This window comes from Nonomuraea sp. CX421, from assembly GCF_059358955.1.
Map to the genome: position 1 here is coordinate 55163 of NZ_JCADBK010000016.1, position 56076 is coordinate 111238.

The 56076-nt window shown below is 72.0% G+C and carries 52 protein-coding genes and 1 pseudogene (2 of these 53 only partly in view); 26 read left to right on the forward strand and 27 right to left on the reverse strand.

Annotation, left to right across the window (positions count from 1 at the left end):
• On the reverse strand, window positions 1–1707 hold the 5' portion of the coding sequence (locus tag AC5L3X_RS26070) for an FtsX-like permease family protein (protein WP_494860320.1). It extends 711 nt beyond the left edge of the window; only the first 1707 of its 2418 coding nucleotides appear in the window; its start codon is at window positions 1705–1707; its stop codon lies beyond the left edge, outside the window.
• Window positions 1701–2516, reverse strand: a complete 816-nt coding sequence (locus AC5L3X_RS26075; protein WP_494860322.1) for an ABC transporter ATP-binding protein — start codon at window positions 2514–2516, stop codon at window positions 1701–1703. Before AC5L3X_RS26075 ends, AC5L3X_RS26070 begins: the two co-directional genes overlap by 7 nt.
• Before the next feature lie 111 nt (window positions 2517–2627).
• On the opposite strand from AC5L3X_RS26075, the gene AC5L3X_RS26080 reads away from it, so the two are divergent.
• Window positions 2628–3836, forward strand: coding sequence for a sensor histidine kinase (locus AC5L3X_RS26080; protein WP_494860324.1), 1209 nt, complete (start codon window positions 2628–2630; stop codon window positions 3834–3836).
• Window positions 3818–4468, forward strand: coding sequence for a response regulator (locus AC5L3X_RS26085; RefSeq protein ID WP_494860326.1), 651 nt, complete (start codon window positions 3818–3820; stop codon window positions 4466–4468). The genes AC5L3X_RS26080 and AC5L3X_RS26085 overlap by 19 nt, the downstream gene beginning before the upstream one ends.
• Window positions 4469–4479: 11 nt before the next feature.
• Here AC5L3X_RS26085 and rox read toward each other — a convergent pair whose 3' ends face one another.
• Both rox and AC5L3X_RS26095 read right to left on the reverse strand, forming a co-directional pair.
• A complete protein-coding gene (rox, locus tag AC5L3X_RS26090) occupies window positions 4480–5916 on the reverse strand; it encodes a rifampin monooxygenase (RefSeq protein ID WP_494860328.1) in 1437 nt (478 codons plus the stop codon).
• Between the two features lie 328 nt (window positions 5917–6244).
• On the reverse strand, window positions 6245–7258 hold the full coding sequence (locus AC5L3X_RS26095) for a helix-turn-helix transcriptional regulator (protein WP_494860329.1): 1014 nt from the start codon (window positions 7256–7258) through the stop codon (window positions 6245–6247).
• Between the two features lie 113 nt (window positions 7259–7371).
• Between AC5L3X_RS26095 and AC5L3X_RS26100 the strand changes: the two genes are divergently transcribed.
• From AC5L3X_RS26100 to prfH, 6 genes are all read left to right on the forward strand, one after another.
• Entirely contained in the window at window positions 7372–7788 is a 417-nt protein-coding gene (locus AC5L3X_RS26100) for a VOC family protein (RefSeq protein ID WP_494860331.1), read from the forward strand.
• 224 nt (window positions 7789–8012) lie between these two features.
• Entirely contained in the window at window positions 8013–8879 is an 867-nt protein-coding gene (locus AC5L3X_RS26105) for a TIGR03619 family F420-dependent LLM class oxidoreductase (protein ID WP_494860332.1), read from the forward strand.
• A 10-nt stretch (window positions 8880–8889) separates the two neighbouring features.
• Window positions 8890–10029, forward strand: coding sequence for an epoxide hydrolase family protein (locus tag AC5L3X_RS26110; protein ID WP_189125561.1), 1140 nt, complete (start codon window positions 8890–8892; stop codon window positions 10027–10029).
• A gap of 145 nt (window positions 10030–10174) precedes the next feature.
• The gene (locus AC5L3X_RS26115) at window positions 10175–11098 is read left to right on the forward strand and encodes an endonuclease/exonuclease/phosphatase family protein (protein ID WP_494860335.1); all 924 of its coding nucleotides are present in this window, start codon (window positions 10175–10177) and stop codon (window positions 11096–11098) included.
• Between the two features lie 420 nt (window positions 11099–11518).
• Window positions 11519–12727 (forward strand): RNA ligase RtcB family protein, encoded by a 1209-nt coding sequence (locus AC5L3X_RS26120; RefSeq protein ID WP_494860336.1) that lies wholly within the window; start codon window positions 11519–11521, stop codon window positions 12725–12727.
• On the forward strand, window positions 12724–13392 hold the full coding sequence (prfH, locus tag AC5L3X_RS26125) for a peptide chain release factor H (protein ID WP_189125564.1): 669 nt from the start codon (window positions 12724–12726) through the stop codon (window positions 13390–13392). The genes AC5L3X_RS26120 and prfH overlap by 4 nt, the downstream gene beginning before the upstream one ends.
• A 10-nt stretch (window positions 13393–13402) precedes the next feature.
• Here prfH and AC5L3X_RS26130 read toward each other — a convergent pair whose 3' ends face one another.
• Window positions 13403–14953, reverse strand: coding sequence for a cobyric acid synthase (locus tag AC5L3X_RS26130; RefSeq protein WP_494860338.1), 1551 nt, complete (start codon window positions 14951–14953; stop codon window positions 13403–13405).
• Window positions 14954–15066: 113 nt separating this feature from the next.
• On the opposite strand from AC5L3X_RS26130, the gene AC5L3X_RS26135 reads away from it, so the two are divergent.
• Genes AC5L3X_RS26135 through AC5L3X_RS26145 form a run of 3 tightly spaced genes read left to right on the forward strand, consistent with a single transcriptional unit; the run spans window position 15067 to window position 16794 of the window.
• A complete protein-coding gene (locus AC5L3X_RS26135) occupies window positions 15067–15501 on the forward strand; it encodes a helix-turn-helix transcriptional regulator (protein WP_494860340.1) in 435 nt (144 codons plus the stop codon).
• Between the two features lie 20 nt (window positions 15502–15521).
• The gene (locus AC5L3X_RS26140) at window positions 15522–15935 is read left to right on the forward strand and encodes a VOC family protein (protein WP_189125567.1); all 414 of its coding nucleotides are present in this window, start codon (window positions 15522–15524) and stop codon (window positions 15933–15935) included.
• 58 nt (window positions 15936–15993) lie between these two features.
• A complete protein-coding gene (locus tag AC5L3X_RS26145) occupies window positions 15994–16794 on the forward strand; it encodes a VOC family protein (protein WP_494860342.1) in 801 nt (266 codons plus the stop codon).
• 72 nt (window positions 16795–16866) lie between these two features.
• Here AC5L3X_RS26145 and AC5L3X_RS26150 read toward each other — a convergent pair whose 3' ends face one another.
• The 4 genes from AC5L3X_RS26150 to AC5L3X_RS26165 all read right to left on the reverse strand — a co-directional run bounded on the left by AC5L3X_RS26150 (window position 16867) and on the right by AC5L3X_RS26165 (window position 22278).
• A complete protein-coding gene (locus AC5L3X_RS26150; protein WP_494860344.1) occupies window positions 16867–17358 on the reverse strand; it encodes a (2Fe-2S)-binding protein in 492 nt (163 codons plus the stop codon).
• Window positions 17359–17372: 14 nt separating this feature from the next.
• The gene (locus tag AC5L3X_RS26155) at window positions 17373–19670 is read right to left on the reverse strand and encodes a molybdopterin cofactor-binding domain-containing protein (protein WP_494860346.1); all 2298 of its coding nucleotides are present in this window, start codon (window positions 19668–19670) and stop codon (window positions 17373–17375) included.
• On the reverse strand, window positions 19667–20884 hold the full coding sequence (locus AC5L3X_RS26160) for an oxygenase MpaB family protein (RefSeq protein ID WP_494860348.1): 1218 nt from the start codon (window positions 20882–20884) through the stop codon (window positions 19667–19669). Before AC5L3X_RS26160 ends, AC5L3X_RS26155 begins: the two co-directional genes overlap by 4 nt.
• A 170-nt stretch (window positions 20885–21054) precedes the next feature.
• Window positions 21055–22278 (reverse strand): oxygenase MpaB family protein, encoded by a 1224-nt coding sequence (locus tag AC5L3X_RS26165; RefSeq protein WP_494860349.1) that lies wholly within the window; start codon window positions 22276–22278, stop codon window positions 21055–21057.
• Window positions 22279–22465: 187 nt separating this feature from the next.
• Here AC5L3X_RS26165 and AC5L3X_RS26170 point away from each other — a divergent pair, with 187 nt between their 5' ends.
• Window positions 22466–23122 carry a TetR/AcrR family transcriptional regulator gene (locus tag AC5L3X_RS26170; protein ID WP_494860505.1) on the forward strand — a complete coding sequence of 219 codons (657 nt, stop codon included), beginning with the start codon at window positions 22466–22468 and terminating at the stop codon, window positions 23120–23122.
• Here AC5L3X_RS26170 and AC5L3X_RS26175 read toward each other — a convergent pair whose 3' ends face one another.
• Window positions 23123–24469, reverse strand: coding sequence for an aminotransferase-like domain-containing protein (locus tag AC5L3X_RS26175; RefSeq protein ID WP_494860351.1), 1347 nt, complete (start codon window positions 24467–24469; stop codon window positions 23123–23125).
• A gap of 71 nt (window positions 24470–24540) precedes the next feature.
• Between AC5L3X_RS26175 and AC5L3X_RS26180 the strand changes: the two genes are divergently transcribed.
• Window positions 24541–25164, forward strand: a complete 624-nt coding sequence (locus AC5L3X_RS26180; RefSeq protein WP_494860353.1) for a LysE family translocator — start codon at window positions 24541–24543, stop codon at window positions 25162–25164.
• A gap of 295 nt (window positions 25165–25459) precedes the next feature.
• Here the strand turns inward: AC5L3X_RS26180 and AC5L3X_RS26185 are convergent, their stop codons facing one another.
• The 4 genes from AC5L3X_RS26185 to AC5L3X_RS26200 form a co-directional block, all read right to left on the reverse strand.
• Window positions 25460–25807 (reverse strand): histone-like nucleoid-structuring protein Lsr2, encoded by a 348-nt coding sequence (locus tag AC5L3X_RS26185; protein ID WP_189125574.1) that lies wholly within the window; start codon window positions 25805–25807, stop codon window positions 25460–25462.
• 587 nt (window positions 25808–26394) lie between these two features.
• Window positions 26395–28890: an FtsX-like permease family protein gene (locus AC5L3X_RS26190; RefSeq protein ID WP_494860355.1), complete on the reverse strand. Its 2496-nt coding sequence runs from the start codon at window positions 28888–28890 to the stop codon at window positions 26395–26397.
• A complete protein-coding gene (locus AC5L3X_RS26195) occupies window positions 28890–29579 on the reverse strand; it encodes an ABC transporter ATP-binding protein (protein ID WP_494860357.1) in 690 nt (229 codons plus the stop codon). The genes AC5L3X_RS26190 and AC5L3X_RS26195 overlap by 1 nt, the downstream gene beginning before the upstream one ends.
• Complete coding sequence (locus AC5L3X_RS26200) at window positions 29576–30085, reverse strand: PadR family transcriptional regulator (protein WP_494860359.1); 510 nt, start codon at window positions 30083–30085, stop codon at window positions 29576–29578. Before AC5L3X_RS26200 ends, AC5L3X_RS26195 begins: the two co-directional genes overlap by 4 nt.
• Window positions 30086–30281: 196 nt before the next feature.
• Between AC5L3X_RS26200 and AC5L3X_RS26205 the strand changes: the two genes are divergently transcribed.
• On the forward strand, window positions 30282–30689 hold the full coding sequence (locus tag AC5L3X_RS26205) for a RidA family protein (protein WP_494860361.1): 408 nt from the start codon (window positions 30282–30284) through the stop codon (window positions 30687–30689).
• 43 nt (window positions 30690–30732) lie between these two features.
• Here the strand turns inward: AC5L3X_RS26205 and AC5L3X_RS26210 are convergent, their stop codons facing one another.
• A complete protein-coding gene (locus tag AC5L3X_RS26210) occupies window positions 30733–31194 on the reverse strand; it encodes a VOC family protein (RefSeq protein WP_494860363.1) in 462 nt (153 codons plus the stop codon).
• A 138-nt stretch (window positions 31195–31332) separates the two neighbouring features.
• Between AC5L3X_RS26210 and AC5L3X_RS26215 the strand changes: the two genes are divergently transcribed.
• Both AC5L3X_RS26215 and AC5L3X_RS26220 read left to right on the forward strand, forming a co-directional pair.
• Window positions 31333–32313 carry a helix-turn-helix transcriptional regulator gene (locus tag AC5L3X_RS26215; protein ID WP_494860365.1) on the forward strand — a complete coding sequence of 327 codons (981 nt, stop codon included), beginning with the start codon at window positions 31333–31335 and terminating at the stop codon, window positions 32311–32313.
• Window positions 32240–32596, forward strand: a pseudogene (locus tag AC5L3X_RS26220) (helix-turn-helix domain-containing protein); the annotation flags it as partial. The gene AC5L3X_RS26215 and the pseudogene AC5L3X_RS26220, both read left to right, overlap by 74 nt.
• A gap of 39 nt (window positions 32597–32635) precedes the next feature.
• On the opposite strand, the gene AC5L3X_RS26225 reads toward AC5L3X_RS26220, so the two are convergent.
• The 3 genes from AC5L3X_RS26225 to AC5L3X_RS26235 all read right to left on the reverse strand — a co-directional run bounded on the left by AC5L3X_RS26225 (window position 32636) and on the right by AC5L3X_RS26235 (window position 35187).
• Window positions 32636–33463 (reverse strand): SDR family oxidoreductase, encoded by an 828-nt coding sequence (locus AC5L3X_RS26225; protein ID WP_494860367.1) that lies wholly within the window; start codon window positions 33461–33463, stop codon window positions 32636–32638.
• Between the two features lie 9 nt (window positions 33464–33472).
• Window positions 33473–34078, reverse strand: a complete 606-nt coding sequence (locus AC5L3X_RS26230; protein WP_494860369.1) for a TetR/AcrR family transcriptional regulator — start codon at window positions 34076–34078, stop codon at window positions 33473–33475.
• 77 nt (window positions 34079–34155) lie between these two features.
• Window positions 34156–35187: a saccharopine dehydrogenase NADP-binding domain-containing protein gene (locus tag AC5L3X_RS26235; RefSeq protein WP_494860371.1), complete on the reverse strand. Its 1032-nt coding sequence runs from the start codon at window positions 35185–35187 to the stop codon at window positions 34156–34158.
• Between the two features lie 98 nt (window positions 35188–35285).
• Between AC5L3X_RS26235 and AC5L3X_RS26240 the strand changes: the two genes are divergently transcribed.
• From AC5L3X_RS26240 to AC5L3X_RS26255, 4 genes are all read left to right on the forward strand, one after another.
• Window positions 35286–36239, forward strand: a complete 954-nt coding sequence (locus AC5L3X_RS26240; RefSeq protein WP_494860372.1) for a helix-turn-helix domain-containing protein — start codon at window positions 35286–35288, stop codon at window positions 36237–36239.
• 273 nt (window positions 36240–36512) lie between these two features.
• Window positions 36513–37307, forward strand: a complete 795-nt coding sequence (modA, locus tag AC5L3X_RS26245; RefSeq protein ID WP_494860374.1) for a molybdate ABC transporter substrate-binding protein — start codon at window positions 36513–36515, stop codon at window positions 37305–37307.
• A 6-nt stretch (window positions 37308–37313) separates the two neighbouring features.
• Entirely contained in the window at window positions 37314–38177 is an 864-nt protein-coding gene (locus tag AC5L3X_RS26250) for an ABC transporter permease (RefSeq protein WP_494860375.1), read from the forward strand.
• The gene (locus AC5L3X_RS26255; RefSeq protein WP_494860506.1) at window positions 38174–39205 is read left to right on the forward strand and encodes an ABC transporter ATP-binding protein; all 1032 of its coding nucleotides are present in this window, start codon (window positions 38174–38176) and stop codon (window positions 39203–39205) included. Before AC5L3X_RS26250 ends, AC5L3X_RS26255 begins: the two co-directional genes overlap by 4 nt.
• Before the next feature lie 43 nt (window positions 39206–39248).
• Here the strand turns inward: AC5L3X_RS26255 and AC5L3X_RS26260 are convergent, their stop codons facing one another.
• The 5 genes from AC5L3X_RS26260 to AC5L3X_RS26280 all read right to left on the reverse strand — a co-directional run bounded on the left by AC5L3X_RS26260 (window position 39249) and on the right by AC5L3X_RS26280 (window position 45534).
• A complete protein-coding gene (locus AC5L3X_RS26260) occupies window positions 39249–41186 on the reverse strand; it encodes a hypothetical protein (RefSeq protein WP_494860376.1) in 1938 nt (645 codons plus the stop codon).
• 284 nt (window positions 41187–41470) lie between these two features.
• Window positions 41471–41962 (reverse strand): hypothetical protein, encoded by a 492-nt coding sequence (locus AC5L3X_RS26265; RefSeq protein WP_494860377.1) that lies wholly within the window; start codon window positions 41960–41962, stop codon window positions 41471–41473.
• 69 nt (window positions 41963–42031) lie between these two features.
• Window positions 42032–43111, reverse strand: coding sequence for a lipase family protein (locus tag AC5L3X_RS26270; protein WP_494860378.1), 1080 nt, complete (start codon window positions 43109–43111; stop codon window positions 42032–42034).
• Window positions 43112–43184: 73 nt separating this feature from the next.
• Complete coding sequence (locus AC5L3X_RS26275; RefSeq protein WP_494860379.1) at window positions 43185–44633, reverse strand: MFS transporter; 1449 nt, start codon at window positions 44631–44633, stop codon at window positions 43185–43187.
• A 103-nt stretch (window positions 44634–44736) separates the two neighbouring features.
• A complete protein-coding gene (locus tag AC5L3X_RS26280) occupies window positions 44737–45534 on the reverse strand; it encodes a class I SAM-dependent methyltransferase (protein ID WP_494860380.1) in 798 nt (265 codons plus the stop codon).
• Window positions 45535–45811: 277 nt separating this feature from the next.
• On the opposite strand from AC5L3X_RS26280, the gene AC5L3X_RS26285 reads away from it, so the two are divergent.
• The gene (locus AC5L3X_RS26285; RefSeq protein WP_494860381.1) at window positions 45812–46249 is read left to right on the forward strand and encodes a cupin domain-containing protein; all 438 of its coding nucleotides are present in this window, start codon (window positions 45812–45814) and stop codon (window positions 46247–46249) included.
• Between the two features lie 63 nt (window positions 46250–46312).
• On the opposite strand, the gene AC5L3X_RS26290 is transcribed toward AC5L3X_RS26285, so the two are convergent.
• A complete protein-coding gene (locus AC5L3X_RS26290; RefSeq protein WP_494860383.1) occupies window positions 46313–47701 on the reverse strand; it encodes an MFS transporter in 1389 nt (462 codons plus the stop codon).
• A gap of 90 nt (window positions 47702–47791) precedes the next feature.
• On the opposite strand from AC5L3X_RS26290, the gene AC5L3X_RS26295 reads away from it, so the two are divergent.
• The 3 genes from AC5L3X_RS26295 to AC5L3X_RS26305 all read left to right on the forward strand — a co-directional run bounded on the left by AC5L3X_RS26295 (window position 47792) and on the right by AC5L3X_RS26305 (window position 52487).
• Window positions 47792–48370 (forward strand): TetR/AcrR family transcriptional regulator, encoded by a 579-nt coding sequence (locus AC5L3X_RS26295; protein ID WP_494860384.1) that lies wholly within the window; start codon window positions 47792–47794, stop codon window positions 48368–48370.
• 131 nt (window positions 48371–48501) lie between these two features.
• Complete coding sequence (locus tag AC5L3X_RS26300; RefSeq protein ID WP_189125596.1) at window positions 48502–48936, forward strand: hypothetical protein; 435 nt, start codon at window positions 48502–48504, stop codon at window positions 48934–48936.
• Between the two features lie 179 nt (window positions 48937–49115).
• Window positions 49116–52487 (forward strand): ATP-binding protein, encoded by a 3372-nt coding sequence (locus AC5L3X_RS26305; RefSeq protein WP_494860385.1) that lies wholly within the window; start codon window positions 49116–49118, stop codon window positions 52485–52487.
• Here the strand turns inward: AC5L3X_RS26305 and AC5L3X_RS26310 are convergent.
• The 3 genes from AC5L3X_RS26310 to AC5L3X_RS26320 all read right to left on the reverse strand — a co-directional run bounded on the left by AC5L3X_RS26310 (window position 52471) and on the right by AC5L3X_RS26320 (window position 54969).
• Window positions 52471–53142 (reverse strand): Crp/Fnr family transcriptional regulator, encoded by a 672-nt coding sequence (locus tag AC5L3X_RS26310; RefSeq protein ID WP_494860386.1) that lies wholly within the window; start codon window positions 53140–53142, stop codon window positions 52471–52473. The genes AC5L3X_RS26305 and AC5L3X_RS26310 overlap by 17 nt on opposite strands.
• Window positions 53143–53267: 125 nt before the next feature.
• Window positions 53268–54413, reverse strand: coding sequence for a serine hydrolase domain-containing protein (locus AC5L3X_RS26315; RefSeq protein WP_494860387.1), 1146 nt, complete (start codon window positions 54411–54413; stop codon window positions 53268–53270).
• Between the two features lie 61 nt (window positions 54414–54474).
• Complete coding sequence (locus AC5L3X_RS26320; RefSeq protein ID WP_494860389.1) at window positions 54475–54969, reverse strand: FBP domain-containing protein; 495 nt, start codon at window positions 54967–54969, stop codon at window positions 54475–54477.
• Window positions 54970–55040: 71 nt separating this feature from the next.
• Here AC5L3X_RS26320 and AC5L3X_RS26325 point away from each other — a divergent pair, with 71 nt between their 5' ends.
• Together AC5L3X_RS26325 and AC5L3X_RS26330 are read left to right on the forward strand one after the other, a co-directional pair.
• The gene (locus AC5L3X_RS26325) at window positions 55041–55631 is read left to right on the forward strand and encodes a TetR/AcrR family transcriptional regulator (protein ID WP_494860390.1); all 591 of its coding nucleotides are present in this window, start codon (window positions 55041–55043) and stop codon (window positions 55629–55631) included.
• 45 nt (window positions 55632–55676) lie between these two features.
• Window positions 55677–56076: the 5' portion of a nuclear transport factor 2 family protein gene (locus AC5L3X_RS26330; protein ID WP_189125601.1), read on the forward strand. 104 nt of this gene lie beyond the right edge of the window; 400 of the gene's 504 nt are visible here — the first part of the coding sequence; it begins with the start codon at window positions 55677–55679; its stop codon lies off the right edge, out of view.

The window sequence follows — 56076 nt, forward strand, 5'->3', positions numbered from 1 at the left end:
GCTCCGCAGCGCGTCGAGCGAGCCGGACACCACCTGGACGTCCCCCGCCCGCTCCAGCAGTTCGGGGGTGGCGCCGATGGCGCTCAGGACGCCGCCGTCCGGCTCGAACAGGCCACTGAACAGGGACGACTCCGCACCTGCCGCCGACGCCGCGGCGTCCGTCAGCCCCGGCGTGCCGTCCGGCACGATCACCGCGTCCGCCCGGATCGTGGTGGCGCGCACCTCCGCGAACGCCGCGGCGGTCGTCTGCACCATCCCCGTGATCAGTACCGCGCACCCCACCGTGATCAGCACCGGCGTGGCCGTCGCCGCGGTACGGCGGACCGCGGTCAGCGCGTTCTCCCGGACGAGCATCCCGGTCGCGCCGCGGCCCCGGGCGAGCGGCCACGACACCAGCCGCGCCACCGGCGGCACGACCGCGGGCGACAGCAGCGCCAGCCCGGCGATCACCCCCATCGCCGCGACCAGCCCCGACACCACGAACGCGTCCGAGCCGTCCGAACGGCCCGAGCCGGCCGCGGCCGCCAGACCCAGCGCGCAGCACGCCACCCCGGCGATCCACCGCACGCGCGGCATCGGACGGTCGTCCACCTCGGCCTCGCGCAGCGCCTCCAGCGGGCGCACCCGCGCGGCCCGCCGAGACGCCGACCACACACCCGCCAGCGTGACGACCACCCCCACCGCGAACGAGCCCGCGAGCGGCAGCGGCGACCACCGCACCGCGAAGCCCGGCGGCTGGAACCCCACCGTGACGAGCAGGTCCCCCAGCGCGGGACCGAGCAACGCGCCGGCCGCCACCCCTCCCGCCGTCGCGGTGACACCGACCGCCAGCGCCTCGCCGTACACCATCCGCCGCACCTGACGCGGCGTCGCGCCGACGGCGCGCAGCAGGCCGAACTCGCGGCGCCGCTGCGCCACCCCCACCGCGAACGTCGACCCCACCACCAGGACCGACACGAACGCCGACAGCGCGGCCATGGCGGTGAGCACCTGCAGGCCGATCCAGCGGGTCCGCTCGTCCTCCCGCGCCTCCAGGGCGCCGCGCCCGTCCCCGATGAGCACCACGCCGCCCGCCACCGCCCGCGCGGCCGCCGCGACCGCGGCGACCTCCGCCCCCGGCTCGGTGACCAGGCCGATCGCGCGCACCCCCGCCGAGAGGCGGGCCGCCTCCGCGTCGTTCAGATACACCCCCGGCCCGTCCACCGTGCCGGACACCGGGTACGTCACCGGCCCGTGCACGGTCAGCACGGACACCCGCTCCCCCGGCGCGAGACCCAGTGACCGGTCCAGCGCCACCTCGCCCTCCCGCGGCGCGGCGCCCGCCGTCAGCGGGTACGGCGCCAGCATCGCCGCCGACCACGCGTACCCACGGTCACCCGCCACCGGCCGGCCCCCGATGACCGGCTGCGCGTAGAACGTCCGATCCGGTACGGCGTGCGCCACCCCGGGGATCGCGCCCAGCCGTTCCCGCAGCGACGCCACCGTCTCCGGCGACCACGGGCGGTCCGGGGCGAAGTCGCCGTCGCCACGCTCGGCCATCGGCACCGAAACGAACACGGGCGTCCCCGCCAGCCGCTCGGGCACCCTCGCCCCCGCCGAGGCCAGAGTCAGGACGCTCATCGACACCATCGCCATGCCGAGGACCAGCACGACGAACCCCCCGGCGAAGGAGGGCCACCGCTCCCGCAACGTCGCGAAGGTCAGCACGGCGCGGCCTCCAGGACGGCCATCCGGGCGGCGACGATCTCGGCGGTGACCGTACCGGTGAGCTCGTCCACCACGCGCCCGTCGGCGAGGAAGAGCACCCGGTCGGCGTAGGAGGCCGTCACCGGGTCGTGCGTCACCATGATCATCGTCTGTCCGTGGTCGTCGACCAGCCCGCGCAGCATGCCGAGGATCTGGCGCGACACCCTGGTGTCGAGCTGGCCGGTCGGCTCGTCGGCGAACACCACCGCGGGCCTGGTGATCAGCGCCCGCGCGATGGCGACGCGCTGCTGCTCGCCGCCGGACAGGCCGCTCGGCCGGTGCCCCGCCCGGTCCGCGAGGCCGACCTCCGCCAGCGCCGCCCGGACGAGGCCGGACGGGGCGGCGCGGCCCGCCAGGCGCAGCGGCAGCGCCACGTTCTGCTCGGCGGTGAGCGCGGACACCAGGTTGAACGCCTGGAAGACGAACCCCACCCGCTCGCGGCGCAGCAGGGTCAGGCCGTTCTCGCTCAGCGAGCCGAGGTCGGTGCCGTCGATGGCGACCGTGCCGCCGGTCGGCCGGTCCAGGCCCGCCGCGCAGTGCAGCAGGGTCGACTTGCCCGACCCCGACGGACCCATGATCGCCGTCAGGGTGCCCGCGTGGAAGCTCGCCGTCACCCCGTCGAGGGCCCTCACCGTGTGGGCGGCCGTGCCGTACAGCCGGCGCACCGCCCGCAGCCGCACGGTCTCCTCGCGGTCCACCTGCTTGGGGTCCCCGCCGGGCGCTGCCGGGTGCGCGCCGTCTCGGCCGCCTGTGGTCTCTGCCGGATTCATGTGGTCCAGTGAAGGCGCCTGTGCCGTGCCGGCGCATTGGCGCTGAGGCGAGAGACAGAGGTAGATCCAGCACTACCGTGCCCGCGCACCCGGATCGGTTAACGTCGGGGGGTGCTCGCCCCGACCGCCTTGGCAGCGGTGACCCGCAGGCCGTCGGCGTTCCTCCGCTCGTCGTGGCCCTGGCGGTCGCTGGCCTACCTGCTGTGCAGCGCGGTCCACGCGGTGGCCGCGTGCGTGATGATCTACGCGGCCTACGCTCTCGGCGTCGGAGTGGCGACCGTGGCCGCGCTGCTGGCTCTGACCGTGCTCACGGTGCCGGCCGCGGCGTTCGAGCGGTGGCGGCTCCGGTTGGTCGACCACGCGCCGGCGGCCGACCCGCACCTGAGGCCGCCGCGGCCGGGTCCGCGAGCCTGGCTCGCCACCCGCCTGCGTGAGCAGGCGACCTGGCGCGAGCTGGGGTTCACGGCCGTCGCGGTGTCGGTGATGTGGTGGATGGATTTGGGACTGGTCTCGTCGGCGATCTGGCTGCCGCTGCTGCTGATGTCGGGGCCGTTCCAGCCGGGTCTGAACCCGCTGGAGGGCCTGCCGCTGTTCGCCGCCGGGCTGCTGCTGTTGCCGCTGTTCGCCTACATGATGGCCGCCTGGGCGGGCACCCGCGCGTTGATCGCGCGGGCGCTCCTCGCGCCGGGCGACGCGGAGATCATCCGCTCCCGGGCCCGGCTGGTCGACGCGTTCGAGGCCGAACGCCGCCGGATCGAGCGCGACCTGCACGACGGCGCCCAGCAGCGGCTGGTGGCCCTCAGCATGAAGCTCGGCCTGGCCCGGCTCGACCTGCCGCCGGGGTCGCCCGCCGAGACGCAGGTCGCCGACGCGCACGAGGAGGCCAAACGCGCCCTGGCCGAGCTGCGCGAGCTGATCCGGGGCGTCCATCCCCAGGTGCTCACCGACCGGGGCCTCGGCGCGGCCGTACGCGACGTGGCGGGCCGGTCTCCCGTCCCCGTCGACGTCGACGTCTCGCTGCCCGGCCGGCTGCCGCCCCCAATAGAGGTGGCCGCCTACTACGTCGTGTCGGAGGCGATGACGAACATCGCCCAGCACAGCCGGGCGCGGCGCGGCTTCGTGCGCGCCCGGCTCCACGACGGCGCGCTGGTGCTGGAGGTCGGCGACGACGGGGTGGGCGGCGCCGACCCGGCGGCCGGGTCCGGGCTGGCCGGGCTCGCCGACCGCGTCGCCGTGACGGACGGCGTGATGACCCTGTCCAGCCCGCCAGGCGGGCCGACGTCGCTGCGTGTGGAGATCCCGTGTCCCCTCTCCGGATAGCCCTCGCCGAGGATGGTGTGCTGCTCCGCGAGGGGCTCGCAGGGCTCCTCGACCGGTTCGGCCACGAGGTCGTCGCCTCGGTCGGCGACGGCGAGGCACTGCTCGCCGCCGTGGCCGAGCACGAACCCGACATCGTCGTCGCCGACGTGCGCATGCCGCCCGGCTTCGCCGACGAGGGTCTGCGCGCCGCGCTCGCACTGCGCGCCTCCCACCCGGAGCTCGCCGTACTGGTGCTCAGCCAGTACGTCGAGCAGACCTACGCGGCCGAGCTGCTCGACTCCGACGGCGGTGCGGGGATCGGCTACCTGCTGAAGGACCGGATCGGCGAGGTGCGGGAGTTCGTGGACGCGGTGGAGCGGGTCGCCCAGGGGCACACGGTCGTCGACCCGGAGGTGGTGCGGCAACTGCTCAGCCGCCGCCGCGGACCGCTGTCGCGGCTGACCCCGCGCGAGCGGGAGGTCCTCGGCCTGGTCGCGGAGGGCCGCTCCAACTCCGCCATCGCCCGCGTGCTGGTGGTCACCGAGGCGGCGGTGGCCAAGCACATCGCCGGCATCCTCGCCAAGCTCGACCTGCCCCCCGCCGGGGACGACCACCGCCGTGTCCTCGCCGTCCTCGCCTACCTCCGAGGTTGACCGGGCAGAGCTCAGCCGACGGCGGCGCCGAACCACTTGGGCAGCAGGCCGGCCAGCTCCCGCTGGTCCTCACCGACCCACGCCACGTGGCCGTCCGGCCGCAGCAGCACCGCGGGCACGTCCAGTTCCTCGCCGCCGTCGACGACATCGACAACGTGGTCGACCCGATCCGCCCAGCCCGCCACCGAGAGCCGGCCGGTCTGGTCGAGCAGCAGCCCGCGACCGCCGTGCATCAGCTCGTACAGGCGCCCCCGCTTCAGCCCCACGTCGCGCATCCGCCGGCCGAGCAGCTCGTGCCCCCCGCCGAAGTCGTAGCGGATCCCGATCGCGATGATCTTCTCGATCAGGTGGCGGTTCACGTCCTCGAACTCCATCAGCTCCGACAGCAGCCGGCGCACCGCCTGGGGACCCGGCTCGGTGGACACCAGCTCCATCTGCGCGCGGGTGTTGTCCAGCACGTCGGCGGCCACCGGGTGCCGTTCGGCGTGGTAGCTGTCCAGCAGCCCCTCCGGCGCCCAGCCGCCGACCTCGGCGGCCAGTTTCCAGCCGAGGTTGAACGCGTCCTGGATGCCGAGGTTGAGCCCCTGCCCGCCGAGCGGCGGGTGGATGTGCGCCGCGTCGCCGGCCAGCAGCACCCGGCCGCTCCGGTAGCGCTCGGCCAGCCGGGTGGCGTCGCCGAAGCGGGACAGCCAGCGCGGTGAGTGCACACCGAAGTCGGTGCCGGCGAACACCCGCAGCTGCCGCTTGAACTCCTCGAGGGTCGGCGGGACCGAGCGGTCCTCGGCCACCCCCTCGGCGGGCACGACCACGCGGTACACGCCGTCGCCGACAGGCCCGGCGCCGAACCTCAGCTGGGTCTTGCGGACCTCGGCCATCACGGCGGCCACCTTCTCCGGCGGCACGGCCACCTCCATCTCGCCCAGCAGCGTGTCGGCCCTGGACGGCTCGCCGGGGAAACCGATGCCGAGCAGCCTCCGCACCGTGCTGCGGCCGCCGTCGCAGCCGGCGAGGTAGCGCGAGCGCAGCCGCGTGCCGTCGGCCAGCTCGACGCTCACCCCGTCCTCGTCCTGGCTCAGCCCGACCAGCTCGCAGCCGCGCCGGATCTCGGCGCCGACCTCGGCGGCGCGCTCGGCCAGCAGGCGATCGGTGGTGGGCTGCGGGATGCCGAGGACGTAGGGATGGGTGGTGTCCAGCCGGGCGGGTGAGGGCTTGGTGATGCCGGCGAAGAAACCGCCGACCGGATACTTCTGGCCGTGCGCGAGGAACCGCTCCAGCAGGCCGCGCTGGTCCATCACCTCGATGCTGCGCACGTGCAGGCCGAGCGCGCGGACGTACCCGATGGGCTCCGTCTCCTTCTCCAGCACGAGCACGCGCACGCCGTGCAGCCGCAACTCGGCGGCCAGCATCAGGCCGGTCGGTCCGCCACCGGCGACGATCACGTCAATCATGAATCCCCTCTTCGACAAGGTCGTTTTCCGGCCGGCCGCTCCGCGCGCACCCGCACCTCGGCGCCGGGTCCCGCGATCGCGCCCCGGGCCCCACGGGCGGTTCCACGTCCGTGAGCCCGCACGCCGGCACCAGGACACGTGCGTTCGCGGACCCTGATTCCGCAGGTGCCGGCCTCGGCCGACGATTCTGCAGCACGCCCCGGGGCTTGCCGCAAGCCCCCCGGTGCGCTATACGTTGAAAGTGGCAGGGAGGCGAATGACCTCCTTGCTTTTTCCTTTTGTCGTCCGTTGTGGATTTTGTCGTCCGTTGTGGACGGGCCAGCTCGCGCTACCCGAGCCCCACGCCGTCGGCCGCGGCGGCATAGCGGCGGGCCAGGTGCGCGAAGGCGTCCCTGAGCTCGGCCGGGCCGACGACCTCGATGGCGGCGTCGAACCTGCCGATGGCGGCGGCCAGGCCGAGCCAGGACCACGAGCCGAGGACGAGCCGGCAGCGGTCCGGGCCGAGCTCCTCCACGACTCCGTCGCGGACGTACGGGGACACGGCGGCGGCGGGCAGGCCCAGGATCACCTCGCCGCGGCACGGCCAGTCGCCGGAGCCGTCGCCGTCACCAGTGCCGGTGCCCCGGAACCTGGCGGCCACGAAGGCGGCCACGTCGCCTCCGGGCAGCTCGCGCGGGGCGAAGCGAGGCCCGGTCGGGGCGCGCGGAGTGATCCGGTCGGCGCGGAAGGTGCGCCAGTCGTCGCGGTCGAGGTCCCAGGCGACGAGGTACCAGCGCCCGCCCCAGGTGAGGAGGGTGTGGGGCTGCACCCGGCGCGGCGGCCGGACGCCCACGACACCGTGGTCGTCGTCCGGCGCGGCGGTGTAGTCGAAGCGCAGCACCTCGCGAGCGTGGACGGCGGCGCTGAGCGCCATGAGCACCTCGCCGCCGACCTGCGGGGCCGGTCGGAGCGCGGGCCGCTCGACGGCGGTGACCTGGAGGGTGTCGATCCGGTGGCGCAGCCGGGCGGGCATCACCTGCCGCACGGTGTTGAGCGCGCGCGCCGCCCCCTCCCCGATGCCGGCGCCGGCGGTGGCGGCGGTCCGCAGCGCGATGGCCAGGGCGACGGCCTGCTCGTCGTCGAACAGCAACGGGGGCAGTCGCGTGCCGGCTTCGAGCCGGTATCCGCCGTCGGGCCCCTTGAAGGTCACGATGGGATAGCCGAGCTCGCGCAGCCGGCCGACGTCACGGCGCACGGTGCGCGGGCTGATGTCCAGCCGCTCGGCCAGCAGCGCCCCCGGCCAGTCGCGGCGCGTCTGGAGCAGCGAGAGCAACGCCAGCAGTCGCGCTGAGGTCTTCGGCATGCATCCATGGTGCCGTGAGAAGCGGCCACAACCTGACCTCTACCCCTGTGACGGTGGTCTCGCGCCGGACAACGGCGCCCAGAGACGACATTCGAAAAGTCAGGAGCCCGAAGATGGCCGTCAAGTCCGTCACCCATCTGAACTTCCGGGGCGACGCCCGCGCGGCGCTCGAGTTCTACCAGTCCGTGTTCGGCGGGCACCTCGCCGTCGTCACCTATGAGGACGCCGGGAACGTGCGGGACGCCGCCGAGGCGGACCAGGTGATGTGGGGTCAGGTGCTCGCCGACGACGGCTTCCACGTGATGGCCTACGACGTGCCGTCGGGCCTGCCGTGGAACCAGGGCGAGAACGCGTTCTTCCTCTCCGTCCGGGGCGAGACCACTCAGGAGATCACCGCGTACTGGGAGAAGCTCTCCGCCGGCGCCACCGTCCTGCAGCCGCTGGCGCCCGCGCAATGGGCGCCGCTCTACGGAATGCTCAGGGACGGCTTCGGCGTCGTCTGGGTCCTGGACGTCGTCAGCGAATACTGAGCATCCCGCCCAGCGAGGGAGGCACGCACCCGGTGTGCCTCCCTCGCCACGCTCCCGAACGAGCGGTCCGGTATCACCCGACAGTGCGGGGCGGCGCCCCTGGGAACCGGCGGCTGATTGTCGCGAGGCGGACCGCAAGAATGCTCCGGCTGCTTCGACTCACCCCGGAAAGGGCGCCTGAACGAGGTGTCCGTGCCCGCCCAACTGTTTCGTGAAGGACAGGAATGAACCTTCCCCGCATCGGCGTCAGCCTGCCGCACGTGGGCCCGCACGCCGGCCCCGACGCCGTCGTCACCGTGGCCCAGGCGACCGAACGGCTCGGATTCCACGCCGTGTCCGCCAGCGACCGGCTCCTGATGCCAGCCGCACCGGGCTGGGACAACGACGCGGGCCTGCCCGAGTCACACGCCTGGGACTCGCTGGAGATGCTGACCTGGGCCGCCGCGCACACCCGCCGGATCCGCGTGACCACCGCCATCCTGAACTCCATCTTCCACTCCCCCGTCATCCTGGCCCGCAGACTGGCCACGCTCGACCGGCTGTCCCAGGGACGGCTGGACGTCGGCATCGGTCAAGGCGGCGGCACCCGGCTGCCGCCGTTCCACATCCCCGAGGAATTCATCGCGGCGGGGGTGCCGGCCGGCCGCAGAGGCGCCGGATTCGTCGAGCACATCGCCGCGATGCGCGCCTGCTGGGCCCCCGACCCCGTCGAGTTCCACGGCGAGCACTACCAGATCCCGCCGTCCCTGATCGGCCCCAAGCCGTCGGGCACCATCCCCCTGCTCATCGGCGCGACCACCCGCCGCACCATCGAACGGGCGGCCCGCCTCGGCGACGGCTTCATCACCGTCGCCGTCGACTGGGACGAGACCCGCACCCAGGTCCGCTGGTACCGGCAGGCCGGCGGCGCCGGCACCGTCATGGTGAACACGATCCCGCCCCTCGGCGACGATCAGCTCTCCCCCGGCGCCTTCACCGAAGCCGCGCTGGGCGACCTCGACCGCGCCGCCGCACTCGGCGCCGACGAGAGCCTGCATTCCGCACGTCCAGCCGGTGCAGGGGACCCTACCTACGGGAACGCATGCGCATGAAGATGGGGGCATGACTTCGGAGATCACCCCCTTTCGCATCGATGTCCCGCAGGCGCAGCTCGACGACCTGCGCGGCCGGCTCGCCGCGACCCGCTGGCCGGACGAACTGCCCGGCGCCGGCTGGTCCTACGGCGTCCCCGTCGGGTACGCGCAGCAGCTGGCCGAGTACTGGCGCACCGGATTCGACTGGCGCGCCGCCGAGGCGCGGCTGAACGCGTTCCCGCAGTTCACCACCCCCATCGACGGGCAGAACGTGCACTTCCTGCACGTCCGCTCACCCGAGCCGGACGCACTCCCGCTGATCATCACGCATGGCTGGCCCGGCTCGGTCGCGGAGTTCATGAAGGTCATCGGGCCGCTCACCGACCCGGCCGCGCACGGCGGCGAGCCGGCCGACGCCTTCCACGTCGTCGCCCCGTCGATCCCCGGATTCGGTTTCTCCGGGCCGACCACCGAACCCGGCTGGGACCTCAACCGGGTCGCCAGGGCGTGGGCCGAGCTGATGCGCCGCCTCGGCTACCACCGCTACGGCGCGCAGGGCGGCGACAGCGGCGCGGTCATCTCACCGATGCTCGGCCGGGCCGACACCGCGCATGTCGTGGGCGTCCACGTCAACGGCGCCCTCGGCTTCCCCACCGGCGACCCGGCCGAGTTCGAGGGGCTCACCGAGGCCGAGCTCGCCCGACTCGGCCAGTACCAGGATCAGGACCGCGCCGGCTACGCGATGATCCAGGCGACCCGGCCCCAGACCCTGGCGTTCGGCCTGCATGACTCGCCCGCCGCGCAGCTGGCGTGGATCGCCGAGAAGTTCAAGGAGTGGACCGACCCGGCGCGCGACCTGCCCGAGGACGCGGTGGACGTCGACCAGCTGCTCACCGACATCAGCATCTACTGGTTCACCGGGACCGCCGCGTCCTCGGCCCGCCTGTACAAGGAGTCGCAGAGTTCATGGGGCGCCCCCGCCGAGTACTCGACGGTGCCGCACGGCGTCGCCGTCTTCCCCGGCGACCCGGGCGTCCGGCGGATCGCCGAACGCGGGCACAACGTCGCGCACTGGTCGGAATTCGACCGGGGCGGCCACTTCGCCGCCATGGAGACGCCCGAACTGCTGGTCGAGGACATCAGGGCCTTCTTCCGCGCGGTGCGCTGAGGCCCCGGAGGTCTCCCCCTGGGGCTGACCGGCCGGCGTCGAAGAGGTTCACGGTCCCGGCCACGACTCCGGCTTCGGCGTCATCGCGCGGCTTCTCATGAACGCGTATCGGGCTCTGTGGCGATACAGGGACGTGCGTACATGGATGAGCTGGATCGCCGTCGTACCGTTCGCCGGGTGGGCGCTGGTGCGGCTGAGCGGGTTCGAGCCGGACTGGCCGTGGGTGCCGGTGGTGGCCTACACGCCCTACGCGGCGGCCGGGTCGCTGGCCGGCACGGCGCTGGCGTGGGCGCTGAGACGCCGGGCGGCGGCGGTGGTGGGGATCGCGGCCGTGGTGGCGATGGGACTCGCCGTCGCGCCCCGGGCCTTGGCCGACGGCAATCCGGCCGCGCACGGGCCGGTGATGCGGGTGCTGGCGGCCAACCTGATGGTGGGCCAGGCCGACACGGCCCAGCTGATGGCCCTGGTCGGCCAGGTGCGGCCGGACGTGCTGACGTTGCAGGAGCTCACACCGGACGCGATGCGGCGGCTGGAGGCGGCGGGCCTGCGCGCAACGTTGCCGCACGCCGTCACGCGGCCGCTGCCGGGCGTCGGCGGGTCCGCCGTGTACGCGCGGCATCCGCTGACGGCCGGAAAGACGATCAAGCTGGGCGCGTTCGGGCAGGCCAGGGCGTGGCTCGCGCACCCCGGCGGGGCCCGCGTGGAGATCGTCTCCGTGCACCCGTGCGCGCCCAAGCGCACCGGCCGGCAACCGTGCTGGCAGGGCGGCCTCGACGCGCTGCCGCGCGGCGGCGGCGCGTTGCGGCTGCTGGCGGGCGACTTCAACGCCACGCTCGACCACCTGCCGATGCGTGAGCTGCTGGCGTCCGGCTACCGGGACGCGGCCGACGTCATGGGGCACGGGTTCACGGCGACCTGGCCGCAGGCGCTGGGCCGTACGTTTCGGCTGCCCGGCGTGGCGATCGACCACGTGCTGGCGGACTCGCGGATGGCGGTGCGGGACTTCCGCGTGCTGGACCTGCGGCACACCGATCACCGGCCGGTGTTCGCCGAGGTCAGACTCCCGTGAGAGGGGACCGCGACGGCGCTTCGCTCTGCCGATGCCCTCATCGGCTGTCCGGGTGCACCATGAGAAGCACAGCGTGGTTGTGCGCGGAGTGACCTAATGTCGTCTGCCAGGTCGGGCTGGCACAGAACGCCGTGGCCGCCGCACTGGACGCCCCCGGCGCGGATGCCGACGTCGCCGCCGCTCGTGTCCGCCAGCGAATCGGTCGAACGCCTCGCCGGCCTCCGCGACCGCTTCCGCCGGGCCCTTCCCTGCTGACGCACCCGTGCCGTACGGCCGAAAACCGTTTGCCACCCGTCGCGGGCTCCGGAAACGTGGTGCCCATGATCTCCTGACGGACGGCACCCCCACGCCGAGATCCATCGGCGCCCGAGCGCGCCCTGATGCCGCCAGCCCCCACCCTGTTCAGCGAAGAGAGCGTCCTTGTCCCAGCGACACCCCCACCAGCAGTCCTCCCCGCCGCCGACCTCGGCCACGGGGCCGGCCACCGTCACCGTGTTCGCCTCCCCCGCGAGCTGGATCGAGTCCGAGGCCCTCGCGCAGTGCCACCAGGTGGCCGCCCTGGACGGCATGACGCACGTCGCCGCCATGCCCGACCTGCACCCCGGCAAGGGCGCCCCCATCGGCGCCGCCATGGCGTCGACCACGCTGTACCCGTTCCTGGTCGGATCCGACATCGGCTGCGGCATCGCCGTGTTCCCCATCAAGCTCAAGCGCGCCGACCCCGAGAAACTCGCCGCCCGCTTCCCCGACCTCGATCAGGCGCTGGACCCCGAGCGGGACGCCGACGACCCGGTGTGGGCCGTGCTGAAGGGCGACATTCCCGCCGGTCACGTCGACAGCCTCGGGACGGTCGGCCGGGGCAACCACTTCGTCGAACTGGCCCGGATCGGCACCGTCCTCGAGCCCGACCACGCGAGCCGTCTCGGACTCGCCGCCGGCGACCTGGTCCTCATCGTCCACAGCGGCTCCCGAGGGCTGGGCGAACGAATCCTGCGCGCGCACACCGAGGTCCACGGCGCGGGCCCCGCCCCTGATCCCGGCGCCTACCTGGCGATGCACGACGACGCCGTACGCTGGGGGTCGCTCAACCGGCGGCTGATGGCCGCCCGGGTCGCCCACGCGCTGGGGGCCGAGCCCACCGAGCCGATCGTCGACCAGTGCCACAACCTGGTCGAGCTCCGCGACGGGATCTACCTGCACCGCAAGGGCGCGGCGCCCGGCGACGGCCGCGACGTGCTCATCGCCGGCACCAGGGGCACCCCTTCCTACCTCGTGGCCGCGCACGCCGGGCCGGACGCCGGCCATTCCGTGGCGCACGGCGCCGGCCGCAAGATGTCACGCGCGGACGCCCTGCGCCGGGGCCGGGCCAAGCACACGGTCGAGGAACTGCGCCGCACACCGGTGGGGTCGCTGGTGGTGTGCGGCGACCGCCAACTGCTCTTCGAAGAGGCGCCGACGGCCTACAAACGCATCGAGCAAGTGATCGCCGACCTCGTCGACCACGACCTGGCCACGCCGGTGGCCACCACCATCCCCCTGGTCACCTACAAGACCGCCGACCTCGGGTCCGCGCCCCGGAAAGGCCACCGCGACCACCGCGACCAGCGCCGCAGGCGAGGCCGGCAGTGACCGTCGACCTGCTCCTGTCGGCCGGGCGCGGCCCGCAGGAGTGCGCCTGGGCGCTGGCCCAGCTGCTGCGCCGCCTCGAAGCCGACGCCGCCCGGCGACATCTGCGCACCAGCCGGGCCCAGACCGTTGCCGGTGACCGGCCCGGCACCTACCGGTCGGTCCTCGTCCGCATCACAGGAGCCGGCGCCGAGGCGTTCGCCGCCTCGTGGACCGGAACCCTGTGCTGGCAGGCCCCCAGCCCCTACCGCTCCAACACCGGACGGAAGAACTGGTACGTCATCGCCCAGCCGTGCCAGGTCGACACCCCCCGCACGACGTTCGCGGAGGCGGACGTCGACATCGTCGCCTGCCGCACCGGCGGCCCCGGCGGCCAGCACCGCAACAAGGCCAGCACCGCGGTACGTGCGACCCATCGGCCCTCCGGGATCGTCGTCGTGGTCGACACCGAACGACAGTTCAGCCTCAACCGCCGCATCGCCCTGCGGCTGCTGCGGCAGCGGATCGAGGACGGCGACCAGGCGGCGGAGCGCGCCGTCACCGCCTCCCGCCGGCGCATCCACGACGAGCTCGTACGCGGCGACCCCACCCGCGTCGAACGCCCGGACCAGCCGGAGCGGGACCCGGCCCCGCGGGAGCGGACGCGCCGGCCCCGACGACTCACCTGACGGGGTCCTCTCACGCGCTCCCGCGAGAGGAACCCGCTCCGGGACCCAGCGGGGGAAGCCCCGCCGGAGCACCCCGCCGGATCAGCCGGGTCAGGCCCCCGGTGTCGACGTGCCGCTCGACCAGGTCGCCGAGCGCGTCCAGCCGGGCCTCGCGGAGCGCGGCGAACGAGGTGCCCGGCACCGGCGTGAAGGCCCGTCCGGCCCTCGCCGCCACCTCCACGAGAAACGCCCTGCGAAAGTCGTCGTTCTCCAGGGCGCCGTGCCAGGTCGTCCCCCACACGGCTCCCAGACGACAGCCGTCGAGAAAGGGCTCCGCCCCGTCGCCACCCGAGCCGCCCTCACCGGCCGGCCCGTGTCCGGGCCAGTCGACGGTCACGGACCCGTGGTGGATCTCGTAGCCGGCCACGCGGCAGCCGTACGCCTCCCCCACCGGACGCCCCAGCCGCTTGTCCGCCGCGAACTCCACGAACGCGGGCAACAACCCCAGCCCCTCCACCACGCCGGCGCCCGACTCGACGTTGTCCCTGATCGTCCTGGCCAGCATCTGGTAGCCGCCGCAGATGCCCAGCACCGGCCCGCCCCGAGCCGCCCGCTCCCGTACGGCCCGAGCCAGGCCCGTCGACCTGAGCCACGTCAGATCGGCGACCGTGGCCCGCGAGCCGGGGATGACCACCAGGTCGGCGTCGTCCAGCTCCGCGGCCGAGGTGACGAACCGCACGATCACCCCCGGCTCGGCCGCCAGCGCGTCCATGTCGGTGAAGTTCGAGATCCGCGGCAGCCTGACGACCGCGACCCGCAGGCTCGGCCCGCCCGCCGCCGGCACCTGCGCCGGGCGGCCGTCCAGCGCGAGCGAGTCCTCCACATCCATCCAGAGCCCATCGAGCCACGGCAACACGCCGTAGACCTCCCGGCCCGTCAGCGCGCGCAGCATGTCGAGCCCCGGTTCCAGCAGCTCACGCGCACCCCGGAACTTGTTCACCACGAAACCGGCGACGAGCGCCTGGTCGGCCGCGTCCAGCAGGGCGAGCGTGCCGTACATCGAGGCGAAGACACCGCCGCGGTCGATGTCGCCGACGACGATCACCGGCAGCCCGGCGGCCTGCGCCAGGCCCATGTTGGCGATGTCACCCGCGCGCAGGTTGATCTCCGCCGGGCTGCCCGCGCCCTCGCAGATCACCACGTCGTACTGTGATCGCAACCGCTCAAGCGCCTCCACCGCGACGGCACGCAAGCGGTCCCTGAGCGCGCCGTACTCCATGGCGTCCACGTCGGCCGTCGGACGGCCCATGACGACGACCTGGCTCCGCCGGTCACTGCCCGGTTTGAGAAGAATCGGGTTCATGTCGGCGGTCGGCCGCAGCCCGCAGGCCGCCGCCTGCACCACCTGCGCGCGGCCGATCTCGGCGCCATCGGCCGTCACGAACGAGTTGAGCGACATGTTCTGCGCCTTGAACGGCGCCACCCGCACGCCCTGCCTGGCCAGCCACCTGCAGATGCCCGCCGTCACGACGCTCTTGCCCGCGTCCGACGTGGTCCCCGCGACCAGCAACGCCCCCCGCACCGATGTCCTCCCGCATCCCCAAAAGATGCCCACCCTACCGGGGCAGGCAGGCGTACGGCTCGGCCCTGCCACGCTGGTCGCCCGCGTCAGGGCGACGTGGCACGATGGCGCGTATGGGCCTTGGGCGTCTGGAGGCGCGACGGTTGCGCGACATCGCCGTGATCCGCCGTGTCCGGGACCGGATCGATCGTGACTACGCCAAGCCGCTGAGCCTCGACACGCTGGCCCGTGCGGCGCACATGTCGGTCGGGCACCTGAGCCGGGAGTTCCGCCGCGTCTACGGCGAGTCCCCGTACTCCTATCTGATGACCCGGCGGATCGAACGGGCGATGACGCTGCTGCGCCGCGGAGACCTCAGCGTCACGGACGTGTGTTTCGCAGTGGGCTTCTCCTCGCTGGGCACGTTCAGCACGAGGTTCACCGAGCTGGTCGGCGTGCCGCCGAGCCTCTACCGGCGTGACCACTCCCAGGCCGCGGCGGGCATTCCGCCGTGCCTGAGCAAGCAGGTGACCAGACCGGTCAAGAATCGAGAAGCCCGCGACCGCTAGTCACGCCTACCGTGTCGGGCGTGAACATCACCATTCATCACGCCTTCCTCCCGCACACCGACCCCGAGGCCGCTCTCGGCTTCTACCGCGACATGCTCGGCTTCGAGGTCCGGGCCGACAACGGCTACGAAGACATGCGGTGGATCACCGTCGGACCGGCCGGCCAGCCCGGCACCTCGATCGTGCTGCACCCGCCGGCGGCCGATCCGGGCGTCACCGACGCCGAGCGCCGCACCATCGTGGAACTCATCACCAAGGGCGCCTACACCGCCATCACGCTGGCCACCCACGACCTCGACGGGCTCTTCGACCGCCTCCAGGCCGCAGGCGCCGAGGTCGTCCAGGAGCCCATCGACCAGGACTACGGCATCCGCGACTGCGCCTTTCGCGACCCCGCCGGCAACCTCGTCCGCATCACCGGCTCACCCGGCTGAGCCGGTCACTCCCACCGCCAGACCGACCGGCCCCCGACAGCACGAAGGAATCACCCCGATGGCGCTCGCTCTCGACATCATCACGATCGGCGTACCGCAGGTGGAAGCCGCACGCGCCTTCTACACCTCCGCCTTCTCGGCCACGGCCACCGACGACGACCACACCGCCCGCCTGAACCTCCACGGCACCGGACGGCTCGCCCTGCGCCAGATCGGCGCACTCGCCGCCGACTCCGCCGCGAACCCGGCGACCTCGGGCTTCCGCGGCTACGTCCTGTCCTGCATCGTCAGCCGGCCCGCCGAGGTCAGGGCCCTCCTCGAGGCCGCCACCGCCAACGGCGCGACGGTCGTCAAGCCCGCGAAGAAGGCGCTCTTCGGCGAGTTCGTCGCCGTCTACCAGGCGCCGGACGGAGCCGTCTGGAAGCTGGCCGCCGCCTCCAGCAAGGACACGGATCTCGCCCCCGACCCTCCCAAGCCGACCGAGACCGCGCTTTTCCTCGGCGTCGCCAAGCCGAAGGCGTCCAAGGCGTTCTACGAGACGCTGGGCATGAACGTCGACCGCGACTACGGCGACAAGTTCATCGACTTCACCATCGCCGACGGCGTGTGCCGGCTGGGCCTGCTGCCCCGCAAGGCCCTCGCCAAGGACGCCGGCGTCGACGAGCACGGCGACGGCTTCTCCGCGCTCGTCCTCACGCACACCGCCGCCACCCGTGACGACGTCGACGCTCTTCTCGCCGCCGCGGACTCCGCCGGCGGCCGGGTCACCGCCCCGGCGGCCCAGACCGGCCAGGGCGACTACGCCGGGCACTTCACCGACCCCGACGGCCACCACTGGCGCATCACCACACCCGCCTGAGCCGGCGCCCCCCAGGGTGAGGGCCGGCGCGCGCGGCGCTGGAACGCCCGCCTCCCGGCCGCCGTCACAGCGCTAAGCAGGCCCACCTCCCATGGCGGCGGCGCCGGCCTTGATCGCCGCGCGGATGCGCACGTAGGTGCCACAGCGGCAGATGTTGCGCAGGCCGTCGAGATCGGCGTCGGTGATCGCGCGGCCTTCGGCGGCGGCCCGGCGCACCAGCGCCACCGCCGCCATGATCTGGCCGGGCTGACAGTAGCCGCACTGCGCGACATCATGGTCGAGCCAGGCCTGCTGCATCGGATGCAGATCCCTGCCGACCGTGGCCGGCAGCCCTTCGATGGTGGTGACCTCGTCCCCCGGCTGAAGATCTTCGACGGGGATCGCGCACGGGTTGACCGCTTTGCCGTTGAGATGGCTGGTGCACGCCTTGCAGACGTTGATGCCGCAGCCGTACTTCGGCCCCGTGATGCCGAGGATGTCGCGCAGGACCCACAGCAGCCGCACGTCGCCGGCGACGTCGACGGTGACCTGCTCGCCGTTGACGCGGAAGGTGAACTCAGGCACTCGCAACTCCTTGCTCAGCGGGCGTGGTCCAGGCCGTCGGTGGGGGACGGCGGCACGGGCGGGATGGTCGGCTTGGGGGTGAAGGAGAGCGTGCCGTGGTTGATCGGGAAGCTGGTGGGCATCGTCCCGACCGCGCGGCCGTACGCGCACGCGACCGCGGCCATCGACGCGGCGACGCCCAGCTCGCCGGCGCCGCCGGGCGTCTCCGACGTGCTCGGCATGACGATCACCCGGAGTTCGGGCGGCGTGTTCCACTGCCTGGTGTAGAAGTAGTTGTCCCAGCTCGCCTCCAGGAAGTGGCCATCGCGCAAGTGCAGGCTGGAGGTCAGGGCCAGCGCGATGCCGTCCATGACGCCGCCCATCATCTGCGCCTCCAGCCCACGCGGGTTGACGGCCAGACCCACGTCCACCACGAAGACGACCTTGGTGACACGGGGCCCGCTCACACCCTCACGAACGGGCCGGTTGACGGTCTCCGGCCGGCAGTCGATCTCCACCAGCGCGGCACTCACCCCCTTGTACTCGGCGTGGAACGCGATGCCCTGCGCGGTACCGGCCGGCATCGCCCGCCCCCAGCCGCCCGCTTCGGCCGCCTTCGCCAGGACCGCCCGGGAACGGTCGTCGCGCAGGAACGCATGCCGGAACCGGTAGGGATCCTTGCCCATCCTGGCGGCGAGCTGATCCACGATCAGCTCCCGGGCGCAGGTGACGTCGGGCGAGTAGACATTGCGCATGCTGCCGGTGTTGAAACTCTTGTCCGTCTCGCTGAGCAGCTGGCTACTGGCGCCGAAATCGTAGGACATCACCTGACTGAGATGGAAGAACGTCTGCGAGAAACCGATGTCGCCCACCGGAAGCCGCGCGGCCATCGCGGTGATGATCTCGCCCAGCCCGTGACCCAGATCGGTGGAGACGCTGGTGTGCCGCTGCTTGTAACTCAACACGGTGTCACCGAGGTAGGCGACCCGCACCCGCGAGGTGGCCATGGGGTGAGTGCGGCCCTGCCGCGCGTCGTCGGCGCGATGCCACATGAGCTTGACCGGCTTACCGACCTTCTGCGACACCTCGGCCGCCTCCAGCGCGGCGTCGAAGAACAGCTTGCGCCCGAACGAACCGCCGCCTTCGACGACGTGCACGGTGACCCTGCCGGTCGGCAGGTTCAGCTTGGCGGCGATCGCCTGCTGGGCGACGATGGGCGATTTCAGCGCCGACCAGATCTCGGCACGGTCGGCCCGTACGTCGGCGATCGCGCAGTTGGGCTCCAGCGCGCTGTTGCTGCGGAAGTAGAAGGTGAACTTGCCCTCCACGATCGGCGTCGGCGGCCTGAGGCCGAGCGGCAGCTCCGCGGCCTCCAGCTGCCGCAGCACGCTGTCGTCGGACTTCCCCGCCGCCGTGCCGGCCCTCCAGGTGACCTTCAGGGCGCGTACGGCGTCGACGCACTGGCCGAAGGTCTCGGCGCGCACCGCCACCCCGGTGGAGATCACCACGACATCGGTGACGCCCGGCAGGGCGCGGACCTCGGCGAGGTTGGCCACCGAACCGACCTTGCCGTTGATGGTCGGCGGACGGCACACCATCGTCGGCTTCGCGCCCGGGACGTCGAGGTCCATGGCGAACTTCTTGCGCCCGGTCACCGCGTCCAGAGCGTCGACCCGGCTGTGCGGCCTGCCGATGACGGTGAAGTCCCGGCGAGGCGTGAGCTCCACCGACACCTGCCGGGTCCGGGCACTCGCGGCCTTCTCGGCGAGCGCGCCGATGCCGACGCCCCGGCCGGAGCGATCGGTGACCACACCCGCCTTCAGCGTCAGATCGCCGACCGCCGAACCCAGTTCGGCCGCCGCGGCCTCCAGTAGCCGAAGCCGGGCGACGGCGGCGGCCACCCGAATCGGGGTGTACGTCGCGAAAGTCGTGTTCGACCCGCCGGTGAGCTGGTTGAACACCAGCTCAGGCCGGGCATCGGCCAGCGTCACCCGCACCCGGTCCAGCGGCACGGCCATCTCCTCGGCGATCAGCATGGCCGTCGACGTGGTGATGCCCTGCCCCACCTCGGCCCGCGGCAACGCGAACGACACCGTGCCGTCCGGCCTGACCTCCACCGAGATGAGACCCGAGGTGGGCAGCGCCGCCGCCGTCATCAGATCGTTGAGATCGAGCAGTTGAGTGAGTTCCGGCGAAGGCAACGGGGCGACGGCCGCCGAGGTCGCGGGAACCAGCTCGGCGGCGGCCACCAGAGTCGGAGCCGCCAGCACGTACCCGAGGAACCGCCGCCGCCCGATGGCCTCGTCGAGCCCGCCGCCGTTCGATCCCGTCATGAGCCGGGACGGTTCGTCGTCGGGATTTCGATCTTGGTCTCCTTGCCCTTGGTGAGAAAGAACAGGATGTACTGCCGCACGGCCTCGTCGATCACCCAGGCGACACTGGGCACCAACGGCAGCGGAATGAGCCCCTCGCGGAACTTCACCAGTTTCGGCCAGGCGGAACTGATCAGCGGCCCCCACACCGGCTCACGCCTGATGCCGTCCCAGTCGGCCACCTGGTCACCGACCAGATAACGAGCCAGGGCATTGCACAGCGGACGGCTGATGCTGCCCGGACTGGTCTGCTCGGCCAGCTGACCCAGCAGAATATCGGTCAGCTCCACACCCTCGGGCGTCGGGCCCATGTTACGAGGCAGGATCTGGTCCGACTGGGCGTTGGCCGCGGCCCAGGTGGACGGGATGTACTCGTCCTTGATGCCGAGCATGTGCGCGGTCACCTGCCACACGTGCAGATACGCCTCGGAGTCCGCGGAACTGATCGGCACCTGCCATTCGAGCATCTTGCGCATGGCGAAGGTCGGCAGGGTATGCCAGGTGACCAGCATGTCCTCCTGGCTGATCGGAATGTCCCCGCCCCAGTGAGGAGACTGCTGCAGCAGATGCCGCACCGCCGCGTGCACCAGCCGGGTCTTCACGGACTCGACCACACAGGAGCCCTCGGGCCGGTAGGCGTTGAGGGCTCCGACGGCGAATCCCAGAATGCTGGTCTTGGCGACGCGATCCTCCATGTCCGCGCCCCCCTTGGAGTAGTAGACCGCGCGGGCCTCCTTGGGGATGGCGGTGCTCAGCATGCCGCCGCCCACTCCGTTGAGCAGGTTGAGGTACAGCCCTCTGGACTTGTTGAACTGGGCGGCGGTGTTCAGCTTGCCCTGATCGGCCCACGACGGCAGCTGCCGCGCCTTCTCCATGAAGGCCCGCAGATCGGCCGGCAGCCCGTCGGGTAAGGGCTGATCGTTGCGGTTCCAGTCCCACAGCAGCCGGTTGACCTCGGGCACGGCACCGCGATCGATCAGCGAGGCGACCAGCGCGTCGGCCTCCTCGTCCCACACCCACCGCGGATCGGTCCCGGCGCCGGAGCCGGCGATCGAACCGCTCGGCGCCCAGGTCCACGCCTTCAGGGCCTCCGCCGGGGACGCCATCCCCAGCGCCCCGAGCGCCCCCAAGGCGCCACCCGAGATCAGCATCCTGCGTCTGCTCAGCTCCGCCATGCCGTGAGCTCCTTTCCCCAACGTGGTGACATACCGCTACGAGCGTGGATCTGTACATCTGGACAAAGACATCGACGCTTTCCGTACACACCTCTCCAACGGAGAAGCGTGGCGCCGAAGAACTCGGCCCGGAAACGAGGATTCCGGGCCGAGCATTCAGACCGCCGCATTCAGGAGGGGCGGTTGGTGTCCGGGATCTCGATGCTGATCGGCCGCGCCTCGGACAGGAAGAGCAGCGCCGCCTTACGAAGGAACTCGTCGAAGAGCCAGTAGGCCTCCGGCGCCAGCGGGAAGGGAAGCAGCCCTTCGCGGACGGCGATGAAGGGCCCCCAGGACAGCCTGAGCAACGGGTCCCAGATGGGCTCCCTGCCGATCTTCAGCCATCCGGCGATCTGGTCACCGAGCAGGAAGCGCGTGAACGCGCCGAGAATGGGCTTGCTGAGGATGCCAGCGTCGACGGAGGCACCGAGGTTGAGGAGGATGTCGGCCAGCTTGATGCCTTCGGGCGTCGGAGCGAGCACCGGCTTCAGGACCTGGTCGGCCTGGGCGTTGGCCTCGGCCCACGACGCCGGGAGGTACTCGTCCTTGATGCCCAGCATGTGCCCGCCCAGCTGCCACGAGTGCAGGAACGCCGCGGACTCGGCGGCGGGAATGGGCACCTTCCACGCGTTCAGCTTCTGCATGACGGTCGTGGGCAGGCTGTGCCAGGTGACCATCATGTCCCGCTGACTGATCGGGATCTCTTCGTCGGCGACGTTCGGCCAGTACGGCGACTGCGGCAGCAGGTGTCGCACCGCCGCATGCACCAGACGGGTCTTGACACAGGTCACGATCATTTCGCCGTCAGCCGCGAAGGCGTTCCGGGTGCCGATGTCGTACCCGAGCTTGGCGGTCTTGGAGATGCGGTCCTTCATGTCCGCGCCGCCCTGGGAGTAGTAGACCGCGCGCGCCTCCTTCGGGATGACGGTGCTCATCATGCCGCTCGCCAGCCCGTACAACACGCCGAGGTAGAGCCCGCGCTTCTCGTTGAACCGGAACGCGGTCGCGAGCTTGCCGTGGTCGGCCCATGACGGCAGCTGGCGGGCCTGCTCCATGAAGTCGCGCAGGTCGGCCGGCAGTCCGTCCGGTAACGGCTGGCCGTTCTTGGTCCAGGTCCGTAACAGTTGGTTGACCCTGGGCACGTCGCCTCGGTCGAGCAGCGAGGCGACCAGCGGGTCGGCTTGCTCGTCCCACACCCACCGCGGATCGGTGCCCGTCCCCGCGCCCGCCACCGAGCCTTGGGCCGACCACGTCCAGGGCGGGAGCGCGTGCGCCGGCGTCGCGACGCTCAGCGCACCAAGTGCGCCCAACGCCCCGCCCGCCTTCAGCACGTTGCGCCTGCTGAGTTTGTCCATCCCTTCGTTCCTCCTCGTCGGAGCCGCGACACAACCGCCTGATACGATGAAACAAGGAACGATTCCGCGTATCATCGTTCATGACAGCACACTGTGAGACGCATCACAAGAGCGCGAAGTGGACTGTTGCGGATTGAGTCAGAATCAAAGACAGGAGGTGATCGTGGAATCTGCGCTGTCCGGGCTCATGGCACCGCCAGACTCAGAGTCGTTGCTGGAGCGCGCCTACTCTGATGCCGTCGAACGCGTCGACGACACGGACGAAACACGGGCCCGCATCCTCGACGCGGCCTACGACCAGTTCTGCCGGATGGGCATCCGCCGATCCACGATGGAAGACGTGGCCCGCCACGCGAAGGTCTCGAGGATCACGGTCTACCGCCGGTTCGCGACCAAGGACGTGCTGGTCGAACACGTGGTACGCCGAGAGTTCCGCCGCTACTTCGACCAGTTCCTCATCGACATCGAGCAGGCCGACACCGCCGCCGACCGAGTGATCCTGGGCTTCGTCAGCTCGCTGCGCGCCATCCGGAACAACCCACTGATCGGCGGCCTGATCGCCGCCGAACCCGACCTGCTGGTGCCCTCCATGACCAGCGACGGAGGCCGGACCCTCGCCACCGTGCGACAGTTCGTCGCAGGCCAGCTCCGCAGAGAGCAACACGCCGGCCACGTGTCAGGCGACCTCGACACCGACCTCGTGGCCGAACTGATGGTCCGAGTCTCCGCCTCCTTCCTGGCCATCCCGAGTCTCATCATCGACCTCGACGACGACGACCAACTCGCCGCGGTGGCCCGGCAGTTCCTCGTCCCCATGCTGCGGCCGACCGGCTCCCCCGGCTGATCACTCCGCCACCAGATCGTCCGGCGTCGATCGGGCAAGGTCGGCCAGGGTGGCCAAGGCCCACGACAAGACCTCCGGAGAAGGCGAGGCAAGAGCGAGACGGATCGCGTTCGGAGCACTGTTGCGGCCAACCGCGAAAGCCGCCGCAGGAGTCACCGCGATGTCATGCCGCGCGGCGGCCGCCACGAACGTGTCGGCCCGCCACGGCGACGGAAGCTCCCACCAGCAGTAATAAGAACGCGGGTCGCTGCGGATCGCGAAACCCTCCAGGTGACGAGCGGCTATCTCCTGACGCAGAGCCGCATCCCGCCGCTTGGCCCGGGCCACCGACCGCACGGTGTCATCGGTCAACCACCGAGTCGCCGCCTCCAGCGCGAACCGCATCGGCGTCCACCCACCCGACCGCAACGCCGCCCCCACCCCCGCCACAACGGAGCCAGGCATGACGGCGAAGCCAAGCGACAACCCCGGCGCCAGACGCTTCGAAAGACTGTCGACCAGGACCGTGCGCTCAGCCGCAAAAGCAGCCAAAGGCGGCAAATCCTCACGAAGAAAAGACCAGACGGCATCCTCGATCGCAAACACATCCAAACGCGCCAGAACACCCGCCAACTCAGCCCTGCGCTCCACCGGCATACTGACCGAAAGCGGATTGTGCATCGTCGGCTGCACATAGACCGCCCTCAGCGACGCCCTACGCGCGGCGACCTCGACAGCCGCAGGATCCAGACCAGCCGCATCGACCCGCAGCGGAACCAGCGTGACCCCGATCCGGCCCGCGATCCCCTTCAGCACCGGATAAGTGAGCGCCTCCACCCCGAGCCGCGCACCCGGAGGCACCAACGCGGCGATCGCCGCCGCGACCGCCTGACGACCATTGCCCGCGAACAACAACCGCTCCGGATCCGGACGCCACTCCCCACGCGCGAGCAGATCGGCGACGATGCCCCGCGCCAGCGGAGTGCCCGCCGCCCCCACCGGCCGCATCACGGACTCCAGCACATCCGCACGCAGCAACGGACCGATGCCATCGGCGAGCAGCGTCGACTGCCCAGGCACCACCGGATAGTTGAGCTCAAGATCGACCCTGCTGCCCACAGGCTCGACCAGCGCCAACCCCGGCCGCGGAGCGGCGGCCCGCACGAAAGTGCCGCGCCCGACCTCCCCCACGACCAGGCCACGGCGAGCCAGCTCACCGTAGACGCGGGCGGCGGTGGAGCTGGCGATGCCATGCCGCCGCGCGAAGACCCGCTGTGGAGGCAACCGGTCCCCCGGCCGCAGCCTCCCCGCCCCGATCTCCGCGGCGACAGAATCGGCAACCCGACGATAATCCTCCACATCCGCCATCCAAACACGACATTGCTCCGAGTACAATTCCAAATATTGTACTGAGATTGCCCCATCGATAGCTTTTTCACATGATTGAACAGAGCGCGGTGCTCGGCGTCGTGTCCGTGGCGCTCGGAATGGTGCTGTCGCCAGGGCCGAACATGATGTACCTCGTGTCCCGGAGCACAAGTCAGGGACGGCGAGCCGGGATCATTTCGCTGGGCGGGGTCGCGGCGGGCTTCATCGTCTACCTGGTGGGGGCCAACCTCGGCCTGGCGGTGTTGTTCGCCGCGGTCCCCGAACTTCTGACCGCCATCCGGATCGCCGGAGCCCTCTATCTCCTGTGGCTGGCCTGGAAGACGCTCAAGCCCGGCGGGGCATCCGTCTTCGCGACACAGGACGTGCCGCCCGACCCTCCACTACGGCTCTTCCTCATGGGCCTGATGACCAACCTGCTCAACCCGAAGATCGCACTCCTGTACGTCGCGATCATCCCGCAGTTCATCGACCTCGACCGGGGAAACACCCTCCTGCAGGGCATCGCCCTCGGCGGCATCCAGATCGCGGTCGCCCTCCTGGTCAACCTCTCGATCGTGCTGGCCGCCGGCGGCATCGCCGGCTTCCTGTCGGCCCACCCCTCCTGGCTGCGCACCCAACGCCTCACCATGGGCTCACTCCTCGCCGTCCTCGCCCTGACGCTGGCCTTCACCTGAGCACGGCTCGCAGCCTGCGAGGCTCCGGGCGATCTCACTGACCCCGTCGGCCGATCAGCTCAAGACGCCGGCCATCCTTGTCGATGCTTGGTTTTTGGATTGACCGATGGGGATTCTGCCAAAGTCGACGCCCTTTACAAAGTATAATAGTAACAAGCACCGACGAACACAGAAATGCCGCAGGCGAAGTCCGCCTGCGGCACGGGTCTACGTCCTACCTCTGATCCAGCTCACGGCAATTCGGGTGACAGCGCCCAGGCCGGCAAGCCATGCGCCTTGACACGTCGCGCGAGCCCTAGTGGGCGGCCTCGTACTTCTCCACCACCGTGGAGGCGATGCGCCCTCGCTCGCTCACCGGCAGGCCGTGCGTCTTGGCCCACTGCCGGATTTCGGCGGACTTCTCCCGGCTCATGGTACGAGCACTGCCACCGGCTCCGCGCCGCCCTCGGCCGGTCCGCTCAGTCCGGACCGCGCGAGCCTTGGTGATGAAGGGCGACAGAGCCTTACGCAGGGCTTCTTCGTTCTTCTCCCCCAGGTCGATCTCGTAGGCGACGCCGTCGAGACCGAACTTGACGATGTTCTCGGACTCCATCGGGGTCCCGTCGAGGTCGTCAATGAAAATCTCTTGAATCTGCTTGGCCATGCTGGGCACTCCATGCTCGATAGGAATGTTGGCTACTGTAGCGGTCTTCAGTAGAGCAAGAGCAGCCTAGAGCCTTTGTGCCCAAGCAACGAAGTCACCGAACTGTCGTCGCGTGAAGTCATTCATCACACTCCCCTGACCGGGAACCCGCGGCCCGCCGCCAACCGTGTCGATCCGCGAACACGCGAAGCCCTTCCCCGAACTCCCCCCTTCACGCGCCCACACGAGCACCTTGGTTATGACTCCACCCCTCTCACCTGGCGTTGACCAGCGGTGGTAAACCACAAGCTCGCCCGGAGCCGGGTGCGCCCCGACCTCCGGGTCCGTCCTGACCGTTTCAGTTCGCCGCCGCGGTCAGGACGGATGGGCCACGGCCGCGAGAGCTCTGGATGTCCGCACTTCCTGGTCCGTCAGCGGTCCTCGTCGCCGGGTCGCCGCGGACGGCGATATCCCGTCCGCGGCTCATCCTGATGAGGTTCCCGCTGTCAAAGTCGAATTCAAACGATTTGCCGCAGCGGCGGCGAGGTGCGGCGGCAAGCCCCGCAACCCGATGAGCGCATCTGGTAACTCAGCGGAAATCGGCAGAGTCACAGGGGGCGGCGGGCGAGGGGCAGTCTGGTCCGGGTGATCAGCGCCGCCAGCGTCGCCAGAACGGGCAGCCCGACCACCACGGCGATCACGAAGAGCCACGGTATGGCGATCGTGATGGGACCTCCGGCGCCGCGCGTCGTCATCGGCCGGCTCAGCGCCACCCCCGTCACCGTGCCCGCGACCAGCCCCATCAGCGCGCCGAGCCCCGAGATGTAGAGAGCCTGACCGGCCACGACCATGCGCAGCGTCCAGGGCGGGGCGCCGATGGCCATCATGGTCGCCCGCTCAGGCAGCATGTCGGCGGCCGCCAGGCGAGTGGCGGCCAGTGTCCCGCCGACGACGAGGACGAGAGCGCCGCCGAGCCAGCCCCACAGGCCCGGCTCGGGCAGGGTGCTGTAGCCGTCCTCGAAGGCGACCGTGACCTTGGGAGTCACCTTGGTGAGATCGCGCCCCAACCGCGAGTCGGCCGGCGGCCGGTGCATGGCGTAGAGCTGGCGCTCAGCCGTGGAGAAACCGGCCTGCTTGACCAGGGCGCGCGGCAGCAGGGCACCCCCCTGGTACTCGTCGGCGGGTGTGGCCGCCACCGCGGGCACGTCGAGCGTGCGCGGAGGGCCGGACGTGGAGCTCGCCCGCAGCGTCAGCTTTCCGTCCCGCACCGCGGCCGCGTCGAACACCACGGCCTTGCCACTCGCCAGCGCCGCCGCCGCCCGCGGGTCGTGGCGCCCCTGCAGGAGCCTGAGCAGATCCTGGTCACCGATGGCCACCGTGCGGCGCGTCCGGATCCCGTTCCATCGCACCGTGTACCGCAGCGCGTACCGGCGGCCCTGGGCGTCCTTCGCGTGATAACCGGCGGCCAGCGGCACGCCCGGCAGCAGGCGGGCCGCTTCGGCGCGCAGCCTGCCCCAGGACGCGTCGCCGACATTGCCGCCCCAGATCGCCAGCATGCCGGCCGGGCGCGCCGAGGTGTAGGCGTTGCGCCCGTGCACGTATTCGCTGTGGGTGCCGATGCCCACCGCGACGACCGTGGCCGTGACCGCCATGACGGCCGCCACGGCGCTCGCCGTCCGGGTTCGGTGACGGACCGCGTCGCGTACGGACACCCGCAGCGGGAGCCGCAACCACCCGGCCGGCCGTCCGGTGAGACGGACCAGCCACGGCGTCAGCACCACCAGCCCGAGCAGGACCAGCACCGCGGAGGCGAGCACCCACACCGAGTCCGGCCGGCGCCACGCCACCACGGTCGCCACCAGCCCGACCAGCACCAGCGCGGCCCCCACCAGGGGCCAGCCCCGCCGACCGGCTACCGCGGGCGCGCGGCCGGCCAGCACGGTCGCGGTGTCCTGCCGAGCCGCCTGTACGGCGGGCACCAACGCCGCCACGAGCCCGGCGAGCAGGCCCAGCGCCGCGACCGCCAGAACAGGTGTCCACGGCACTCCCGGCGAACCGACCTGCCCTCCCCAGCGCGCCACGACAGGCGCGCCCAGCACCCCGGCCCCGATGCCCAGCACCGTCGCCATGACGGTGGCCATGCCGCCGAGGACCAGTCCGTCGGTCAGCACGATCGTCCGCAGGTGCCCCGCCGAGCCGCCCTGCGCCGCGATCTCGGCCAGTTCCCGGCGCCTTCTCCGGAGCCCGACCGCGAAGGCGGGCCCGGCCAGCAGCACGATCTCCAGCACCACCATGATCACCATGATGCCGATGCCGACCTTCTGCCGGATGTCGAAGGGACGAACCTCGAAACGCGACGAGTCCATGATCGTGGCGCGGGAGGTGACGTGCAGACCGGCCTTGTTCAGCCTGGGCACGTCGGTCCAGGACACGGGTTTCGCGGTGTCGGCGAGCCAGCCGGTGCCGTACCCGTGCGGAGACCAGAATTCGTCCGACGGCGTCAACGGGAGGTCCAGGCCCACGACCTGCCGAAGCGACGGCCGGTGCGGGTGCTCGACCACGCCCACGACCGTCATCGGCGCCGCGCCGGAGGGCCGCAGGAGGTCGCCGGGCCGCAGGCCGAACGCGGGTGTCACCGCGACCTCACCGGCGGCGGGAAGCCTGCCCTCGCTCAGCGTCAGCATTCCCCTGGTAAGGGGGTCGCGCAGGTCGGTCTCCAGCGCGTCGGCCCGCTCGGTGCCCAGCCGGAGCTCGCCGGTGTTGAAGGGGATCAGCCGGGCGCCCGGTCCGAGCAGCGCCACCACCTCGGCGGCGCCGAGCCTGGGCTCGGCCGCCCCGTCGACGTTCGTGCCCCAGCTGCTCCCGCCGCCCGGCTGCTGCTGGAGCTCCGTACCCTCGGGTGCCTGCACGAGGCGGGCGTCGGCCGCGCCGAGCTCGGCCACCAGTCCTTCCCGCGGAGTGACGGTCATGGTCTCGGTGAGCGTCAGAACCGCAGTGATCACCAAGACGGGAAGACCGATCATCACCATGATGAGCGCGCTTCGTCCCCGGGAACGCCACGCGCTCCGGCGGGCGATGCGCAGCGCGGCGATCAGGGCGGCCATCAGGTGCTCACCAGCGACGCGTCCGTGGAGTCCGTGATCATCCCGTCGCGGAGGAACACCACGCGATCGGCCCAGCCGGCGTAGCGCGACTCGTGGGTGACGAGCAGCACCGCCGCGCCCGCGTCACAGCGAGCACGTAACAGGCGCAGGATCTCGTCGCCGGTGCGGGTGTCGAGCGCGCCGGTCGGTTCGTCGGCCAGCAGCAGGCGCCGCTCGCCGACCAGAGCGCGGGCGATCGCGACCCGCTGGCGCTGGCCGCCGGACAACTCCTCGGGGAAGCGGTCGGCCAGGTCCGCCACGTCGATCTCCGTCAGCACGGCCATGGCCTCCTCGCGGGCGACACGTGACCGCACGCCGTCGAGCTCACGCGGCAGCATCACGTTCTCCGCCGCCGTCAGCGACGTGATCAGGTTGAGGTCCTGGAAGACGTAGCCGACGCTGCGGCGGCGCAGCGCCGCCAGGTCGCGCACACCGGCCAGGTCCCGCTCGTCGACGTGCACGCTCCCCGACGTGGGCCGGTCGAGCCCGCCCGCGAGGTTGAGCAGGGTCGACTTGCCGGACCCGGACGGGCCCATGACCGCGACCAGCTCTCCCCCGTCGACCTCAAGACTCACGCCCTTCAGAGCGTGTACGGCTGTCGCCCCCTCGCCATGGACTCTGGTCACCCCGGCCAGTCGTACGACCGTCATCTTTCCTCCTTCAGAACGGCCTCACAGTGGTCCAGCCACCGTTGCTCGGCCTCGGCCTGGAAGATCATCGAGTCGAGCACGAGCCGCTGACCAACGCCTTCCGTGACGGCGCGTTTGGCCCTGGTCAGCTGCTGGAGGGCGCGCATGGTCGCGGTGCGCTGCCCGCGGATGACCTCGGCGACGTCCACCTCGTTGGCGGCGACGGCCATGGCCAGCTTGATGACCAGCTCGTCCCGCGGCCGGTCGGACTGGACGACGGGGGTGTTGAACCATCGCGTCATCTCCGCCCGGCCGGCCGCGGTGATCGTGTAGACCACCCGGCCCTGATCGTCCGACTCCCCCGGCTCGACCAGTCCGTCGCGCTCCATGCGGGACAGCGTCGTGTAGACCTGGCCGATGTTGAGCGGCCAGGTCGCCCCGGTCGACGCCTCGAACTCCACCCGCAGTTGGTAGCCATATCTGGGTCCCCTGCTGAGCAGGGCGAGCAGCCCGTGCCTGATCGACATGGATACTAAGTATGCATACGCAGTATGCATACTTCAAGCTGATCGGCCGTCAGGCCACCGCGCCGCTCGGTCACCATGAGGTTCCCCAGTCACTTGAAAGTGCGTTCTTGCACGTCAGCGCTCACTCTCTTAGAGTTCCCGAGTAACCACAAGAGAGCGAACGCCCTCGGGCGCTCATGAACAAGGAGGCGGACGGATGGCCATCACCCTGGTGAACCCGAGCGGATTGCCGGAGATCGACGTCTACCGGCAGGTGTCGATCGCGACCGGGTCGAAGCTGGTCTTCGTCGCCGGGCAGGTCGCCTGGGATTCCGACGGGGTCACGGTCGGCGAAGGCGATCTCACCGCCCAGGTCGAGCAGTGCTACCTCAACATCGCGACCGCCCTGGCCGGGGTCGGCGCGTCCTTCGCCGACGTGGCGAAACTCACCGTCCACGTCGTCGACTGGACCCCGGACAAGATGCCCCTGCTGCTGGAGGGGATCAGCCGGGCGGCCGCGAAGCTGGGCGAAACCCCGCTGGCCCCGGCCACGCTGCTGGGTGTCGCGGCGCTGGACGTACCCGAGCATCTGGTCGAGATCGAAGCCACCGCGATCATCGACTGAACCGCCCACCGGGCGGGGCTCGCGCGGCCGCGGCCGAGCCGGGTCAGTCGAGGCAGAACTCGTTGCCCTCGGGGTCGGTCATCACGATGAAGCCGGCGCTCAGCGGGGGCTCGGGCTCGTCGCGGCGCACCCGGGACGCTCCCAGCGCGACGAGCCGGTCGCACTCGGCCTCCAGCGCCGCCATCCGCTCCTCTCCCTGCAGTCCGGGAGCCGTACGGACATCGAGATGGACGCGGTTCTTGGCGACCTTACCCTCCGGGACCTGCTGGAAGAACAGCCGTGGGCCGCGCCCGTCCGGGTCCTCGATGGCCGACCTGGTGGTGCGCTGCTCCTCCGGCACGCCGATCCGGGCGAGGAAGTCGTCCCACGCGGCCAGCGAATCGGCGCCCTCGGGCAGGTCGACTCCGGGCGGGCCGGGGTGCACGTAGCCCAGCACGTCGCGCCAGAAGGACGACAGCGCCCGCGGGTCATGGGCGTCGAAGGTGACCTGGATGTGGCGGCTCATCGGTTGCTCCGTTCGTAGCGGGTTTCGGTTGCGGGCAGACCTCGGGCATCGGTGCCGGGCGACTCGCCTGCGTCCACGGAGCCACTCTGACACCCCTGGCGGACAGGATCGGTCCGCAATCTCTGGCAGGGTGGCTGCATGGACGGAGCAGGTGGTGACGAGCGAGGCACGACGGAGCGGGTGCTCGTCCTGCTCGGGCTGCTGCAGCAGCGCCAGGTCTGGACCGGCCCCGAGCTCGCCAACCGGCTCGGGGTCACGCCGCGCACGGTGCGACGTGACGTCGAGCGGCTGCGTGCGCTCGGCTACCCGGTGCATGCCAGACAGGGGGTCGGCGGCGGCTACCGGCTCGGCCCGGGGCAGGACGTGCCGCCGCTGCTTCTCGACGACGAGGAGGCGATCGCCACCGCGGTCTCGCTGCTGGCCGGCGCGGGGGGCGCGGTCGCCGGCGCCGGCGACGCCGCGCTCCGGGCGCTGACCAAGCTCGACCAGGTGCTGCCCACCCGGCTGCGGCACGAGGTGCGCGCGCTCACCGGCTCGGTGGAGTCCTTCGGCGGCGGCCATCCGCCGGTCGACCCCGAGATCCTCATGACGCTGGCCAGAGCGTGCCGCGACGAGGTGGAGGCCGGCTTCGACTACCCGTCCGGGAGCGAGGTACGACGGCGGCGGGTCGAGCCCTACCGCCTGGTCGCCTCCGACCGGCGCTGGTACCTCCTCGCCTACGACCTCGATCGCGACGGCTGGCGCAACTTCCGCGTCGACCGGATGACCGAGGTGTCCGCCCGTACCTGGCGTTTCCGGCCGCGCGCGGCGCCCGACGCGGCGACGTACGTGCAGGAGGGGGTGGCCAGCCGGGTCTACCCGCACCAGGCGCGCTTCCTCGTGCACGCGCCGGCCGACACCGTACGAGCGCAGATTCCGGCGTCGGCGGCCGTCGTACGACGGCGAGGGAGCGAGCGGTGCGAGGTGCTCAGCGGCGCCGGCAGCCTCGACTTCGTGCTCATGCACGTGCTCCTGCTGGGGCACGACTTCGAGGCGCTCGACCCTCCTGAGCTCGCGACGCGCTGCCGCGCGCTGGCGGAGAGACTGCTGTCGGCGGCGTGCCCGGGTGCTGCCCGCTGACGTGGGCATGCCGGCAGGCGAGGGCCGCCGCACGCCCGGGCTGCGGCGGGAGGAGGTGGCGGTGTTCGCCGGCGTAGGAGTGTCCTGGTACACCTGGCTCGAGCAGGGACGCGACATCAACGTCTCCGCCGACGTCCTGGACGCCGTCGCCAGGATGCTGCGCCTGGAGCCCGCGGAGCGCGAGCAAGCCGTGCGGCGACTGCTGGAGGACGATGTCGCCGCTGCCGTCGCCTTCCTGGCCTCGGACGACGCGTCGTACATCACGGGTCAGGACCTCGTCATCGACGGCGGCCTCGTGGCAGCGGCGCCCCTCGGGCTGCGCCTACAGCGTCATCGCGGTCGGCTGGGCGTCGGGGCGCATGGCGGCGTCGGTGCCGCCGTCCACGTACAGGACCGCGCCGGTGGTGAAGCGGGCCTCGGGCCGCAGGAACTGCTGCACCCAGAACGCGATGTCCTCGGGCCGGCCGAAGACGCCCAGGGGCATCGGCGTCGGGAACGCGTCCGGGTCGTGGCCGGCGGCGTCGCCGGTGGAGCCGAGCATGAGCGGGGTGAGCACCGCGCCGGGCGCGATGGCGTTGAGCAGCACGCCCTGCCGCGCCCACTCGGGGGTGACGGCGGTGCGGCGGACCCATCGGGCGAGCGCGAACTTCGAGGACGCGTAGGCGGAGATGCTGGGCGCCATCGCGCGCACCTCGGCCGGCATCGCCTCGGCGGCGGCGCGAGCCCGCTCGCGGGCCGCCTGCTCCTCCCCCGCCAGCGCCAGCTCCACCAGACCGTCATCGATCAACGGGACGGTCGACGCGGAGTTGGACCCGATCACCACGGCGCGTCCGGCACCCGAGGCGGCCAGCGCGGGCAGCAGCCGCTCCAGCAGGCGGACCGGGCCGAAGTGGTTGATCGACACGACCGCCGCGGCGTCGGGCAGGTCGGGGCCGACCCCGGCGATGGCGGCCACGCCGTCCAGCCTCCCGCCGCAGCGGGCCAGGATCTCCTCGGCCGCCAGGTCGCGCCCCTCGGCGGTGCCCAGGTCGGCGAGGATGTCGGCGTCGCGCAGGTCCACGCCGATGACGGTGTGCCCGGCCGCGCTGAGGGCCGCGGCGCTGGCCGCGCCCATGCCCGACGCCGAACCGGTGACGGCGAACGTCGCCATGCTTGCTCCTTAGGGGTGAGGGGGCGCGGTCAGACCCGCGGTGACGAAGGCGATGACGGTCGCGGTCTCCGGCAGCGACACGGCGGCGGCCGGGGCGGGAGCCACTGATCGCCCGTAGACCTCCAGCAGGAGCGTGAACGCCAGCCGCCACCGCTCGGCCACCTGGCGCACGGGAAGGCCGGGCAGTGCCCGGCCGAGCATGACCTCGAACGGCGCGGCGCCGAACCACGTCGAGACGTGGGCCGGCCGCCCGTCGCGCAGCGCGGAGCGGGCCAGCAGATGGGACAGCATCCGGCCCTTCTCCGTGCGCGCCAGCTCCTCGAACGGCTCCACGATGGCCGCGACCAGGTCACGCACGTCGAACGGCTCCCCCTCGCCCCGGGAATTGCGGGCGACGGCGTCCATCCGGTCGGCCCACAGCGGCGAGAGCTCCTGTTCCAGCAACGCCGCGATGAGCCCCTCGCGGGAGCCGAAGTGGTAGTGCGCGGCTCCCGGGTTGAGCCCGGCCTCGGCGTTGATCGCGCGCACCGACACCTGGTCGTAGCCCTTGTCCAGGAACAGGCGCTCGGCGGCGGCCAGCAGCCGGGCGCGGGTGGAGGGCGCGTCTTCCGTCATGCTCCAATCATATTCCAATCAGTGATTGACTGGTGTTGCACCCCCGGCCCCCCTGCCCGACACACCCCGGTGCCGGATCAGTGCGGCAGTTCCACCGACAGGTGCGGAGTCAGCGCCCGGAGGAAGTCCGCCGCGTCGAACATGGCGCCGGCCGAGGCCACGCCCACCGCCCGCGTCCGCCCCGTCAGGACGCGCTGGACGGCCTCCACCGCCAGTGGCGCGGTGACCGCGTAGATGTCCTGGCCACGGGCCGTGGCCCGCCGCTCGACGCCGTCCGCGCTCACCACGACGTCGACGACGAAGACCTGACCCGAACGCCCCAGAGCGTCGACCGCCGCCGGCTCCGGTGTGTCCTCCCTGGCGAGGTCACTCGCGGCCGTGACGGTCATGTACGTGCGGACGTCGGGCACGTCCAGGTGGCTGGGGACGGTCACGACATCCGCCATGGTGAACTCCGCGATCACCGCTCGCCGGCCGAGCGGCTCCGGAAAGGGCCAGTCCTGCTCCGACAGCTTGTCGTCGTGATACTCCAGCGCCCCGTTCCTGAACCGCACCCGACGGCCCGAGCGACGCTGGTGCGACACCTGGCCCGCCGCCCGGGTCCCCGCGGTGGGATGCCAGTCGCTCAACCCGTACGCGATGTGCGCCATGTCCGCGGCGGTCGACGTCCCCATGGCGGCGGTCACCAGCAGATCGCCCAGTCCGCCGTAGAAGGCCATCGCCGGCACCACGGGGACGCGCGCCTTTCGGGCCGCTTCCGCGTAGTCGGCGAACATCGAGGCGTTCGCCTCGATCTCCGCGGCGACGTCGACGTACGGGATCGCCGCGCGCAGGGCCGCCTCGACGAGGGGGCCTCCCGTCACCGAGAACGGCCCGGCACAGTTGACGACGGCCGCCGCGCCGGCGAGGGCCCGGTCCAACGCGTCCGGGTCGTCCACCGCGGCCGGCCGGACCGCCACCTGTCCCCACTCCGCGGCCAGCGTCTCCAGCCGGCCCGCGTCACGGCCTGAGACGACAGGGGTGAGACCGCGCCGGAGCAGTTCGGCGACGACGAAGCGCCCCGTATGCCCCGTCGCTCCGTAGACCACCACCACGTCCGATGTACCCATGACTCTCCTCGACTCGATGTTCCAAGGGGGTCCACTCTCGCCGAAGGAGGAGCCCGATCGTGAGGGTCCGAAACGACATCATGCGTACAATTTCGGACATGCACACCGTCGCGCTGGCGACCGCCGGCCACCTGCTGCACTTCGAGCTGGCCGTGGCCTACGAGATCTTCGGCACGCCCCCGCGCGAGGCCACCACGGGCTGGTACGACGTGCTGCTCTGCGGGCCCGGACCGGTGCGGATCGGCCCGTTCACGGTCGAACCCGAACAGGGCCTGGAGCACTTGACCAGCGCCGACACCGTGATCGTGCCCGCGTGCGCGGACATCGACGACCCGCCACCACCCGAGCTGGTCGACGCCGTACGCGCGGCCCACGAGTCGGGCGCCCGGGTCGCCTCCCTCTGCACCGGGGCGTTCACGCTCGGCGCGGCGGGCCTGCTGGACGGCCGGCGAGCCACCACCCACTGGGCGCACGCGGCGGAGCTGAGCGCCCGCCATCCGCGGGCCGTCGTGGACCCGGATGTGCTGTACACCGACAGCGGCAGCGTGCTCACCTCGGCAGGGAAGGCCGCCGCCGTCGATCTCTGCCTGCACCTGATCCACCTCGATCACGGCGCCGCCGTCGCCAACTCGGTCGCCCGTCGCCTCGTCATGCCGCCCCATCGGCCCGGCGGCCAGGCCCAGTTCGTGGCCACGCCGATGCGGGTCGCGGACGACCACCTGCTCGCCGGCCTGCTCGCCTGGATCCGGCAACGGCTGGACCAGCCGCTGACGGTGACGGACCTGGCACGGCGAGCGAACACGAGCCCGCGCAATCTCGCACGTCAGTTCCGGGCGGTGACCGGGCAGGCACCGCTTCAGTGGCTCCAGATCCAGCGCGTGCGCCGCGCCCAGGAGCTGCTGGAGACCACCGGAGAGAGCATCGAGGCGGTCGCCGTCGCCACCGGCATGGGCACCACCACGACACTCCGACGCCAGTTCAAACGGATCGTCGGAGTGCCGCCTGACAGCTACCGGCGCTCGTTCCGCAGCGCGCAGCCGCCCGAGAACTGACCGGCGGCGCGCGGCCTCGGGCCGCTGCTGGGGATGAGCGTTCCGGCGGGAGATCCGTTGCCGGGCAGGATGCGCCGCACGGCCGGCGCGGAGGCGGTCACGCCGCCGCGCTGCGGCCTCTCGTGATTGCGATGACCAAAGCGTGGATCATGCCGCTGTTGCGATGCGACCCGGGTATTCAGACTGGAATATGCGGGGGTATGGTAAGGGTTTGCGGCGATGGTGGAGATCCCCGGTCACGAACGCGGGGCCGGTCAGGTGTGAGGAGCCCCCTTGGTGGTCAGGCGTCTTTTCCGATGGGCGATCGCCCTGCCCGTCGCGCTCGCGCTGGCAGGCCTGTCCGGTTGCGGCTCCGGCGAGCCGGCCGCGTCCACGACCTCGGCTTCGGTGGGCGGGGCGAAGGAGGTGACGGTGTTCGCGGCGGCGTCGCTGACCGGGACGTTCACCGAGCTCGGCAAGGCCTTCGAGGCAGCGCATCCGGGCACGACGGTGCGGTTCAACTTCGGTTCCAGCGCGACGCTGGCGCAGCAGATCGTCCAGGGCGCGCCGGCCGATGTGTTCGCGGCGGCCAGCCCGGCGACGATGAAGACGGTGACGGACGCGGCGCTGGCCGGTTCGCCGGCCACGTTCGTGCGCAACAAGCTGCAGATCGCCGTGCCGGCCGACAATCCGGCCAAGGTGGCGGAGCTGAAGGACCTGACCGACGCCAAGGTGAAGGTGGCGCTCTGCGCCGAGCAGGTGCCGTGCGGGGCGGCGGCGGTCAAGGCGCTGGACGCGGCCGGGTTGAAGGTCACTCCGGTCACCCTGGAGCAGGACGTCAAGGCCACCCTCACCAAGGTGGAGCTGGGTGAGGTGGACGCCGCACTGGTCTACAAGACCGACGTGATCGCCTCAGCGGGCAAGGTGACCGGGATCGACTTCCCGGAGGCGGACCAGGCGATCAACGACTACCCGATCGCCACCCTGGCCAAGGCGCCGGCCGGTGAGGCGGCCCGGCGGTTCGTCGACCTGGTGCTGTCGCAGCAGGGCAAGGACGTGCTGACCCAGGCCGGCTTCGAGGCTCCCTGATCGCGGATGAGCTCTTCTGTGCCGGAGCGAGTCGGCCCGCCGGGCCCGCCAGGTGGGCCCGGCGGTCGGCCCGCCGCGGGCCGTGAGGTCTCGGGTCGGCTGCCCTGGATGCTGGTGCTGCCCGCGGTGGCAGGGCTGGTGTTCCTGGTGCTGCCGCTGGCCGGGCTGCTGATCCGCGCCCCCTGGCCGACGCTGCTGGAGCGGCTGGCCGAGCCGCAGGTGCTGGAGGCACTGCGGCTGTCGCTCGTGTGCGCCAGCGTCGCGACCGCCGTGTGCCTGCTGCTCGGGGTGCCGCTGGCCTGGCTGCTGGCCCGGGTGGACTTCCCCGGGCGCCGGCTGGTGCGGGCCCTGGTGACCGTGCCGCTGGTGCTGCCGCCTGTCGTGGGCGGGGTGGCGCTGCTGCTCGTGCTGGGGCGGCGCGGGCTGGTCGGGCAGTGGCTGGAGGCCACTTTCGGGATCACGCTGCCGTTCACCACCGCCGGGGTGATCATCGCCGAGGCGTTCGTCGCGATGCCGTTCCTGGTGATCAGCGTCGAGGGCGCGCTGCGCGGCGCCGACCAGCGCTTCGAGGAGGCGGCCGCGACGCTCGGCGCCTCGCGCTGGACCGTGTTCCGCCGCGTCACGCTGCCGATGATCATGCCGGGCGTGGTGGCCGGCGCGGTGCTGTGCTGGGCGCGGGCGCTGGGCGAATTCGGCGCCACCATCACCTTCGCCGGCAACTTCCCCGGCACCACCCGCACCATGCCGCTGGCCGTCTACCTGGCGCTGGAGACCGAGCCGGAGGCCGCCATCGTGCTCAGCCTCGTGCTGCTCGCCGTCTCGGTGGTCATCCTGGCCAGCCTGCGCGACCGGTGGGTGAGCAGCCCATGACCCTGCACGCCCGCCTGGTCGTCACCCGGCCCGCCTTCACCCTGGACATCGACCTGCGCGTCGAACCGGGTGAGGTCGTGGCGCTGCTCGGCCCCAACGGCGCGGGCAAGACCACCGCCCTGCGCGCCCTGGCCGGGCTCACCCGCATGTCCGGCGGCCGGATCGGCCTGCGTGGCCGGCCGCTGCACACCCTGCCCGCCGAGAGCCGCCCGATCGGCATGGTCTTCCAGGACTACCTGCTCTTCCCGCACCTGTCAGCGCTGGACAACGTCGCCTTCGGGCCACGCTGCCAGGGCGTGCCCAAAACCGAGGCCCGCCGTGCCGCCGCCGCCCTGCTGGAACGGGTCGGCCTGGCCGACCGCGCCGCCGCCAAGCCCCGGCAGTTGTCCGGCGGGCAGGCGCAGCGGGTGGCCCTGGCGCGGGCGCTGGCCGTGCGGCCCGAGCTGCTCCTGCTGGACGAGCCGCTGGCCGCCCTCGACGCCCACACCCGGCTGGAGGTCCGCTCCCAGCTACGCCGCCACCTGAACGACTTCGACGGCGTCACCGTCCTGGTCACCCACGACCCGCTCGACGCCATGGTGCTGGCCGACCGGCTGATCGTCATCGAGAACGGCGCCATCGTCCAGCAAGGCACCCCCGGCGAGGTCGCCCGCCGCCCGCGCACCGACTACGTGGCCCGCCTCGTCGGGCTTAACCTGTACCGGGGGCTGGCCGGCGGAACACAGGTCAAGGTGGACGAGCTGCTGCTGCGCACCGCCGACTCGCTCGACGGGCCCGCGTTCGTCGCCTTCGCGCCCGCCGCCGTGGCCCTCTACCGTTCCCGCCCCGACGGCAGCCCGCGCAACCTGTGGCAGGCCACGATCGACGGCATCGAACGACACGGCGACAACGTCCGCGTGCACCTCGACGGGCCCATCGCCGCCTTCGCCGACATCACCCCGGCCGCCGTCGCCGATCTCGACCTGACCCCCGGCCAGCGGATCTGGGCCTCGGTCAAGGCCACCGAAACCCACGCCTACCCGGCATGACTCTCCACGTCCGAAGGCGGCGACTCCGCCCCTGTTGCGGGGATCAGGGAACGCGGCCACGCACGGGCCTGTCATCCCGAGGTTGATAGCAGCACAGTCGTCCGGTGTGTACGGTGACCCGCAATTCCTCGCCGAGCATCAGGTCGGCGTCGGCGATTCGCTGAATGGCCCGCCGGATGGCCTTACCGACCGAAATGCGGGCGCGCTCCTCATTTCCGGTGAAATTTCGGACTCGCCCGCCTAAACCGGTCGCGGACGCCAGTCCCTCGATCAGCCAGTCGCGTTCCGCGCGGATCCGCTCGGTCCGGGCGAGGTCGTTGGCGGACTCGTACTCGTCGATCTCCTCCTGCAACGACGACAGCCGTTCGCGGTAGGCCTTGATGGCCTCCTCGTCCAGCGTCGGATGCCCGATGCCGCCCCTGGCGGTCGCGGCCGCCCGCTGATCCGGAACGGGTCCCGCGGCCAGCTCGATGGCCGGGATCTCGTACCGGGGATTGGCCAGCAGGACCGCCAGATAGGCCATCCCCAAACTGTGCTCCACCCGTACGCTCCGGACGCCCAGCCCGACCCGCCACCAGCGGCCCTCGCGCCGGCATTCCAGGAGCGGCCGCCGCCCCCCGGACACGGCGTCCGCGACCGCGCCGTACAGCTCTCGCTCCCCCGGCAGGACCATGCCCAGCCCGGACGCCTCACGCGAGGCGACCTCCAGCTGCCGGGCCGCCTCGTCGACGTCACCGGTGCCCGCCCGGAGCAGGAGCGCCTGGGCCCAGCGCATGCGCGACAGGACCGCCGCCGGCCAGTGCCCCATGGCCAGGTTGCCCCTGACGGCCATGCGCAGGTGCTCGTTCGCCCGCTGGGCGTCGCCCATGGTCAGCGCGGCCACGCCGAGCGTGTGCTGGGCGGACCCGAAACAGGCGATGCCGAGGCTGCCCACCAACGGCAGATGGGCGAACGGGGTGAGCAGCTCGTAGACCACGGAGGCGGTCTCGGCGTCGCCCAGCAGGTTCGCGGCCTCCACGATGCCGAACATGCCGGCCAGCCAGGTGCTCGACCGGGGCAGCAGGGCCAGGTCGAATCGGCGCAGCCGCGCCAGCGCGCCGGAGGCCTGCCGGTGATCCCCGGCGGAGGCGGCGGCCACGGCCAGCGCGGCCAGGTAGGAGTTGTCGACCGCGCTGAGGTCGGGTGAGTTCACCACCTCGGCCAGCATCGGCACCAGCTCGCCCAGGCGGCCCTGATACCAGCGGATGGCCACCATCTGCCCGCCGTACCGGCTGACGGCGTCGGGGTCGCCGACCACCATGCCCCGTTCGACGCAGCGGGTCGCCTCGGCCTCGGCCTGCTCCAGCCGGCCCGCGCGGATGCTGAGCATCACGTCGATCGCCTGCAGCACGAACCCGATCGCCTGATGGTCCTGCCGCGCCAGCTCGCCGCGTAGCTCGGCCAGGCAGCGTTCGGTGTGCGGATGGGCGTCGAGAATATGGTCGATGGTGCGCCACAACAGGCCCAGCAGCAGATCGCCGTGGCACCGGGTCTGGAAACCCGCCGCGAGCAGCTCCCGGGAGACCTCGTGACGCGTCTCACCATGGCCGGGACCCAGCAGGCACTGGTGGGCCAGGTCGGCCGCCTCGGCCAGGGCGGCCGGATCACCGGCTCTCCTGGCCTCCTCCAGCAGGGCGAGGATGGCCGCGTGCTCGCCCGACCGGTAGTCGGCCTCGGCGGCCAGCCGTACCCGGAGCCGGAGCGCGAGCGTCGAGCGCGGGTCCACCGCCGACAACGCGTGCCGCAGCCGCACCTCGATCGACGTGCCGGCCGTCAGGCCGCGATGGTCGTGCACCCACCGACCGGCCAGGCCCAGCACCGCCAGAGCCGTCGCCCGGCCGTCGCCCTCGGCTTCGGCCGCGCGGTGGGCCGCCTCGAAATGGTCCCGGCTGGCGCGCTGGTCACCCTCGACGCACCAGGCGCGCAGCCCATTGAGAAGCATCGAGCCGACCCGCTCCGAAACGTCCAGTCCCTGATGCGACGGACACTCCCGGGAAGGGGACGGTTGGCGGATCATGCACCTCTCCAGGCCGGTGAGCGGAGTTTCATAGCGACGATTCTTCAGATTCGACGGCGGCTCGGATAGCCGGGACTTCGACATTCTTCGCGCCGCCCCTTGCCGGGTTCGCCGCGGGCCGCCGCGCGGCCCGAGCGATTCGTACGTGAAACAGCCCTGCCCGCCGATTTCAAGCTCGGCGGGCAGGGCTCATATCGACGGCCACGCCACTACCAACGGCCATTCACCACGTTCGAGTTCTTCGCCATCCGGGAATAGCCGGGGCCCTCGAAAACGACCTTGACGTAGATCTCATCCCCCTCGGCATCGAAGTTCTGGCTCTGGTCCTCGTCGAGGTAGAAGCAGGGGAGCTTGGGCTGAGCGGTGATGATGAGGCCGCCGTCGTACTTGCTCGCGGTCATCAGCGCGTTCGGCGCCTTGTAGAGGCGGTTGTCGTAGACGAGGTCGTCGGCCCAGACCTCGATCCGGGCCGTCGCCCCGTTGTCGACCTGGTACTGCGCCTGGGCCTGCGTCATGCCGACGGTGGTGATGACGGTCAGCTGGCACTGGTCACCGCCCAGCTTGGTGATCGTGAGGCGGGGCTTGGCCATGACGCCGGGCGCGGCGCCGGCGTGCGCGGACACCGTCCCCAGGCCGAGGAGCGCCGCCGTGGCGCCGGCGAGCACGGCGGCCGTGCGGATGGTTCTCTTGAGTATCGACATGATGTCTCCAGTGGTCGCGAGGTGGTGCGGCAGCAGGCCCGGATGGCGTGCGTGCCAGGTGGACAGAGGTCAGCCGAGCCGTTCCGCCAGCCACTCGACGGCGTCCGGGGCTCCCGCGAACGCGCCGGCGAGGTGCTCCTCGGCCCGCACGTCCGCCCAGGTCACCTGGGCGCCGAGCGCGGCGTAGTCCGCGAACAGCTCGCGGCCCTGAGTGGTGGGCACCAGCAGGTCGCCGGCGACGTGGTAGAGGTAGACGGGCGCGCCCGGCCTGTGGCGGCCGTTCTTCTCCCGGTCGAGGAGCGTCAGCCAGGCCGGATCGTCCCAGGGCTCGGCCCGGACCGTGTGGTGGTGCAGCGGCTCGGGGAAGTCGACGATGAGCCCGGTCACGTCCAGGGTCGCGGCCCGTGCGGCGGCCTGCTTGCCGCGCTCGCTGAGGACCGCTTCGAGGGCGGGGTCCTGGTGGGCGTGCGCCAGGCCGACGAGGACCGCGAGCCCGAGCCCGGAGAACGGTCCCCCGTCGATGGCCTTCGCGACCGCCAGCAGGTCCGAGGGAACCCCGCCCGCCGCCACTGCCCGCACATCCAGGTCCGGCGCGTAGGAGGGCTGGAGTTCCGCCGCCCAGGCGGCGTTGCGGCCGCCTTCGGAGTACCCCCAGACCAGCACCGGCCCGCCCGGGGTCAGCTCCGCGCCGAGACCGGGAGCCGCCCGCACGATGTCCAGCATGGTGTGGCCGCCGGCTCGGCCCGCCCCGTAGGTGTGGGGTCCCGGCATGCCGAGGCCCTCCCCGTCGGTGACGGCGACCGCCCAGCCGCGCGCCAGCGCGGACTCGACCATCGTGATCTCGAACTCCGTACCCGACCGCATCAGATAGCTCGGAGCGACATCGCGGCCCAGACCGTGCACGCCGACCCCGTAGCTGAGAATCGGCCGGACACCGGCGCCCCGCCAGGGCGCGGAAGGGACGAGGACCGTTCCCGAGACCGCGATCGGCCGGTCACGCGAATCGGTCGAGACGTAGACCACCTGCCAGGCGACGCACGCCTCACCGCTCTTGACGTCGACCTCGCGGAACCGGAGCAGGTCCCCGGGGCGGCCCGGCCGGTCGACCGGCGCGTAGAAGGCATCAAGACTTGGAACAGGAATATTCACAACGACACCTTTCTGGGTGAAAGTGAAAGTGGAGTTCACCGCTTCGGTGCGGTGACACGGGCGACGCCGGGGTTCAGCGCTTGGGCGCGGTCACCAGGGCGACGCCGAACGCGACCACGGCCAGGCCGCCCGCGATGGCGAACCCCTGCACGAATCCCGACATGAGCGCCTCACCGATCACGCTCGGCGGGTGCGCGGCGGCCGTCCGAGCCCGTTCGGCCAGGTCCGCCGTGGTCCGCGACGCCGCCAGGGCGGCGAGCACCGCGACGCCGACCGTGCCGCCGACCGCCTGGAAGGTGCTGAGCAGCCCGGACGCGATTCCGGCGTCCGCCTCGGCGACGTCGGTCATGGCCGCGGCGGCGTTGGCCACGAACGTCGTCCCCACCCCGGCGCCGAGCCCGACCAGGGCGGGCAGCAGCAGAGTGAGATAGGAGCCGCCGGTGTCGAGCGTCACCAGGGACAGCGCCGCGACCGCCGTCGCGGCGGTGCCGCCCAGCACCAGCGTCCGGGGCCCGGACACGTGCACGAGCCGCCGGGTGACGATCGCGAAGATGAGCACCCCGATCCCGATCGGCAGGAACCTGAGACCCGCCTCGATCGGATCGTGACCGAGCACGTCCTGCAGCGCCCGGCTGAGGAAGAAGAAGGACGGGTACAGGCAGGCGAACAGCAGCCCGGCGATGAGGTACGCCCCCAGCCGCGTGCGATGCGCCAGGAGCCGCAGCGGCAGCATCGGCTCGGCCGTTCTCCGCTCGACCACGACGAAGACCACGAACAGCAGCGCGGCCAGGCCGAGGGCGATCGAGGAGGTCAGGTCGCCCCATCCGTCGGCGCCCGCGCGGATCACGCCGTAGACCAGGGCGGCCAGCGCGCCGGTCCCCAGCGCGGCGCCCGGCACGTCCAGCCGGCGCCGCGGCCCGTTCGACTCGGGAAGGACCCGCCGCGCGGTGGTCAGCAGCATGATCCCGATGGGCACGTTCACCAGGAACACCCACCGCCAGGACGCCAGCTCGGTCAGGACTCCGCCGAGAACCAGCCCGAGCGTGATGCCGAGCCCCGCCATGCCCCCGTAGGCGACCATCGCCCTGGTGCGCGCCGGCCCCGGCGCGAACAGCGTGGTGATCAGGGAGAGCGTCGTCGGGGTGGCGAGCGCGGCGCCCACTCCCTGCCCGGCACGCGCGGCCAGCAGCAGCATGGAGTCCTGCGCCAGCCCGCCGAGCAGGGACGAGGCCGTGAACACGAAAATCCCGATCATGAGCGTACGACGATGACCGGCCAGGTCCCCGGCGCGTCCCCCCAGGAGCAGCAGGCCCGCGTAGGCCAGCGTGTAGGCGTCGATCACCCACGCCAGACCCGAGTTCGACAGGCCGAACTCCCGTTGCACGGCCGGCAGGGCGAGGTTGACGATCGTCACGTCCAGAGTCGCCATCAACTGCGCCGTGCAGATGAGCGGCAACGCGAACGGGCTGAGCGCTCGCAGAGACTTCGGCTCGAAGCGTAAGTGCGTTGTGGAACGTGCCATTGCGACCCCCCGGTGAAAGCGCTGTGACTAGCGGCTGCCCCTCACCGTGTTCCATCCCGTTCCACCGGTGTTCCAGCCTCGTGCCCTCCTGCTTCGCGCCACGTCACAGGCGTCGGCCGATCGTGAGGACGACCGACCAGTGGCGGGTGAGTCGTCCGTCCGGGCGTGCGGCGAGGAGGCGGCGTATCTCCTGGTAGAGGTGCTGCCGCTTGGCCGGCTCCATGGCGATATGGCCGGAGAACGTGTCGACCAGGGCGAGGTATTCGTCTGCCGCGTAGCGCGAACTCCATACGTAGCGCCGGGTCCCGACCACCGTGAAGCGCCCGGAGGCCCCGAACTCCGTGGCGGTGGGGTCGAACCGCTCCTCGGGCCGGGGCGGGGGCCACGGGGCGCCGTCGCCTTCGCCGATCTCGTCGTAGACCTGCTGGATCTCGGTGAAGAAGGGGTCGAAGCCTGCCGGGAACGCGTGGTCGGCGTCCCACACGGCCAGGTGGCCGCCCTCGGTGAGCAACTCGGCTGCTTTCGCGTACTTGCCCTCCGGGTCCACCCACTTCCACGCCGTGGCCGCGTAGGCGAGATCGAAGCGGACTCCCGCCGGCGGCTCCCAGTCTTCGAACGACGACGTGACCACGGAAACGCCAGCGAACGCGGCGAGGCGGCGCCGCGCCTCCGCCGCCAGAGCCTCGCCGAGCTCGACCGCGGTGATCCCGAAGCCCCTCCGGGCCAGGGGCAGGGTGGCCTTCCCCGGCCCGCATCCGACTTCGAGCAGGTGCGCCGGTGGCGTGATCGCCGTGATCGCGAGCAGATCCGTGTACAGCTCGGCCGGGTAGTCGGGGCGGGCGTTCTGATAGGAGCCGGCCACGCTGTCGAAGGTGGTTCGCAGCCGAAGATGGTGTGCCATGATCCAAGCCTGATCGCGCGGCGGCACCGCTGTCACCGCTTCGTCCTGCTTCGACCGGACCCCTGGGCGGCGGTCCCGCCACGGAGCGGAACCTTGCGCCGCCACGCCCCGACACGCACGCGCGCTACCTCGGAAGCGAGCTCGGCGAGCGGACACTGGTACCGGGCGACGGCGCCACCCTGGCCGGATCCGCTACCACGACCGGCGTGCCACACACCGCAGACAGGTAGCGCGCCCCGCCCGCGCTCCATCACCCAGAGGCAGGAGAGGTCATCCCATGTCCGAGAACGACCCCGCGACCACCGGCCCCAAACCGAGATCCACCGCGTGGCAGACGGCGCTGACCCTGGTGCAGGAGGCCGAGCCGCCGTTCATCCCGCAGGGCGCGCACGCCATGGTCGTGGTGATCGAGTTCCCGCCCGGCGACCCCGGCACCCCGCCGCACCGGCACTCCGGGCCGGCGTTCGGCTACGTGCTGGAAGGCGAGATGCTGCTGGAACTGGAGGGCGAGCCGGAGCGGGTTGTACGCGCCGGGGAGGCCTTCTGGGAGCCGGGCGGCGACGTCATCCACTACCAGGACGGCAACAACCGCGACGACATCCCCCTGCGGTTCACCGTCACCATGCTGTGCGAGCCCGGCCAGCCGATGCTCACCCTGGTCGACGACGACGAACTCGCCCGGCGCGGGGACCGCCGCGCCCCGCGTCCGGCCTGAGCGCGGCGGACCGCTCGCCGCGGGCATCCGTCTGAACCCGCTTCCAGCTGTGGCCCGCCCCGGTCACCTCTGACGGCCGGGTGTGACCAGCGCGGCGACGACGGCGCCGACCGCCGCCGCGACCGCGGCCACGGTGAATCCGCCGGCGAAGCCGCTCAATGTGGTCCCGGCCAGGCTCGCGGCCGCCACGCTCGACATGACCGCGGCTCCGATGGACGCGCCGAACTCGTGGAAGGTGCTCACGATGCCGGAGGAGATCCCGGCCTCGTGCGGCGCCACCTGGCCGAGCGCGGTCGCCGAGGCGATGACGAACAGCGCGCCGGTGCCCGCCGCCGCGACGGCCACGCCGGCCACGACGCTGACCGGGCTCATCGACACCGCCGGGACGGCCATGCCGATCGCCGCGACCGTCAGGCCCGCGACGGCCAGCCCGCGTCCGCCCCATCGGCCGAGCATGCGGCCGGTCAGGTTGGCGCCGAGCATCGTCGCCAGCGCCACCGGCAGGAACAGCAGCCCTGTCCGCAGCGCGCCGTATCCCAGAGCCTGCTGGAAGTAGAAGGTGCCCAGGAAGAACACCGCGATCATCAGCGCCGTCGCCATCAGGATGAGGAAGGCGCCGGTCGCCACGGGCCGCCGGGCCAGCAGCCGGACGTCCATCAGGGGCGAGCGCGTCCGCCCCTGCCACAGCACGAACAGCACGTAACCCACCGCGGCCGCCAGGACCAGCCCCCCGGTGAACGTGCTGAGCCACCCCCTCTCACCCGCGGCGATGAAGGCGTAGATCAGCGATGCGGAGGAGGCCGTCACCAGGATCGCGCCGAGGACGTCGAGCCGGGGCCGGTCGGCGGGCGCGGACGAGCGGGCCGGCAGCAGGGCGGCGAGCACCGCGATGATCACCAGTCCGATGGGCACGTTGATGTGGAAGACCCACGGCCACCCGGGCCCGGCGGTGAGCAGGCCGCCGAGGAGGACGCCGAGAGCCGCGCCGCCGCCGCCGAGCGCGGACCAGACGCCCAGGGCCTTGTTCCGCTCCTCGCCGTCGAACAGGGCCACCACCAGGGACAGGGCCGCCGGAGAGAGCAACGCCGCCCCGACGCCCTGGCCGATGCGACCGCCCACCAGCATGCCCGCGGATCCGGCCAGGCCGGTCACCAGCGATGCCGCGGTGAACACGAGAAGGCCGGCGAGCACGACCCGCTTGGCTCCCACCAGGTCCGCGAGTCGGCCACCGAGCAGCATCAGGCCGCCGAAGGTGAGTGTGTAGGCGCTGACCGTCCAGGTCAGCACCTCACGGCTGAGCCCGAGGTCCGTCTCGATGTGGGGCAGCGCGATCGCCACGACGGTGACGTCGAGGATCAGCATGAGCTGTGCCACCCCGAGAAAGCCCAGGATGCGCCAGCGTGCCGGATGCGGCTCGTGAGGTGATGTCTGCTGTGCCGGTGCTTGGGTCATCGGACCTCCATGCGACTAACTCGTACGTTCATGTACGAGCTTTTGCCTTCACTATAACCCGTATCCGTCCGTACGAGATAAGATGGGGCCATGGCCGCGCCCACCGCCCGCTCCCGACGCCGCGCCGACGCCGAGCGCAGCATCGCCCGCATCGTGTCCGCGGCGCGCACCCTGCTGAGTTCGGATCCGAACGCGACGACCGACGACATCGCGCAGGCCGCCGGGGTCGGGCGGATGACCCTCTACGGGCACTTCCGCACGCGGGCCGACCTGGTCGAAGCCGCGCTCACGGACGCGCTGCGGACCGGCGAGGAGACCCTGTCGTCCATCGACCTGACCGGAGACGCGGGCGACGCCATGACCCGCCTGCTGGCGTCGAGCTGGGCGCTCGTGGCCGAGTCCGCGGCCCTGCTGGCCGCCGCCGAGGGGGTGCTCCCCGAGGGACGGGTGCGAGACATGCACGCCGAGCCCGCCCGGCGCATGGCCGAGCTCATCCGGCGCGGCCAGGAACAGGGCACCTTCCGCACCGACCTGCCCACCACCTGGCTGGTCAGCCTGGTCCAGTACATCCTGCACGGCGCGGCGGCCGAGGTGCGCGCCGGACGGCTGTCCTCAGATGAGGCCGCCTACGTGGTGACCAGATCCGTCCAATCGGCACTGACCGGCTGACCCCTCCACCGTGGGTGTCGAAGGACACCGTGCCTACGTATCGGACGAGACAGACCCCGCATCCGCTTCCGGCTGGAATGGTGACAGCCCGGAAAAGTCCTCGGGCGAGCATCCAAAGGGGAGAAAAGGCCATGCGAAAGGTTCTTCGGTGGGCGGTGCTGCCGCTCGCCGTGGCCGCGCTCGCGAGCGCGGCGCTGCCGGCGGCAGCGGCGACGACCACGACGAGCACGACGACCACGTACACGATCGAGCTGATCTCGCTGACGTGCAACAAGAAGCAGACCACCGTCGGCAAGGACAGGCCGTACCTGAACATCGACGGGACACGCGAGTTCGGTCCGGTCGAGATGGGCAAGGGCGACACCGAGTCGCTCGTGGGCAGGACGCACGACTTCACCGGCAGCAGCGCCGTCATGGAGCTGTTCGAGGAAGACAGCGGCGTGGACGACTTCCTCGGCAACGTCATCGTCAACGACACCGAGTCCGGCGCGGGCGTCCAGGTCGACGAGTTCGACCACCTGAACGGCGCCAAGTACACCATCGTCTACGAGGTCAACCCGGCCTGACGGTCACGGCATCGATCACCAGGATTCACGGACGCTCCGACTCCCCGGCGGGTCGGAGCGTCTTCCGCGTTCCCCACCCCGATCTCAGGCGACTTATGAGGACAATTGCCTTCTCGTAACTCGGACGGATAATTACGCTCGGGGCCGCCGCACGAGATCGTGCCGACGGGGGACGCCGGATGAACAAGTTGCGCGTACGAGTGCTGGGAGTGAGCTCGATCACCAAAGGAGACGGCCACGCCGTCCCCATCAGGTCCGCCAAGGCGCGGGCACTGCTGTGCTACCTGATGATCGAAGGCAGGCCGTACACCAGGTCGGCCCTGGCCGGTCTGCTGTGGGGCGAGCGAGCCGAGACCAACGCCCGCGGAAGCCTGCGGCTCGCCCTGATGGAACTACGCCGCACCGTGGGCGACCACCTGACCATCGCCCCCACCCAGGTCGCCTTCGACCGCACCCTGCCGTACACCCTCGACTGGGAGGACCTCGTCACGGACGGCTCGGTCCCGGACGACTACCGGGGCGGCTTCCTCGACGACCTGGCGCTCCCCGACGCCCCCCGGTTCGACGACTGGGCGGCCGAACGCCGCCACCAGGCCGGACGGGCGGCGGCGCTGACACTGCGCGAGCGGGCACGCACCGCGCACCGGCAACGCGACCACGAGGACGCGGCGCGGCTGGCCCGCCGCCTGCTCGAGTTCGACCCGCTCGACGAGAGCGCCCACCGCATGGTCATCGAGACCCTGGCCGCGCTGGGCGACCGCGCCGGCGCGCTCACCCACTACGAGACGTGCCGCCGCGTGCTGGACCAGGAACTCGGCATCCCCCCGGACGCGAGCACCGAAGCGCTGCGGCGGCGGATCCTGGCCGCACCGGGAAGGGGCGTGGCGACTGCCGGCGTGGTGCGCCGGCTGCCGTGCCCGCTGACCGGACTGGTCGGCCGGGACGAAGAGGTCGAACAGGTGACGGCGCGGCTACGCGACCACCACGTCCGCCTGCTGACGCTGACCGGCCCGGGAGGCGTCGGCAAGACCAGACTCGCCATCGCCACCGGCGAGCGCTTCGACGGCGACGTGCTGTTCGTCTCCTTCGCCGGAGTACGCCCACCCGACGGCGACGGCCAGGCCGGCGCGGCCGAGGAGCGCGTGAGCGAGGCCGACGCCGTGGCGCTGACCCTGGCCAAGGCGGCCGGCGTCGACCTGACGCCACCGAAACCGGCACGCGACCTGCTGCTCGCCGCCGTACGCGACCGGCGCGCCCTGCTCATCCTGGACAATCTCGAACACCTGCCCGCCATGACGGGCCTCGCCGAGGCGATCCTGTCGGCGGCGCCCGGCGTGCGGATCCTGGCTACCTCGCGGCGCAGGCTGGGCAGCTGCGCCGAACACGTGCACGAGGTGCCCGCCCTGCCGGACGCCCAGGCCCGAACCCTGTTCGCGGAACTGGCCCGCAGGCTCGATCCCGGCTTCGACACCGACCCTCGCGCGCTGGCCCGGATCTGCTCGGCCGTCGGCGGACTGCCCCTCGCGATCGAACTGGCCGCCTCACTGACACGCGCGCTGACCTGCGAGGAGATCGCCGACCGGCTGGCACCGACCGGCGCCCCGGGCGAGCGGGCCACGCCCGTGGTCCTGCTGGAGCATCCGGCCCCCGCGACGAGCAGGCACGCGAGCATGAGACAGGTCTTCGACGCCTCCTGGCGGCTCCTCACCGCACCGGAACAGCGAGCCCTGGCCCGCGTGTCGGTCTTCGCCGGCGGGTTCACGCTCGCGGCCGCGCTGGAGGTCGCCGCCACCACCGCCGTGGTCCTCGCCAGGCTCACCGACCACTCCCTCGTACGCCGCGACCGCGACGGCCGCTACCGCGTGCACGAACTCGTCCGGCAGTGCGCGGTCGCCCGGCTCACCGACGACACTCCGCGAGCCCGGCACGCCGCCTGGTACGCGCGCCTCCTCAGCGAACGGGCGCCCAGGCTGCGCGACCACGCCGACACGGCCGTCCTCGACGAGCTCGACCCCGACATGGACAACCTCCGGCTCGCCTGGCGTCACATCGGCCCCGGCCGGGCCGTGTTCGCGGAGCACTACTGGACGCTCTGCCTGCGCAGGCACTACTACACCGAGGCCCTGTCGATCGCCGCCGACATGATCGCGAGCAGGCCCGCCGCGGACACGGACGAGCAGCGGGCGGAGCTGGCACGCTGGCACCGGCTGGCCGGGATCGCGCACTTCCAGTTCGAACGCGGCGGCGAGAGCCTGGCGGCCCTGACCGGCGCGCTCGCCGTGGCCGACCGGCCGCTGCCCACGACCCGGCTCGGCATCCTCGCGACCCTGGCCACGACGGCCCTCCGTCAGGCGGCCCACCGCTTGACACCGCTCACCGGAGCGGCCAGGAACGCCCCGCGACGCGCCCTGGCCGCCGAAGCCGCCCACACGCTGTCGATGCTCGGCGAGCTCGGCTACCACCGGCAGGACCAGACCGTCATGCTGCTCGCCGTCCTGCGTCACCTGCACGCGGCGGAACGGTCGGGCGGCATCGCCGAACGCGCGGAGGCGTACGCGAACGTCGCCGTCGTGGCCGCCCTCGCCGGCCTCCAGAAGGTGTCACGCCACTACGGCCGGCTGGCCGACGAGGCCGTCGCCACGGTGCCCGACCCGATCACCGTCTCCCGCGCCCGCCTGGCCAGAGGGCTGCTCCTCGCCACGGAGGGCCGGTTCGGCACGGCACGGCAGACCCTGACGGCGGCCCGCCGCCACCCCGCCGACCGGCGCCTCGCCGAACACTGCCACGGGCTGCTCGCCGAACTGGAGGTCCAGCGCGGTCGCTACGCGGACGCCGCCCCGCTGCTGGCGACGGTGGCCGGCATCTCCGTGGCGCGCATGGGCGACGAACTGTCCGGCTACTGGTGCCTGACCGGCCAGGCCGAGGCCCTGCTACGGCTGGCCGACCGCGAACCCGCCGAGGTCGCCCGGGTGCTGCAGGCCGCACGCGCGGCGACGGCGGCCCTCCCCCGGCTCGACGAGACCCACTTCGCCCACGCCGGCGGCAAGATCCAGACGATCCAGCGGCTGCGGCTCGGCACGCTGCAGGCTCAGCTCTGCCTGCTGGACGGTGACGTGGCCACCGCGCGGCGGGTCGTGATCGACGCGCTGCGCGCCGCGGACCGGCCGGACATGCCGCTGCGGGGAACCCTGGAGGCGTGGGCGGGGCTGGCGGAGGTGCTGCGGGCGCTGCGGATGACCGACCCCGCCATCCCCCGGCTGCTGCGCCACATGGGCGAGCTGGCCAGGCGGACCCCGTCGGCCGCCGCCCGGATGGGCTGGGCGGCGGCGCTGCTGCTCGACCTCACCGGCCGGACGCCGGCGGCCCGGCGCGCCGCCGCCCGGGCGCTGGCCGCCGCCCGCGGACTCGGCATCGCCTTCGACGAGGCCCGGTCGTACGAGGCCCTGGGCGAGACCGACCACGCCGCGCGGTTGCACGCCGAACTGGGCACCGCTCCCCTCACCTCGTTCCCGCACGCGCCCGCTCCCGTGCCCCTCAGCCGGCGGCGCTGAACGCCACCGGGGAGGAGAGCCGTCCGGCGCGGCGCCGCAGGGCGGCCAGATCCCGGATGACGATCTCCCGGCGGCCGGTCTCGATCCAGCCCCGGTCACGCAACGTGCGCAACGCCCGCGCGGTGGCGATCCTGGACGAGCCGGTCCAACCGGCGAGCTCCTGCTGGGACAGCGGAAGGCTGATCCTCAGCCCCGCCGGGCAGTCGTCGCCAAACCGGTCCGCCAGCTCGACGAGCCGCTTGGTCACCCGGCCGAGCGTGTCGAGCGAACCGAACTCGACCAGCTTGTCCTCGGCCTCCCGCAGCTGCCTGCCGAGCAACCGCAACAGCGCCACCACCACGGCGGGACTGTCGCGCAGCAGCCCGTCGAACGCCGAGGACGGCAGCGACAGCCCGGTCACCGGCTCAAGCGCGGTCGCCGACATGGCCCGCTCCCCCTCACCCAGCACCGACAACCCGCCGAGCACCTCCCCCGGACCGAGCACCCACAGCACCGTCTCGCTGCCCACCTCGGTCGAGCAGGTGACCTTCACCCGGCCCGCCCTGATCAGCAGCATCCAGTCCGAACGGTCTCCCTCCCGGAACAGAACCGCCCCCGCCGGCCAGCGACGCACCCGCCCCCGCAGGTCCGCCAGCCCCTCTTCCCACCGTTCCACGGCCACCTCCATCACGTTGGGCCGAGTATGGCGACCGCGCCGTCAGTGCGTCGTTTGCGTGGTGTTAGTGGTCTTTCTGCGCTGTTCAAGAAGGTGTGAACGGCCAGCGCCTTTACAATGTAGATTCATATGTTCAGTGACTTCCGCACCGCCGCGACGAGCCGGGCGGCGCGCCCGTCGCCGTGGCCGATCATGCGGTTCGCGACATAGCCGAAGCCCACGCCGAACTCATCGTCACCGAAGCCGAACTGCCCGCCCGCGCCGTCGTTGCCGAAGCCGCGCGGGCCGAGCATGGGCCGGAACCGGGGCGCGTGCAGCAGGAAGCCGCTCCCCCACCGGGCGCCCACGTCCGGCAGGCCCGACCAGGAGGCCCCGGCCGACAGCTCGCGCACCAGGTCGGTGACGGTGTCACGGGTGAGCAGGCGGTCCGAGCCGTCCACCCCGGTCGCGGCCGCCGCGTACAGGCCGGCCAGGCCGCTCGCGGACGAGACCGCGCCCGCCCCGGGAAGCTCCGCGCGGAGCAGCGCGGGATCGTTCCAGCCGTGGGGCTCGTCCAGGCCGGGGAAGGCGAGCGCGCCGTTCATCGTCACCATGCGCGTGATCAGCGATTCGGGGCCGGGCATCGCGGGGCGGCCCTCGGCCTCGACGAGCCTGGCCAGCCGCGCGTCCTCGTGCCGCGGCAGGCCGATCCAGGTGCGCAGCCCCAGTGCGTCACCGACGGCCTGGCGGAAGAACCCGCCGGGAGTGAGTCCGGTGATCCGGCGGATCACCTCGCCGATGAGGAAGCCGAAGACATGGCCGTGGTACTCGTAGGCGTCCCCCGGCTTCCACAGCGGCTCCTGCTCCTCGATCGCGCGAACCACCGGCGCCCACCGGGTGATCTCCGCGAAGCTCAGCACGCGGTCGAGGGCGGGCAGCCCGGCGCGGTGCCCGAGCACCATGCGCGGCGTGATCGCCTCCTTGCCGTTCCGGGCGAACTCCGGCCAGTAGCGGCTCACCGGGACGTCGAGATCCAGCCGGCCCTGCTGCGCCAGCAGGTGGGCGCAGACGCTGACGACGCCCTTGGCGCAGGAGAAGACCGGCACGACCGTGTCCTCCGCCCACGGGCGGCCGTCGCGTGGGTCGGCGATCCCGCCCCACAGGTCGACGACCTTGCGGCCGCCGGCGTACACGGTGACGGCCGCGCCGAGCTCACCGTGGTCGGTGAAGTTCCGGGAGAACGCGTCGGCGACCGCCCCGAACCGCTCGTCGGCCCACCCACTGCTCTTCACGGTGATCCTCTCTCTCCTGACGTGGGGTCGATGGATGCGATGTGTTCACGGTCATGACGGTTCAGGCCAGGACCTTGTCCAGGAAGGCCGACAGCTTGCTCCTGGTGCGATCGATCTGCTCCTCGACCGTCAGGGACTCCTCAAGCCGCCCGCCCAGGTCGGGGATCTTCCTGCCGCGTACGTACAGGGAGCAGTCGAGGTCGCTGCACACGTACACGCCGACGGAGTTGCCGTCGCGGCCGGCCTGACCCGCTCGCCGGGCGGTCAGGAGGGAGACGCCGTTGCCGGGATGCGTGGTCAGGCACAGGGAGCACATGCCACGGTGGAGCTGCCCCCGCTGCTGGGCGGCCAGGCGGAGCGCCACGCCGACGACGTCGCCGCCGTGCTCGGTGACGAGGTAGCCGCGGTCGGGCGCGCCGGGGTCGCGCCAGCCCAGGAAGTCAAGGTCGTCCCAGGGCTGCTCGGCCAGGCGCCGCGGGAGGGTCAGCCGCTTGGCCTCCCCCTTGGAGCAGTTGACGAACGATGCGCGGATCTGCTGTTCAGTAACTGCTTTCATGGCGCGGAACGCTACAGTTCCTAGATATATTAGGCAAACGCTTATTTACCCTAGGAAAACAGAGGTGGCGGATGGCCCGTGCGGGACTGACAGCCGAGCGCGTGACGAGGGCGGCCGCGGATCTCGCGGACGCCGTCGGCTTCGAGAACATCACCGTGTCCGCGCTGGCGCGGAGCTTCGGGGTCAAGGACGCGAGCCTGTACTCGCACGTCAGGAACCTTCAGGAGCTGCGCGAACGGGTGGCGCTGCTGGCCGCGGAGGAGCTGGCCGACCGCATCGCCGCGGCGGTCGCGGGCCGGGCCGGCAAGGACGCCATGGTCGCGTTCGCCAACGCCTACCGCGACTACGCGCTGGCCCACCCCGGCCGCTACACCGCGACCCAGGCGGTCCAGCCGAGCCCCGCCGTCCTCGCGGGATCCACCGTCCATGTCCGCACCGTCGAGCTCACCCACGCGATGCTCCGCGCGTACGACCTGGTCGAGCCGGACCTGACCGACGCGGGCCGCCTGCTGCGCAGCGCCTTCCACGGCTACGTCACCCTGGAGGCCAACGGCGGGTTCAGGCATACGCGCGACGTGCGGAGATCCTGGGAACGATCCCTCGACGGCCTGCACGTCGCGCTGGCCAACTGGCCCGCGAAGGATCCATGCCCCCTGCACTAGAACACGTTCTTGTCAGCGGCGCGGCGGGGGCGCATGCTGGGGCGCATGGACCTGATCGCGCTGGAGGAGATCCGCCTGGCGAAGGCGCGCTACCTGCGCTCCGTCGACCTGAAGCTCTGGGACGAGCTCGCCGACACGCTCACCGAGGACGCGGTGGCCGACTACGACGCCCCGGTCGTCGGCCACCCGCTGCACCTGGACGGCCGCGCGGACATCGTCGGCTACCTGCGCCGCAACCTCGGCCCCGAGATGATCACCACGCACGTCGTCAGCCATCCCGAGATCGAGGTCGACGGCGACCACGCCACCGGCACGTGGTGCCTGGACGACACCGTGATCGCCATGGCGTACCGCCTGCTGATCCGCGGGTCGGCCTACTACAGCGACACCTACCGCCGCTGCTCCGACGGGCGGTGGCGGATCGCCGCCACCAGCCACCGCCGCA

Excerpts from the sequence above, each read along its gene's own strand:
- AC5L3X_RS26075 (WP_494860322.1), bottom strand. The coding sequence starts at position 2,516 with ATGAATCCGGCAGAGACCACAGGCGGCCGAGACGGCGCGCACCCGGCA.
- rox (WP_494860328.1), bottom strand. The coding sequence starts at position 5,916 with ATGATTGACGTGATCGTCGCCGGTGGCGGACCGACCGGCCTGATGCTG.
- AC5L3X_RS26095 (WP_494860329.1), bottom strand. The coding sequence starts at position 7,258 with ATGCCGAAGACCTCAGCGCGACTGCTGGCGTTGCTCTCGCTGCTCCAG.
- AC5L3X_RS26100 (WP_494860331.1), top strand. The coding sequence starts at position 7,372 with ATGGCCGTCAAGTCCGTCACCCATCTGAACTTCCGGGGCGACGCCCGC.
- AC5L3X_RS26105 (WP_494860332.1), top strand. The coding sequence starts at position 8,013 with ATGAACCTTCCCCGCATCGGCGTCAGCCTGCCGCACGTGGGCCCGCAC.
- AC5L3X_RS26110 (WP_189125561.1), top strand. The coding sequence starts at position 8,890 with ATGACTTCGGAGATCACCCCCTTTCGCATCGATGTCCCGCAGGCGCAG.
- AC5L3X_RS26115 (WP_494860335.1), top strand. The coding sequence starts at position 10,175 with ATGAGCTGGATCGCCGTCGTACCGTTCGCCGGGTGGGCGCTGGTGCGG.
- AC5L3X_RS26135 (WP_494860340.1), top strand. The coding sequence starts at position 15,067 with ATGGGCCTTGGGCGTCTGGAGGCGCGACGGTTGCGCGACATCGCCGTG.
- AC5L3X_RS26145 (WP_494860342.1), top strand. The coding sequence starts at position 15,994 with ATGGCGCTCGCTCTCGACATCATCACGATCGGCGTACCGCAGGTGGAA.
- AC5L3X_RS26155 (WP_494860346.1), bottom strand. The coding sequence starts at position 19,670 with ATGACGGGATCGAACGGCGGCGGGCTCGACGAGGCCATCGGGCGGCGG.
- AC5L3X_RS26160 (WP_494860348.1), bottom strand. The coding sequence starts at position 20,884 with ATGGCGGAGCTGAGCAGACGCAGGATGCTGATCTCGGGTGGCGCCTTG.
- AC5L3X_RS26165 (WP_494860349.1), bottom strand. The coding sequence starts at position 22,278 with ATGGACAAACTCAGCAGGCGCAACGTGCTGAAGGCGGGCGGGGCGTTG.
- AC5L3X_RS26170 (WP_494860505.1), top strand. The coding sequence starts at position 22,466 with ATGGCACCGCCAGACTCAGAGTCGTTGCTGGAGCGCGCCTACTCTGAT.
- AC5L3X_RS26175 (WP_494860351.1), bottom strand. The coding sequence starts at position 24,469 with ATGGCGGATGTGGAGGATTATCGTCGGGTTGCCGATTCTGTCGCCGCG.
- AC5L3X_RS26180 (WP_494860353.1), top strand. The coding sequence starts at position 24,541 with ATGATTGAACAGAGCGCGGTGCTCGGCGTCGTGTCCGTGGCGCTCGGA.
- AC5L3X_RS26185 (WP_189125574.1), bottom strand. The coding sequence starts at position 25,807 with ATGGCCAAGCAGATTCAAGAGATTTTCATTGACGACCTCGACGGGACC.
- AC5L3X_RS26190 (WP_494860355.1), bottom strand. The coding sequence starts at position 28,890 with ATGGCCGCCCTGATCGCCGCGCTGCGCATCGCCCGCCGGAGCGCGTGG.
- AC5L3X_RS26195 (WP_494860357.1), bottom strand. The coding sequence starts at position 29,579 with ATGACGGTCGTACGACTGGCCGGGGTGACCAGAGTCCATGGCGAGGGG.
- AC5L3X_RS26200 (WP_494860359.1), bottom strand. The coding sequence starts at position 30,085 with ATGTCGATCAGGCACGGGCTGCTCGCCCTGCTCAGCAGGGGACCCAGA.
- AC5L3X_RS26205 (WP_494860361.1), top strand. The coding sequence starts at position 30,282 with ATGGCCATCACCCTGGTGAACCCGAGCGGATTGCCGGAGATCGACGTC.
- AC5L3X_RS26210 (WP_494860363.1), bottom strand. The coding sequence starts at position 31,194 with ATGAGCCGCCACATCCAGGTCACCTTCGACGCCCATGACCCGCGGGCG.
- AC5L3X_RS26215 (WP_494860365.1), top strand. The coding sequence starts at position 31,333 with ATGGACGGAGCAGGTGGTGACGAGCGAGGCACGACGGAGCGGGTGCTC.
- AC5L3X_RS26225 (WP_494860367.1), bottom strand. The coding sequence starts at position 33,463 with ATGGCGACGTTCGCCGTCACCGGTTCGGCGTCGGGCATGGGCGCGGCC.
- AC5L3X_RS26230 (WP_494860369.1), bottom strand. The coding sequence starts at position 34,078 with ATGACGGAAGACGCGCCCTCCACCCGCGCCCGGCTGCTGGCCGCCGCC.
- AC5L3X_RS26235 (WP_494860371.1), bottom strand. The coding sequence starts at position 35,187 with ATGGGTACATCGGACGTGGTGGTGGTCTACGGAGCGACGGGGCATACG.
- AC5L3X_RS26240 (WP_494860372.1), top strand. The coding sequence starts at position 35,286 with ATGCACACCGTCGCGCTGGCGACCGCCGGCCACCTGCTGCACTTCGAG.
- AC5L3X_RS26250 (WP_494860375.1), top strand. The coding sequence starts at position 37,314 with ATGAGCTCTTCTGTGCCGGAGCGAGTCGGCCCGCCGGGCCCGCCAGGT.
- AC5L3X_RS26255 (WP_494860506.1), top strand. The coding sequence starts at position 38,174 with ATGACCCTGCACGCCCGCCTGGTCGTCACCCGGCCCGCCTTCACCCTG.
- AC5L3X_RS26260 (WP_494860376.1), bottom strand. The coding sequence starts at position 41,186 with ATGCTTCTCAATGGGCTGCGCGCCTGGTGCGTCGAGGGTGACCAGCGC.
- AC5L3X_RS26265 (WP_494860377.1), bottom strand. The coding sequence starts at position 41,962 with ATGTCGATACTCAAGAGAACCATCCGCACGGCCGCCGTGCTCGCCGGC.
- AC5L3X_RS26275 (WP_494860379.1), bottom strand. The coding sequence starts at position 44,633 with ATGGCACGTTCCACAACGCACTTACGCTTCGAGCCGAAGTCTCTGCGA.
- AC5L3X_RS26280 (WP_494860380.1), bottom strand. The coding sequence starts at position 45,534 with ATGGCACACCATCTTCGGCTGCGAACCACCTTCGACAGCGTGGCCGGC.
- AC5L3X_RS26285 (WP_494860381.1), top strand. The coding sequence starts at position 45,812 with ATGTCCGAGAACGACCCCGCGACCACCGGCCCCAAACCGAGATCCACC.
- AC5L3X_RS26290 (WP_494860383.1), bottom strand. The coding sequence starts at position 47,701 with ATGACCCAAGCACCGGCACAGCAGACATCACCTCACGAGCCGCATCCG.
- AC5L3X_RS26295 (WP_494860384.1), top strand. The coding sequence starts at position 47,792 with ATGGCCGCGCCCACCGCCCGCTCCCGACGCCGCGCCGACGCCGAGCGC.
- AC5L3X_RS26300 (WP_189125596.1), top strand. The coding sequence starts at position 48,502 with ATGCGAAAGGTTCTTCGGTGGGCGGTGCTGCCGCTCGCCGTGGCCGCG.
- AC5L3X_RS26305 (WP_494860385.1), top strand. The coding sequence starts at position 49,116 with ATGAACAAGTTGCGCGTACGAGTGCTGGGAGTGAGCTCGATCACCAAA.
- AC5L3X_RS26320 (WP_494860389.1), bottom strand. The coding sequence starts at position 54,969 with ATGAAAGCAGTTACTGAACAGCAGATCCGCGCATCGTTCGTCAACTGC.
- AC5L3X_RS26325 (WP_494860390.1), top strand. The coding sequence starts at position 55,041 with ATGGCCCGTGCGGGACTGACAGCCGAGCGCGTGACGAGGGCGGCCGCG.